Here is a 44,641-nt window from a genome sequence, read left to right on the forward strand (position 1 = left end):
TTTAGATTTTCCCACAATGCTTATCTTTTGGTCTTTGGTTCGGAATAGTGTAGTGCTGGCGGTCTATCTCTTGTTTTCGGTTGCTTGCTTCCTTACCGTACATGAGCATTCGCACCCGGATTGTCGTTACCATATCCCTCCAGAAGATTGATAACGCCCCAAATGCCTAAGCCTGCTCCAAGAGCGATAACAAGGGTCTGCAATACGTTTACTGCGCTGTTGAAAAATGCCATATAATATCCTCACTTTCTGCCGCTTTGCGGCGATAAAAATTGTTTGTTTTTGGTTTTGGGTATGAAAAAAGCCGCCTGTGTTCGGCGGCTGCGTCCTCGCGCTGCTTAAACTGCTGCGGCGCGGCGGTATTCAGTTGTCATTTTTGTAAGGGTTGATACGCTGCGGCTTCCTGCCACGCTCCAAGTAGGGGCGCGTACCATATAGCCCGTGTTTACAGTTCGGATAGATTACCACCTCCCTTTACGGTGCTGCGTCCTCCTGTACGTCGATTTCGTAGTAGTCAAATACTTCGTCCGGCTTTACGATAGCGGGGCGGCGTTTGATATGCTTTTCCATGTCAAAGGCGTTTTTCGGGTCTGCGTCGGACAGGTACTTGTATTTCGGGTGCTTCGTGATGTCGTACTTATCAGAGAAGAACGGGCGCACACCTCTATCCTCTTACAGTTTAACCGTTCGGGTCGGTAACAACATAAGAACTGTGCATTTGCATATTCCGGCAATACAGTCTGCTCCAAGCAGCTTTATCGTGAAGCTCTGGGACACGACTATGACGAGCCGAAGCAATGGGAACTGTGAGAAATCAACGATATTATGAATAATGCCGTCACAGGTTGGATGGCATTTGCTAACCCTCGTTATTTCCCAGAGCCATACCGCAGACAGCGAGGTTGGGAACGCATCCCCATTGACAACGAGCCTGACAACAACACAGGAGAATTTCACGAACTTTCAGAAGCAGAAATGCAACAGCTTGAACTTCCGAAAGAATGGTTGGAATAAAAAATGACTGTTCGTTGTCGGGCAGATTGTCAAGCCTGTTGTCGGTCTGGTTGTCGGGCAGAAATCGAAAATCCCTTGATATTAGGGCACTTTTCTTTCTCTGACAACAATGACAACAGAAATATAAAAGAAAAAGTAAATAGTAAAAAGATAGATAAGCCCGATTAAGAAAAAAGGTTTTCAGAAGTCCGTTGTCGGTACTTCGTTGTCAGACCTTTCCTTGTCGGGCTTTTCTCATTTCAAGGAGGTATTCAATGAACGCAAACACAATTCAGAACAACGCACAGCACACACAGCCTTGTTTCCGCAAGACCATCGACAAGACCACCTATGTGGTTCGTGTCCACTTCAACGAGAACGCAAAGGAGACGATGGCAGACAAAATCAAGCGTCTACTTCGTGAGGAGGTGGCGAAGATGTGACTTTTTTGTAAACATGATTAAAAAGTCCTTGACAATTTGCATCAGGCAAAACGGCAAAGTCAATCCTTATTTCTTGCGGTGCGCGGCTTGCCCCTTTTGATATAGAGGAACTCCGGGAACTCATGTCCTATGATGAATTGGAACTTGATACATTGGGCGATAGGAAAACCGCGCTTTTCCTCATAATGAGTGATACCGACGACACCTTTAATTTTGTTATCGCTATTCTGCAATCGCAGCTTTTCAATTTACTTTGTGATAAAGCGGACGACGAATACAACGGCAAATTGCCTGTTCATGTCCGCTTTTTGCTTGATGAGTTTGCGAACATCGGACAGATACCCCGATTTGATAAACTGATTGCCACAATCCGCAGCCGGGAAATGTCCGCTTCTATCATTCTGCAATCGCAGAGCCAGCTAAAAGCCATTTACAAGGACGCAGCAGAAATCATACTTGATAATGCCGACAGCACCTTGTTTTTGGGAGGACGTGGGAAAAATGCAAAAGAGATTTCGGATAACTTGGGACGGGAAACAATCGACAGTTTCAACACTTCCGAAAATCGCGGTACGCAGGTTTCTCATGGACTAAATTATCAAAAATTAGGAAAGGAGTTGATGACACAGGACGAAATAGCAGTTATGGACGGTGGGAAATGTATTTTGCAGCTACGCGGTGTGCGTCCCTTTTTAAGCGACAAATACGATATAACAAAACACCCGAACTACAAATACCTTTCCGACTTCGACAAGAAAAACGCTTTTGACGTGGAACGGTATATGTCTACCCGTCCGGCAATCGTAAAGCCCGATGAAGCCTTTGACATATACGAAATAGATTTGTCCGACGAGGACGCAGCCGCCGAGGAATAACGGCGGCATTTTCATTTTCCATAACATTTTTTGAGCCGCACAGCGGCAGAAAGCGAGGTTTATATGGATTTCTTTAACAGCGCAGTTGGTGTATTGCAGACTTTGGTTATCGCGCTTGGCGCAGGTCTTGGCATTTGGGGTGCCATTAACCTCATGGAGGGTTACGGCAACGACAATCCCGGAGCCAATGCTCATGTGCCGTAAAGTAACACACAAGAATTTAATAGGCAGTAGCCCTATTATTCCGTAAAATTAAAGCGTTAATTTGTGTAGAAATTTGTCATGGAGAGTGCTATAATAAAAAAATAAGTGAGCTAAACAAGATTTAAGGAGGCAAGTGAATTTTTGTCTGGAAAACTATTGCAGATAAAATATGTCAGGATTGGCATTTAGAAGGGAGAAACCACAATGATTTCAAGTAAAGAAAAAGACAAAAAAACTAGAAAGTTATCTACAACAGTTGTGCTGTTTTCCGTAGCGATACTGTTTGTGTTTAATGTAATCTGTGCTATTTTGATGAGTAGCCTTATTAGTTATGGAGTAAATCAAAAGCAGGCCGCATATATGAAACAAGTCACTCTAAGCGCAAAAACGCAGGTAGAGCAGTTTATTGAAAAATACATTGGCGTAACGGAAATGCTGTCAATAGATGACCGTTTGACAGGCCTAATGGCAGGAAGCGAAACAGTGCTTTCATCCAATGGGAATTTTCAAGGAACACTCAGCTTATTACAGAAAGCTATGGAAGAATATCCAGATATTCTGGGAGGAAGATTTGGCAGCCTTGCCGAGGACACCATTTATACACAGGACGGGAGACGTCTGGACGTATCTTTGACAGGACGTCCCTATTTCAGCGCAGCAAGCAAAGGTACATATGTTACACAGCCTTATATGGACGAAGCCACCGGTGAAATGTGTGTTTCGATTGCAACACCTGTGATGAATGGTTCCAATACCGCAGGTCTTTTGATTTTAGATTTAAGGGTTACTTCTATTTCAGAATTTATTAAGTCTATGACTTTTGGAAATTCCGGGCAGATGATTCTTCTTTCACAAGATAATACAATTGTAGGATTTACACGGGACGAATTGGTAGGAAAGAATTTCAGCGAATTTGGGGCTACTGGTGCGATTGAGAACGAATTGCAGGCACCGAGCGGGAATGTTTTTTCATATACCGTTGGCGGTGAAAAACGCATGAGCGTGATGGATGAGCTTTCCGGCGGCGGCTGGAAGGTTCTGTCCGGTATGTCGAGTTGGGAGTATCATTCTCTTGCAGTGAAGATGGTAGTTACCCTTTGTGTTTTGCTTTTCCTTTCCACAGTGGTTGTAGCAGTTATTCTTTATTTTGTCGTAGGGAAACGTCTGCGCCCTGTTTCTGAAATTAACCATGGACTAAGGGAAATGAGCAACGGAAATCTTCAAGCAACAGTTGAATACAAAGGGAATGACGAAATTGGTGAGATTGCCGCGTCTCTGCGTTCTTGCATGGAAACCCTTTCTCATTATGTCAGTGAAATTGATGTTATTATGAGAAAATTAGCAGACGGGGATCTGACGGTTAAGAGCAGCATTGATTTCAAAGGCGATTTTCTTCCAATCCAACATTCTATTTCCGATTTTATAAAAAATCTGGCACAGATGATGAATGGTATTTCACAGGCTTCTGAACAGGTATCTTCCGGCTCCGAACAGGTATCTTCCGGGGCGCAGTCCTTGGCGCAAGGCTCTACGGAACAGGCTTCCTCAGTAGAGGAATTGGCGGCAACGCTCACAGAACTTTCCTCTACGGTAAAAGCTAACACAGAAATGGTGCAGAACGCAGCTAAAGAAGGCGACCTAATGAGTGGTCATGTTACGGAAAGCGGCGAACGCATGGAACATTCCCTTGAATTGATGGAAAAAATCCATGCCAGTGCAGATCAAGTAAGGGGTATCATTAAAACGATAGACGATATTGCGTTCCAGACAAATATTTTAGCGCTTAACGCTGCGGTAGAAGCTGCACGAGCTGGAACAGCGGGAAAAGGCTTTGCGGTAGTGGCAGATGAAGTGCGCAGCCTTGCCGGACGTTCTTCCGAAGCGTCTAAGGCAACAACAGAACTGATTGGAGGAATGTTGGAAGCCATTGAAGAAGGCAGCGAGAGCATGGCTGAAACTAAGAAAAGCATGGATGTTGTGATAGAATCAACATTGGGAATGGATAAGGTATTTCAACAAATTGCAAAAGCATCCGAGCAACAAGCCGAAGCTATTTCTCAGGTGACGCAAGGCATTGACCAAATTTCCAGTGTGGTGCAGACCAATTCTGCGACAGCGGAACAGAGTGCGGCAGCAAGTGAAGAACTTTCTGGACAGGCACAGGAACTTAAAACTATGATTAGCAAGTTTAAGTTGCCCGCCAGTGATGGTTTTGATAATATGTATCGTGATGAAAGTAATGATACGGAACTATCCTATGACAATTTTGGGCAGGAATGTGTAAAATATTAAATAATTATATAAAAGGACGTGAATAGCAAAGCCAACCGAGACAGTCAACGATGAAATGAACGCCGCTACGCGCCGCCGTTGACAGCCTCGCTCGCCTTTGCTGATAGGCAATCAAGGGGCGACAGCAGAGAGTGCTGCCGCCCCCTCTCTATTTTCAAAACTGAATAACCGCCGCCCAACGGTGCGGCCAGTGAAAGCAGTAAGTCTTGAAAAAGATTTACTGCTTTTTTTGCGCCCATTTCCGGCAAATCGAAAAAACGGCGGTATTAAGGTGTGAACGGGGAGATATACCCTTTTTCTCTTGCCGGAACGGTAGGAAAAAGAAATTTTCCGTTTCCCCCGGACAGCGGGCAGCAATGCCCATTTTCAAAGTATCTTTAACGGAAAAGAAGTAAGCCACCTACACACTGGAGTTTGCGGCTACTCAGAGCAAGATTCTACCGCAGTACCAAAATTCGCTTATCGCTCATTTTGCCCCTGCGGGAATCTTGTTGGGGAGTGCCTTCCCCAAACCCTGCCATGCGGCTTACGCCGCTTAAAAATCCCTCAAAATATTTTTTCGGATTTTTCAAAAACAGTTCCGCTTCACACCCTGTTTTTCTCCTATTAGTGAGAGGCACCACGCACAGCCGAAAGGAGGTTTTTACCATGCGAAAACGATATAACACGCCGCACCGCAGCCGGGTAGTCAAGACCCGCATGACCGAGGAAGAATACGCCGAGTTTGCGGAAAGGCTTTCTGCCTACAACATGAGCCAAGCCGAGTTTATCCGGCAAGCCATAACCGGGGCAGCCATACGCCCCATCATAACCGTTTCTCCCGTCAACGACGAGCTGCTTGCCGCTGTCGGGAAGCTGACCGCCGAATACGGCAGGATCGGCGGCAACTTAAACCAGATAGCCCGGACGCTGAACGAGTGGCACAGCCCCTACCCGCAACTTGCTGGGGAGGTACGGGCGGCGGTTTCAGACCTTGCTGCCCTAAAGTTTGAAGTCTTGCAGAAAGTGGGTGACGCTGTTGGCAACATTCAAACATATCAGCTCTAAAAATGCCGACTATGGCGCAGCGGAAGCCTACCTCACATTTGAGCATGACGAGTTTACCATGAAGCCCACCCTTGATGAAAACGGGCGGCTGATACCGAGGGAGGATTACCGCATTTCTTCCCTTAACTGCGGGGGCGAGGATTTCGCCGTTGCCTGTATGCGAGCCAATCTCCGCTATGAGAAAAACCAAAAACGGGAAGATGTGAAAAGCCACCACTATATCATCAGCTTTGACCCACGGGACGGGACAGACAACGGCTTGACCGTAGACCGGGCACAGGAGCTGGGCGAGCAGTTCTGCAAAGAGCATTTCCCCGGACACCAAGCCCTTGTATGCACCCACCCGGACGGGCATAACCACAGCGGCAATATCCATGTGCATATCGTCATCAACTCCCTGCGGATTTATGAAGTCCCGCTTCTGCCCTACATGGACAGACCAGCCGATACACGGGAGGGCTGCAAGCACCGCTGCACCAATGCCGCTATGGAATATTTCAAGAGTGAAGTCATGGAGATGTGCCACCGGGAGGGGCTTTACCAAATCGACCTCTTGAACGGCAGCAAGGAACGGATAACCGAACGGGAATACTGGGCGGCAAAGAAAGGGCAGCTTGCCCTTGATAAAGAGAACGCTGTCAGAGAAGCCGCAGGACAGCCGACCAAGCCCACCAAGTTTGAAACGGACAAGGCGAAGCTGCGCCGGACGATACGGCAGGCATTTTCCCAAGCTGGCAGCTTTGACGAGTTTTCTTCCCTTTTGCTGCGGGAGGGCGTGACCGTCAAGGAGAGCCGGGGGCGGCTTTCCTACCTCACGCCGGACAGGACAAAGCCTATCACAGCCCGGAAGCTGGGGGACGATTTTGACAAGGCTGCTGTCCTTGCCCTGCTCACACAGAACGCCCACAGAGCTGCCGAACAGACCAAAGCCATACCCGAATACCCTGTCGCAGTTAAAAAGCCGTTACAAGGGGAAAAAGCTGCAAAAACCACCCCGGCAGACAACACCTTGCAGCGCATGGTTGACCGGGAAGCCAAGCGAGCCGAGGGCAAGGGCGTGGGCTATGACCGCTGGGCGGCAAAGCACAACCTAAAGCAAATGGCAGCTACCGTTACCGCCTACCAGCAGTACGGCTTTTCTTCCCCGGAGGAACTGGACGAAGCCTGTTCTGCCGCCTATACCGCCATGCGGGAAAGCCTTACGGAGCTGAAGCAGGTGGAAAAGACGCTGGACGGGAAAAAGGAGCTGCAACGGCAGGTACTTGCCTATTCCAAGACCCGCCCTGTCCGGGACGGACTGAAACAGCAGAAAAACGCCAAAGCAAAAGCAGCCTACCGACAGAAGCACGAAAGTGACTTTATCATAGCAGACGCAGCCGCCCGTTATTTTAGGGAGAACGGCATTTCCAAGCTGCCGAGCTATAAATCCCTGCAAGCAGAGATTGAAGTCCTTATCAAAGAGAAAAACAGCGGCTACAACGATTACCGGGCAAAACGGGAGGAATACCGCCGCTTACAGACTGTCAAGGGCAATATCGACCAGATTTTACGCCGGGAGCGCAAGCCTGTGAAAAGGCAGGAACAGGAGCGATAAAAACCGCCCCCAAATGTACCCGAACCCATACAGAACAAGGGGGCTGCCCCGTACCCTATCCGCAATACCAAAGGATTTTTTAACGGGCTTACAGGGCAGAAAAACCCCGAAAATGATACCGAGATGATACAGAATTACCGCCGATACCGTCACACCAGCGGAAACGGCAGAAAGGAGCGCACCCATGCCAAGAATGAGCAAGAAACGGCGGCTGGAATGGTCTTTTTTCCTGCGGCAAGTGAAAGTTGGGAATACCACCTGCGACCGTATCACATACAACGACCTCTGCCGGGGCTGTACCCATAGCTGCAAGCAGAGCTTCCGGGCGGTTATCATACTCTGCCCCCGCTACTACTCCAAACGCCGGAAAAAGGAGGACAGGGACAATGGCAGATAACCGCAAATATTACTACCTCAAGCTGAAAGAGAACTTTTTTGACAGCGACTCCATTGTGCTGTTGGAGGACATGAAAGACGGGATTTTGTATTCCGATATCCTCTTGAAGCTGTACTTAAAATCGCTGAAAAATGGCGGCAGATTGCAGCTTGACGAGCATATCCCCTATACCGCCCAGATGATAGCCACGCTGACCCGTCACCAAATCGGGACGGTGGAACGGGCATTAGCCATCTTCCAGCAGTTAGGGCTTGTGGAGCAGCTTGACTGCGGGCTGCTTTATATGACCGACATCGAGCTGATGATCGGTCAATCCTCTACCGAAGCGGAACGGAAACGCGCCGCAAGGCTTGAAAATAAGGCACTTTTGCCGCCGCGGACAAATGGCGGACATTTGTCCGACATTCGTCCACCAGAGATAGAGATAGAGTTAGAGAAAGAGATAAAGATAGAAAAAGAGAGAGAGGGAGAAACGGGACACCCCGCCCCCGCCGCTTATGGCAGATACAACAATGTGATACTGACCGATACAGAGCTTTCCGGGTTGAAAACAGAGCTGCCCGACAAGTGGGAGTATTATATTGACCGGCTTTCCTGCCATATCGCTTCCACCGGGAAGCAGTACCACAGCCATGCAGCCACCATTTACAAGTGGGCGCAGGAGGACGCTGCCAAAGGCAAGGCTGCCCCGAAACAGGGCATACCCGATTATTCATGCAAGGAGGGCGAGAGCTTATGAGAAACGGGATTGAAGCTATGATTACGGACATTACAGCCACTACCGCCGAAGCGGAGGACTACACAGGCGAGGACGGGCTTTTATACTGCGGCAAGTGCCATACGCCCAAAGAAGCCTATTTTTCAAAAGAAACCGCCCAATGGTTAGGGCATGACCGACACCCGACAGAGTGCGACTGCCAGCGGGCAGCCCGTGAAAAACGGGAAGCCGCCGAAAGCCGACAGAAGCACCTTGAAACAGTGGAGGACTTGAAACGCCGGGGCTTTACCGACCCTGCTATGCGGAACTGGACATTTGAGCATGACAACGGCAGAAACCCGCAGACCGCAACCGCCCGTTTTTATGTGGAGAGCTGGGAAACCATGCAGGCTGAAAATATCGGCTACCTGTTCTGGGGCGGCGTGGGGACAGGAAAAAGCTACCTTGCCGCCTGTATCGCCAACGCCCTTATGGAAAAAGAGGTTGCCGTCTGCATGACAAACTTTGCAACAATACTCAATGACCTTGCCGCCAGCTTTGAGGGCAGGAATGAGTATATTTCCCGCCTTTGCAGCTACCCCCTGCTGATACTTGATGATTTCGGTATGGAGCGAGGGACAGAATACGGGCTGGAACAGGTTTATAGCGTGATTGACAGCCGTTACCGAAGCGGCAAGCCGCTGATCGCCACGACCAACCTCACGCTGGAGGAATTGCAGCACCCGCAGGACACGCCCCACGCCCGTATCTATGACAGGCTGACTTCCATGTGCGCCCCCGTCCGCTTCACGGGTAGCAACTTCCGAAAGGAAACCGCACAGGAAAAGCTGGAACGATTAAAGCAACTGATGAAGCAGCGAAAGGAGAGCCTATGACAGAAACCAAACAGACAAGCACCACCAAAACAGACCGCCGCCCGGACTGTGTAACGGAAATCCGCATGGGCAACTCCGTCCTTACCGTTTCCGGCTTCTTCAAGCAGGGCGCAACCGACACCGCAGCCGACAAGATGATGAAAGTGCTGGAAGCGGAAGCTGCTACACAAAAAACGGCGATTTGACCGACCATAAAGAAGCAGATTTGACGCTTTTGCCGCTATACAGACAGCCGCCCCATGTGGTACAATCAAGGTACGGAATAGTGGGGCTGGCTGTCGGAAACGGAGGATTTTATGTTAAGACAGACCAACCAACAACCAATTACCGCCCTTTACCCAAGACTTTCCCATGAGGACGAGCTGCAAGGCGAGAGCAATTCCATTTCCAATCAAGAGTTAATATGTAGAGGGTGGTTTCTCCACTCTAATACATATGACTGCGGCTCATTTGTGGTGAATTGATAAGCAGTTGTAAGAAAGGAGCAGAAAAAGCCTTATAACCGCTACACATTCAATGCAGAAAGGAGCTGAAATGTTATGAGATCTCTGTTCGAGGAACTGGGCGGTACATACTGTCAAGTGGGTGATTATTTCATTCCAAACCTCGCATTGCCGGATACAGGCAGCCATCAGATAGGAAAATACGGGCGTATGCGCCGCAGCTATCTAAAGGAGCACCGGCAGATCCTCTATACCAATTATGTGGTAGAGGGAACACTGTTTGAACATCTTGCGGAGATCGACCAAGCCTGCAATGAACGCATGGGCAATATCGTTTCCGCTATGGCGAAGCAGGAGGGCGTGACCGAAGCGCTCAAAGCGGCTGACCAAATGGAATGGGTACGCCGTATGAACAATATCCGCAGCTGTGCGGAAGAAATCGTGTTGACTGAACTTGTATATGCTTGAAGAAATGCCCGTTATCGGCTGTATGGCTGATAACGGGCATTCACTCTACTGTTTTGGGATCACAAACTTATATTTGCCTTTGCCTTGACCGCGGACTGGCTCAATCAACTCTGCTTCTTTCAGCTTGTTCAGCAGATTTCCAGCGGCAGTAACAGAATCATTTGTGATAGCAGCTATATCAGAACGACCAAAGACACCATCAATACCCATATTTGCGAATACCGCTTTTGCCTTTGCAATCGTAGCTTGGCTTGCGTTCAGTTTATCAATCGCAACCTCAATCGCAAGATAAACGGGGGCAATCGCAACATTTTCGTCCTCAATCGCAACCTTAATCGCATTTACCGCTGTTCCATAATTCAAGTTAAACAGCGTAACTTGGAACGAACTGGCATCGGAATAGAATTTCGGCTCAAGTTCGTCACGGTAATTATGGGCGGCACGGTAAGATTCTGTGATTTTCTTAAATCCGCTGCCTTGACGCTCCATATAGCCTAATCTGCCGAAAATGTCAGCAAGGATGGGATTGCGGCGGGTGGAGGAAATGTCGGATATATCTCTTTCCTGTATCCGTGTGCCGTCAGCCATGCCACCGGGAGAAGTAATTGTAAGGCGGTCATCGTAAATGTCGATATGGACTTCACCACCCAAAATGAGATAATCACGGTGGATCAGCGCATTGACGAGGGCTTCAAAAACGCTTCGCTCACAGTAATCGGGCATTTCAATACGGGAGTTGGCAGTTTTCTTCCAGCGGGTTTTCATATTCCGCTTTACGAAGCCTACGCCCTCATTGAGCAGAATAATTAAACTACCGGAATACTCTGCGCTGTCGAGTGCATCAACCATGCCGCCGCTTTTATCCAGACCGTTCCAACGGGTACAGAACAGACGGGAGTGCTTGATGGGAGCATCATCTGCAAGCAAAGCCCCTGCATTAGTCAGCTTTCCGTGGTCATCCCGCATTTCAAAGGAATCGAACAGTTTTTCCTCCATACTGTTGCCCGTCCAAGCCTTGTAGCGTTCGCGCAGCTTGGAAAAGGCGTAGTCTTTGAAATCGTACTCGGAGTCCAGAGCATCATAGGTGCGATTCATGCCTTTGAGAAGAAGCTGATTCAGCACATAGGACGGAGCGATCACGCTTTCGTTACCGATGCGGATATATGCTTCCGTAATACCGTCTGCCTTGTAATAGTACGGTGTGGAGCGTCCTGCGGAAACGGACAGTACAAGAATGTCCTTGCCGTTTTCACGTTCAGGCGCAAGTATAAAGTTCGGATACGGTGCGATACGTTCCTTAATCAAGCGGCTGATCGTTTCCGCATCGTTCTGAGCGTCAGCCAAGCCGATGACATTTCTATCGTTATCAATACCGAAAAAGAGAGTGCCGCCGATACCATTGGCAAAGGCACTGACACTTTTGAGCCAGCTTTTCGGCTTCTTAACTTCCAAAGAAACCTTGAAATCACATTCCGTTGCTTCTGCAATCCATCTGTCTATCATAAACTTATTTCCTTTCCTATCATTCCTTCTTATCCTTTGCCCTGCTTTTATATACATTGTACTTATTCTTGCACTGCGGGCTGCAGAAGATCGCACTCGGTCTGCTTGCCACAAAGGTCTGTAAACAATGTTTGCAGATACGGATGGGCTTTTCTGTGTCGGTCAGCATGAAGCTGAACATCATCTGCACCCCAAGTATCAGGGAGTGGAAATCCCAGACAATCGTCGGCTTGTCAAGCAGAGCAATGCGGTAGGTCGGCGCAATGCCGCCAAAGGCTTCCATGCCCTGCTGCATCAAAAGCCGCTGTTCAGGGGTCATGGTATCATAGTCCTCATAGAACAGCACGGAGGTCAGATGGGTAAAAGCAATATCAATAAACTGCTGCTTCATCCACTCATATCGTTCGGCATATTCCCGCTGAAAGCTCATATTGACCGCCATCGGCTTATCGCTCATGGTCATGGCAAGCGCCATCATCACACGGTCATTGTGTATGTTCCACATGGATTCCACGCCACGCTTGACCACATCCGGCTTGTCAAAGGGAAAGAACAAATTCAGATAATCCTCAGTGGACATGGATTCCTCACGGATAAAGTGATTTTTCGGAAGATACACTGCCTCATAATCCATAAAGCCCGGTGTGGTAGGCAGAGCTGTCATAAAACCAAGCAGACCGTATTTTACCGCAAATTGCTGGATGGCCTTTTGTATCTCCTGCGGCGTTTTTTTCTGTGATTCCATTCGCCCGATATTGATGGCATCCAGAACGATCCGCTGGTATTCGCTCAGTGGGTCGTAAATGCTCGGCTGTGCCGTTTTGGTCGGAGTCAGATACAGCGTTCCGTCCTCCGTTTCTTTCCATTCGTATTCGCTATATCGCACCCAGTTGGAACTGGTGCGCTCAAACAGGTTTTTCATCTTCAAAACCCTCCACTATATATTGTAACCTATATTATCTATAATTATATTACGACTTGTTGCTGTTTTCAACATCCACACTATTTTCGCTCAGAAATTCTTTTTCAAGTAAGGTCAAGGGCTGCTGTGCCTGCACTTTCTCGGTAAGTGCGGCAAGCAGCTTTTTTCGTATCTTTTTGAGCATCGTGTTCCGTACTTTGCGGATGTTGCGGTCTGTCTGCCCACGGATAGCGGCGATCTTGACAGAACTGTACTGCCGCAGAGCAGACAGGAACAGCAGGAACTTGTGATCCTCGTGCAGCTCCCGCAGGATGACGGACATCTCCCCATCTGTCACAAGCTCGTGTATGTCGTAAGGGCAATAGAAAATCGTATCTATGAAATCTCCCTTGCGCTCCTGCCGTGTCAGTACATCGTTCAGCGTATCGGGGAAACACAAGGCATCCCCAGATGCACCGTAGTCAAGGGGAACATCGTCACCGCTGCGGAACAATTCATGGTAACGCTCCTTGCGCTGACGGTTGGCATCGAGCCGGTCATACCATGCAACAAGGTTTTCGTACTCTTTGAGAGTTCGGGCAGAATCCTCCAAGCGTTTGAGAGCCTGCGCCCGAAGCTCACGCTTTAAGAGCTTCCGTTCGGGCTGCTCGTCTCCGGTATTGTCCTCATCATCCTCTATGGGGTTTTCCTTAGCATCGGCTTCTAACTCGTCAATGATCCGCTGTTCCTTTGCGAGAGACCGCCGTGTCTTTTCATCTTCCTCGGCTTCCGCATCATCGGCATCGGTATCGCTGTCAGCGAAAATGTCTTTCTTTTTTCGTTTCCTTCGTTTCTTTTCGGGAGGATCGTCGGTATCGTCCTCGTCGGCGGCATCTTCTTCCGCATCGTCCCAAAGGGCGTTTTCATCTTCATCCTCGTCATCGACTATGTAATCGGAATCGTCCGCTTCATATTCATCTTCAAAATCGGTATCTTCATCAAGACCGTCATGTTCGTATCGTTTGGGATCGCTGTGCACCGCCGGAAACCTCCCTTCAAAAATATTTTGCCAATTTTCTTTGATTCTCTGAAAAAACAGTTCCGCTAAACACCCTGTATTTCTCCTATTGGTGATGGAGTAATATATTTTGCCTGCAACTATATTACTTCCGACACTAAAGAAAGGAGGAAACTGCCTATGACCAAAACCTATCGTGAGCTGACGGGAAAGGAGAAACGACACATCAAAAAGTTGGTTGTATCCAAGTGCGCCAACTACGACAAGGAATACGGCTGCCTGCCGCTGGACTGCGAATGTCCTGTGTTTGGTATCTGCTTTACCAACAGCGCCTTGTGCAAGTGGTTTCGTAAGGCGCTGTTGCCAACCGCACCGGAGCTGCAAGCCATATTCGAGCCAATGCCCCTTGCCGTCTGTAAAGAATGCGGCAAGCACTTTCAGAAGAACGGTAAACGTGTCTACTGCTCGGACAAGTGTGCTGCTGAAGCAAGGCGCAAGCAAACGGCAGCAAGAGTGCGCAAGCACCGGGAGAAGAAATACCATGAGTAACCGTTTTGCCCTCGAAAAGCCTTGTGCCGCAAGGCTTTTTGGAGGGCGTTTCTGCGTTGGCAGGGTGTTGATACCTGTTGCCCACTTTTAACCGTACAAATGGTTACGCAGCACCGGAACTGAAATGATTATACGAGAATTTTATGAATTTTTCAACAAGGAGGTAAACCGCCTATGGTAAAAAACGAAAACAGTAACTTTTCTTATATGACACGCCGCATCGGCAGCACCATCTACAAGGTCAGGGTCGTATTCAATGAAAGCGGCACGGAGACAATGGAAGATAAAATTTTACGAATTATTCGCAACGAAGTGGTTACAACTGCCGGAACTTGTGATATAATAGATGCACCACAAATGAGCCGACAGTCTGAAAGGAGCGCATCATGATGAGCGTGAAACAGACTGTGGGACAAGATCCCAATAAAATTACGGCATTGTACGAGAGACTTTCCCGTGACGATGATCAGGCTGGCGATAGCAACAGCATTGTCAATCAGAAAAAATACCTCGAAACCTATGCCGGGCAGAAAGGCTACACGAACTGTCAGCACTATACCGATGACGGCTGGAGCGGCGGCAACTTTGAACGTCCTGCGTGGAAACGGCTGATTGCTGATATTGAAGCGGGCAAGGTCGCTCATGTGATCGTAAAGGACATGAGCCGAATCGGCAGAGACTATTTGCAGACCGGCTTTTACACCGAGGTCATGTTCCGTCAGCACGGCGTTCACTTTGTTGCGATTGCCAACAGCGTGGACAGCGATGACCAGAACAGCAATGAGTTTGCGCCGTTTCTCAATATCATGAACGAGTGGTATCTTCGTGATCTGAGCCGCAAACAGCGTACCGCCATCCGTGTAAAAGGCGAATCGGGCAAGCCTACCACCAACTGCGCCATCTACGGTTACAAGAAAATGCCGGGAGATAAGTACAGTTGGTATATCGACGAGGAAGCAGCAGAGGTTGTCCGCAGGATATTCCGGCTGACCATTGAGGGCAAAGGCCCTTATGACATTGCCCGTATCCTCTATGACGATAAAGTGGAAACGCCCGCCGTTTACTTCGGCAAGCAAAACAAGGGCGTTTGGAAAAGCAAAGAGGAATTTCCCAACCCGTATAACTGGAGCGGCTATGTCGTCGGGCAGATCCTTTCCAAGCCAGAATATATGGGGCATACGGTCAACTTCCGTTCTCATAAGCAGTCCTACAAGGACAAAAACGCAGTCATGAATCCCCAAGAGGACTGGCTGATCTTTGAGAACACCCACGAAGCCATCGTGGATCAGGAAACGTGGGAGCTTGCGCAGAAGCTCCGCAAGACACCGAGACGCCATGATACGTTGGGCGAAGCCAATCCGCTGACCGGACTTCTGTTCTGTGCCGATTGCGGGGCAAAGATGTATAACCAGCGTTCCAGAGGCGGCACAAAAAACAATCCCTATCCGTCCGACGTGTTCGATTGTTCCACCTATAAGCTGGCAAATCAGAAGCGGACATCATCTTGCTGCGGTCATTATATCACGACCAAAGCCCTGCGCACGCTGATCTTGGAGACCATCCGCACGGTCAGCACCTTTGCCATCTCCAACCAGGAGGAATTTGCCGCAAAGGTACGCTCCGCTTCCCAGATCAAGCAGCAGGAAGCGGCAAAGGAAACAAAACGCAGGCTGAACAAGGACAAGAAGCGGATTGCCGAGCTTGACAATATTATCAAGAAGCTCTATGAGTCCTTTGCCATCGGGCGCATTACCGATGAACGCTTTGATACCCTGCTTGCCGAATATGAAGCCGAGCAGAAAACCTTGCAGGCATCCGCAGCAGAAACCGAACAGCGGGTGGCCTCGTTTGAGGAAGATACCGCCCGTGTGGAGCGGTTTATGGAGCTGGCGAGAAAGTACACCGACTTTTCCGAGCTGACCACGATGATGATAAACGAGTTTATCGACAAGATCATTGTCCATGCTCCTGAAAAGGTGGACGGCGACAGAGTGCAAGAGGTTGAAATTTATTTGAAATTCATCGGGCGCTTTGATTTGCCCGAACCGGAGCTGACCGAGGAAGAAATCAAGCGGCAGGCGTTTTTGAAGAAAGAACGTGCCCGCAGCCGTGAACGCTACCAAAAGCTGAAATCCGGTGAACGCACCGTAGGCGTACCCATTACGCAGACCTGTAAATGCTGCGGCAAAACCTTTGAAGCAAGGTCAACGGCAAAGCTGTTCTGCGATGTGAATTGCCGGGCAAAGTATTACCGGCAGGAAGCGGCAAAGGAACGAAGCCGTGAGATCACCTGCGAACACTGCGGCAAGACCTTTACCACTACACGAAATAGTGTCAAATACTGCTGTGATGATTGCCGGTATGAGGCGCAGATCAAGCGGCAGGGCGAACGGAAGAAAGCCCTGCGGGAAACAAAGCACGAACAAGCACCGCCGGAGAAAGAGCATAAAACAGCATAAACGTGTTTGACGTGGGGCGAATATATTTTGCCCCACGTCTTTGATAAGGAGAAGGAAATATGGTATGGAACAGCGAATGGGAATACAACAATCAGGACACGCTTAAAGACTGGTATCAGAAGAAAATTTCCGGCGAAGAACCGGATTTGGCAGTGAGGAAAATCATCTGCAAGGGCTGCGGCAGAGAGTTTTACACGCAGATCGAGACCAAGAAATACTGCCTCTATTCTCGGTGCGGTAATCGTGGGTATCAAAAGGAATTGACACAGCGGCGGCGTGAAGCTCGCCAAGGCCGCATATGCAAATGCTGCGGCAAGGCCTTTACTCCCAAGAGATCGGATGCCGTTTATTGTTCAAATGCTTGCAGACAGAAAGCATATCGGCAGAATGTTGCGGATAATGCAAGTTCCTAAATTGAGAACTTGCCGTAATCGTAACAAAACAACGAACGCGGCGTTACGGTTAGGTAAGTGTTCAAAATGCACACTTGCCTAACCGTAACGAAAACAACAGAATATCTGTAAACCGCCGTCAAAGGAGTTTCCATTGTGGAAACCTTTGGCGGCTTTTCTATTTCAAAATATTTTGTATCGCCGCAAAGCGGCAGAAAGGAAACGCTATGAATTTAATGAACAACACCAATCCCATCATCATCGGCATCGACCATGGCTACGGCAACATCAAGACCGCCCACTGCTGTTTCAAGACGGGCGTTGCCGCCTATGACAAGGAGCCGACCTTCAAAAGCAATCTGCTCGTCTATGAGGGTAGATACTATCTCATCGGAGAGGAACACAAGGAATTTATCTCCGATAAAATGACCGACAACGATTATTATATTCTCACCCTTGCCGCCGTTGCCCGTGAGCTGAATATCCGTAAGCAGACCGCAGCCTGCGTTCACCTTGCAGCGGGACTTCCTCTGACATGGGTAAGCGAACAGAAGGACAGTTTCAAGGAGTATCTTCTGCAAAACGACAGCGCCGATTTCACGTTCAAGGGCGTTGACTATCACGTTGATTTTGCCGGCGCAGATATTTTTCCGCAGGGCTTTTCCGCTGTTGCAGACAAGCTCCGTGCGTTCAAGGGTATCAATATGCTCTGTGATATTGGCAACGGAACGATGAACGTCATGTATATCAACGAGTGCCGCCCGCTTGCGAAAAAGTGCTTCACCGAGAAATACGGCACCAATCAGTGTATGCTCGCTGTGCGTGAAAATCTGATGAAGCAGTTTGGCGTGTCGGTGGATGAAACCGTCCTGGAACGTGTCATCCGCCACGGTACGGCAGACATCAGTGACCGTTATCTGACCGCCATCCGTGACACCGCAGCCGAGTACGCTGAAGGCATCTTCCGCAGACTGCGTGAGCATGAATATGATCCCGAACTGATGCGCCTGTATGTGGTGGGCGGCGGGAGCTGTATTCTCAAAAACTTCGGCAGCTATGACAAAGACCGTGTCATCATCAACGACGATATTTGCGCTACCGCAAAGGGGTATGAGCTGCTTGCCGAGCAGAAGCGCGGCAGAAAGGGCGGTATCGTATGAAACAGATCTACACAACCACGCTCCGGTTAAATCTTACGGATGAGGATGACCGCCGAGCCTATGAGCATTTACAGCGGATGGACAAGAAGCAGTATCGCCCCTACAGCAAGGCGATTGTTATCGCCATCAATGACCACTTTGAACGACAGGCACGGCTTGCAAGCGATCCCTATCTGGAAACCCGTGAAAAAGAGGATGCTTTTCTCAGACAGGTGACGGAAGCCATTGAACAGGGCTTGCGGTTTGCGCCTGTCGGTATGCTCCCGTACACGCCGCCTGCCACCGTTGAAACCCCTTCCGCCGAGGATGACGAGAATATTTCGGCGGCATTGGACTTTGCTGACAGCTTCTGATACTACGATCGCCCTCGTTTGGTATTACTGCGATACCAAACGAGGGCGTTTTTGCTACTACGAAAATTTACAGAAAAAGTGTGATACCAAACGGGCAGGAATTTAGTATCTGTCTGCTACCAAACAACCCCATTTTTACTACCACAGGAGGAATTTCTATGACCACAGATGAGAAGAAATTGCTGCAAGCCAAGCACAGATTGGAGGAAGCCCAGATGCGTGACCGCCAAAAAGAGCGAAAAGCGAGGACACGGCGGCTGATTCAGGAGGGAGCGATCCTTGAAAAGGTCTTTCCGAGCATTATTTCCTTGAGCCTTGACGAATTGGAGGACTTTCTATGCAGACTAAGACGGTAAACTTAAGACGAGGGGCGTTCGGGCAACCGAGCGTCCCGTTTCTTTTATCCCGAAGGGCGCACTTACTCACCACCCCGAAAGGGCGGTGGTATTGCCAGCGATTTTATCGCTTTGGCAACCGTGCGCTCTGCGAGGCGGATGCGGCTCCTGCGGGAGCCTTATGGACAATGCTGCAAGGCATCATTGTCCACGCAGTCGGCTCAATGTTCTGCTTCATATGCACAACAAGGGGATGGCGATTTGCCACCCCCTCAGCCGCCTGCCTGCGAAAAACTGCCACCGGCCGTTTTATCGTAGATATGGGCGCACTACGCCGCCCATTTTTTGCGAAAAAGAAACAAAAACAGGAACGAGAGGACGGTGAGAACGAATGGCGATCTACCACTTGGAAGCAAAGGTGATCAGCAGAGGTTCGGGGCGATCTGCGGTTGCCGCTTCCGCATATCTGAGCTGTACCAATATCCTCAATGACTACGACGGGGTACGGCACGATTTTACACGAAAGAAAGGGCTTGTGTGGCAGGATGTGTTTTTGCCGGAGTTCGCTCCACCCGAATGGAAAGACCGAGGTGCGCTTTGGAACGCTGTGGAGGAAAACGAAAAGACCAAGGACAGCCGCCTTGCCCGTGAGTTCGTTCCTGCGCTGCCTATCGAGTTGACACCGGCACAATGGCAGGAGTTACTAACCGATTTCATTCAGAACAGCTTTATTGCCGAGGGAATGTGCGCCGACGTTGCTATCCACGATCCGCACCCGCCCGGTCATAACCCACACGCTCATATTATGTTTTATCATTTTATGAACGCGCAAAATGCGATCCGAGGTTTTTAGAAGTGTTAGAAAATATCAAAGAAAAAGTTGTTGACGGTCAAATTGTAGTAGAGCGTGTTGTGCCTAAACTTTCCAAACTGTCTTTTTGTCGTAAAGGCCAATCAAGTTTATTAGCAACTAAGCGTTATCAAGAGATTTTGGACAACTTAAGGTTATCAACAATTAGATAGATATAGTCGCCGCATATTCAACGGAGAATAAAAAAACCGTTGTTTTAGCGGCCATATAGTCATGCAAAAGCAAAATGGAGAATGCCTTACGGCGGTTTTGAAATAACGATCAAAGCCGCCGTTTTTCTTTTTCAAAAATGGATTTACAGGGGGCATATTAAAGTCGCCATTTTTTAAGGATACGGCGGTATCAAGGAGGTATCGCCGTGTTACTTTTCTTACGACATAATTCGACTATCTTTTACATACTAAAAAAAGCCTTTATCCACTAACGGGATATTTCGGCTATGAGTATGAACTGTCAATACATCTAAATACTTCTTACAATTCCTTTGCGCTCGTCCGCGTCTTGCGGGCGGGCGCATTTTGTTTATTTCAATTTATTTTTGAAAGGAGCAACAAAGAGCCATCTCCCGAACGGGTACGGAGCGAAAGGGGCAGAGAGGACAAGCCTTTAACTCCCGTCCTCTACTCCACGCGGGAAGGAGGTGAACTCTATGGAGCTATCTTCTTCCGACAAGGAAAGAATACAACATCAGTATGACGCATTGGCAAAGAAAACGTTGGTAGGCGAAGCGAAAAGCTACCGCCGCACCCTTGCGAAACGCGCAGCCCGCGAAGTAACTTTTTCGGATTTGAGCGAAAGCGAACTCGCGCAGCTTTTCACGACGGACGAATACGAAAGCGATTATTACCGTTTTCAAGTGTCCGGCTTTGATGTACTCGTCAAAAATGAACTGCTCGCCGAAGCCCTTAACGCTTTGCCCGAAAGGAAACGCGATATTGTTCTCTTGTCCTACTTCTTGGATATGAGCGACGCGGAAATTGGCGAACTGCTGAATGTTGTACGCACGACGGTTTTCCGGCATAGGAAATCCGCGCTTGCGAAGATCAAACAGTATTTGGAGGGAAAAGCAGATGATGAACACCGTTAGGAAATCTGAAAATCTGTTGCCGTTCCCTGTCATTTCCGCAGCGGCAAACGGCGACACAAACGCCATGTGCGCGATCTTGAAGCATTACGAGGGTTACATAGCGAAACTTTGTACCCGAACGCTGAAAGACGACGCGGGCAATACTTACTCCTATGTGGACGAAGAAATGCGTAACAGGCTGCAAGTGCGCCTTATTACCCGCACTCTTGCGTTTCATGTAGGCTAACTCTTTAAGCCCATGCGGGGAGCGTGTACCCCTTTCCACGCTTCCCGTTATGGGCTGTTTGTCGTTCCGTAAAAGCATATCGAAAACGGTATGCTTTTACAGGCTGACAAAGCCTTATTGTTCCTTGATAAAGAAAGCCCGCAAGATAACGGCGGCGCAGTATAACAGGCAAACGAATACATACCGCTTATATCGAGCCGAACAGCGGGTACGCCATGACAGCTTTTCACACAGGGAAAGCCGAGCGAGAAATACCGCGCTGCAAAACAGGTTTAGCAGCTTGTGGGCGACGACATATAGGCGGGACGAAACGCCTTTATAGCCATAGTCCGAGCGTTAAGAGCGTCGCAGGCATTGGGTAAAGCTGCCTTAAATGAGCAGGGGTGAAACTCCCGCGGTGCTGCCGCTGACAGCCGTTCGTTTCTGCCTTTCATTTTTAATCTTTTTGTTATCCCACGAAAGGGGGATTTTACATTATGGAACAAACAAAGCAAACAACAAAATCCCCGGTTGTGCGCGAATACAAAATCGGGGATATTACCTATATTGTCAAAGCCGTTGTTAAAGACGGTGTAAAAGAGGACGCCACGACAAAGGTACGCCGCTTAATCCAAAATGACTTAAACCGGGGAAAAAGCCCGGTATAATGCCGAAAATGTAATCCTATTGCAGACGGACGACGGGTTTTGTGGTATAATACATATAACCTGTTTGTCCGGCTGTCGGAATAGGAGGTAACATGAAACAGTCGGATAAATTGACCGCATACTATTTTCGTGCGGCGCAACAAATAGATACTTTGTACCTTGACAATCAAATGCAAAAACTTCTTTACCATGCAAGCCAAAACGGGATTACCGCCTTTGCGCTGTATGTGGATAACGGTTATAACGGTTTGAACTTTAACCGTCCCGCATTTTCCCTCATGCAGCAGGATATGAGCGACGGGCGCATTGGTAAAATCGTTGCTACGAGCCTTGACCGTATTTCCCGTAACAGTTTAGATGTGCTTGCTTTTGCAGATTACGCCGTTTCTACGGGCATTTCTCTGGAAACAATCAACGGCGACCATGCAACGCTGGATTGGAACAGACAGCTATATGCTGCACTTGCCGCGAAAGGCGGTGAGTGCAAATGACAAAGACCTTTTCTTTTCAGCAGATTGCTGTCCCCAAAGTGTTAAGCGAAGAAGTCCGCGAAGCCATTTCAAATAATGTTTTGCAATTCTATGTGCGCGATCAGCAGCAGGAAGCGCAGGACGAGGGCATAACGGCTTTATATGAACGCCTTTCACAAGAGGACAAATTAGAGGGTGAGAGCAACAGTATCGCCAACCATGATGTAATGTATAGAGGGTGGAATACACCAAAAAACATTACATCATGACTGGCGGCTCATTTGTGGCGAATGAAAAGACAGTTATGATAAAGGAGGAATGCCCTCAAACCTACCGTAACTGTCAACCACATTCCCGCGAAAGGAGCCTTGTATGGAACTGACTTACACCAAATGCGGCGACTATCTCATTCCCGACCTTGTGTTATCGGACACCAAAGAGTACCATATCGGGAAATATGGCCGGTTGCGCCGTGCCTACTTAAAAGAACACCGGCCCATTCTGTATACCGATCTCATTGTCACTGAAAAGCTGTTTCCCCATTTGGAGGAAATCGACACCGCCTGCCGGGAGCGTCTGGAAATTATCGAAAAAGTCATGATGCAGCAAGAGCGCGTCACAGAAGCCCTGAAAGCTGCCGACCAGATGGCATGGGTGCGCTCCATGAACTCCATCCACAACAGAGCCGAGGAAATCGTCCTGGCAGAGCTGGTCTACTGTTGCGGGAGGGAACGCTATGATTTTGGAAGCCATGTATAACGGAGAGTTTTATCCCTGTGAAACGGTAGTGCCCACGTCCTCGGAATACCGCAAGGCGGTCCAAACCTGTGCGGCGTTGATGGAGCAGCTATCCCAGCGGCTCAGCAAAGAGGACTATGCGCTGGTGGAAGAACTCCGGGCGCAGAACGCTATCGCCCAGTGTGAGGAAAGTGAGAGCCATTTCAAGTATGGCTTTTCGGCTGGGCTGATCGTCCAGCAGGAAGCCCATGAACAGCTGCAAAACAAGAAATAAGCGATGAACGAAAAAGCCCACGCAGCCGGAAAGAGAACCGGTGGCGTGGGCTTTCTGCGTATATGGTTATTCTGTCAGATCATCCGAAGTTTCCGCAACCAGCCGGTCAAAGTCGCTCTGATAGGTCCGATCCTGCAATACCCGGAACTTTTCAAACTCTTTCTCAGCAAAGGCTTTGGCAATGGCGGCAGTCACCTTGCCTTTATCATGCAGAATATCTTCCTCGTTGAACTGTAAAAATGCGTCAAGCCGTTTGACCCAATCGGCCATATACATGACATTCCCCCGGCGGGCCTGCCGTTCCGCATAGTCCAGGTACATGGTGACGATCTCGTTCAGGTTTCGCATTTCCGTTTCGTTCAGATAGTTTTTGGCAACGGTGACATCCGATTTGCGGATGCGGCCTTTGGGGGCGTTTTTCCATGTGGTCAGCCCCATGTTGGGCTTGGTGCTGTCGGCACGGCCATATACAATCTCGGCGGCGGTATGATGGGTGACCGCATAGTGGAGCTTATTCTGCACCGTTGCGAAAAACTCCTTTGTGATGGGGCTTTCCACATCGTAGTCGGCGCTGCACTGGGAATATATGTCCGTGATTTTCTGGTAAAATCTTCTCTCGCTGGCCCGGATGTCCCGGATACGCTCCAGCTGTTCCTCGAAATAATCCTTGCCGAAAAAGTTCTCCGGCTCCCGCAGCCGTGCGTCATCCATCACATAACCCTTGATGATGAACTCTTTCAACACCCGGTTCGCCCAAATGCGGAACATGGTCGCCTTTTTGGAGTTCACACGATACCCCACAGCGATAATGGCATCCAGATTATAATAGTTGGTCTGATACCGTTTTCCGTCTGCCGCAGTTGTTTCCATTTTGGAAACAACTGAATCCTCGCTCAGTTCGCCGGATTCAAAAATATTTTTCAGATGCTTGGAAATGGCCGCTTTCTGTACCTCGAACAGCTCTGCCATTTTTGCCTGTGTCAGCCAGAGGTTTTCCTGAAAGAGCAGGATTTCCACCCGCACTTCTCCGTTTTCGGTTTTGTAAAAGAGGATTTCTCTGGTTTCATACGGGGTCAGTCCCTGTTCCTCACTCATTCCTCGTCACCTCCATCCGTCCGGTTCTTTCCCCGGCTCTTGTAGACATTGTACTGGTTCTTGCACCGTGGGCTGCAAAAGGCGGCGTTGGACCGGCTGCCCAGGAACACTTTCTGGCAGTGCTTGCACAGGCGCAGGGGCTGGTCACCATCCACCAGCATGAAGCTGAACATCATCTGGATACCCAGCAGCAGGGAGTGAAAATCCCAGTAAATGGTGGGCTTATCCAGCAGCTCAATGTGGTAGCTGGGGGCAATCCCGCCGAACGCAGCCATGGCCTTGCGGTACAGCCCCCGTGCATCCTCATCGATGGAATCATAGTCATTGTAGTACAAAATGGCCGTGGTCAGCGTAAAGGCCCAGTCCTTAAGCTGCTGGGCAACCCAGTCGTAGGGTTCCGCATATTCCCGCTGGAAGCTCATGTTTTTTGCCATCGGTTCATCCATGAAAGTCATGGTCAGGGCAACCATCGTCCGGTCACCGGACACATTCCATGTAGATTCAATCCCCTTCTTCGCCAAGTCCAGCTGGTCAAAGGGGTAAAACAGGGACAGGTATTCGTCCGTTTCCATGGATTCTTCCTTGATAAAGTGGTTTTTGGGCAGGTATACCGCCTCATAGTCCATAAAGGAAGGGGTGGTGGGCAGGGCGGTCATCAGCCCCAGCAGGCCGTACCGGGTGATAAACTCCATGATCGCCTTTTCCACTTCTGCTTCCGGCTTGCGCCCCATCATCAGCATCCCCACATTCAGCGCATCCAGCACAATGTTGGGGATCTCTTTCAGCGGATTGTAGACATCCGGCTTTGCATTCTTGCCGGGGGTGATGTACCGTTTGCCATCTTCCGCTGTTTTCAGCTCATAGTGATCGTACCGCACCCAATGGGAACGGGACTGTTCAAATAAATTTTTCATCATACACGCCCTTTCTCCTTAATCGTCCCAATTATCAGGGGCGGTTTTTCTTTTTTCTGCGCTTGGTCTTGTTCTCCCGCCGGATCACGGCATCCTTGCCCTGTTTTCTTGCGATTTTCGAGTATTCCTCTAAAAACTGGCGCTCCCGCAAGGTAAAGCTGCCGTCATGCTCCTGCTTGCCGCACAGATGGTCATACATCTGGCGCTGCAATTTCTTGTGGATGGTTTTCCGCAGCTTGCGGATGTTGCGGTCAGACTGCCCACGGACAGCGGCAAGCCGGGTGGTGCTGTACAGCCGCAAAGAGAGGAAATACAAAACCTCCTTGTGTTCCTCGCTCAGTTCCTCCACCATGTGAGAAATAAAGGGATCAGCGGTCAGGTTGTGCATCTCATAAGGGCAGTCAAACAGGATGTCCAGAAAGTTTCCAGCCATCAGCTGCCGGTATGCAGGGTTGTTCATCCATCGGGGAATGAGCTTCGGTTCCGGCACCGCCTGATATTCCAGCGGCACATCCCCACGGAGGTTTTCATGATCCCGTTCCCGGCGTTCCCGGTTTCGGTCCAGCTTGTTCCATTCCTCCACCACGGCCCGGAAATCTTTTTCGGTGCGTGCGGCTTCCTCCAGCCGCCGTATGGCCTCGGCCCGCATCTCCCGTTTCAGCCGCTTTTCGCTGACTGGGGCAGCTTCTTCTTCCTCGGTTTCCAGTTCGACATCATAGTCAATGGGATGCTCGTCCTGCTCCAGCTCATTTTCCAGCTCGGCCAGACGTTCTTCCGCAAGCGCCTGTTCCAGCGTTTCCTCCGCCCCAGCGCCTGTCCCATCGTCCCATCCGGTGAAGCCACCTTTGGTATCCAGAAGCTCGTCATCAGACAGATACGCCATGACTCCACCTCTTTTCAAAAAAATATTTTGCGATTTTTCAAAAATGGTTCCGTTTTGCACCCCGGATTTCTCCTATTAGTGAAAGAGTAATCTAAAAACAAGTTACTTGGGTTGCATTGGCTCGTTCACGCAGGAGAAAGGGGGCTTTCGCCATGTTCAGGCTTGACACAAAAAAGAAGTAACACAATCGCAGGTTACAAACAACGGAACTATAACAACAGTATACACCGGATGCGCTGAAAGCGCAAGAAAGAGAGGTTCTATGGCAGATAAAAACGCCGTGTTTCTGACTCGGCACATTGGCAAGACCACCTATAAAGTTCGTGTCTACCTCAGCGAAACCGCCGAGGAAACGATGGAAGATAAAATTCTGCGGCTGATCCGCAATGACGGGCTGGCAAACCAGTCGGAATGTGGTATAATGGAACTGCCACAAATGAGCCGTCCGTCTGAAAGGAGCGCCTGATATGGCAAACAGACAGACGGAAGAAAAAATCACTGCGCTCTATGAGCGCCTGTCCCGTGACGATGACCTCACGGGCGACTCGAACTCCATTCTGAATCAGAAACGTTATCTCGAAAGCTATGCAGCACAGCGGGGCTACACCAATATCGTCCACTACACAGACGATGGGTGGTCCGGCGGCAACTTTGACCGTCCCGCATGGAAGCGCCTTGTGGCGGACATTGAGGCGGGAAAGGTGGCTCATCTGCTGTGTAAGGACCTAAGTCGGATCGGCAGAAATTACCTGCAAACCGGCTTTTACACCGAGGTAATGTTCCGGCAGAATGGGGTTCATTTTGTAGCTGTCGCCAATAACATTGACAGCGAGGAACAGGACAGCGGCGAGTTTGCTCCCTTTCTCAATATCATGAACGAATGGTATCTGCGTGACCAGTCCAAAAAGGTTTCGGCAGCATACCGTGTTAAGGGGAAGGCAGGCAAGCCCACCACCAACAACGCCATCTATGGCTACAAAAAAGACCCGGAGGATAAGGACCACTGGCTGATGGACGAGGAAGCCGCCGCTGTGGTGCGGCGGATCTTCCGGCTTGCGGTGGAGGGGCACGGCCCCCATGAGATCGCCAAGATACTCACACAGGAAAAGGTGGAGTGCCCCGCCTATTATCTGGCCCGCAACGGCAGGGGCTGCCGGAAAAACACCGTGGACACCAGCCGACCCTATGACTGGTACGGTTTTACGGTCAGCTCCATGCTGGCCAAGCCGGAGTATATGGGGCACACCGTCAATTTCCGTTCCTCCAAAAAGTCCTACCGGGATAAGCGGGTAAAAAATGACCCGTCCGACTGGCTGATTTTTGAGAACACCCACGAGGCCATTGTTGACCCGGAAACCTGGCAGCTGGCCCAGCAGGTGAAGCAAACCGTGCGCCGGACGGATACTACCGGCATCGCCAATCCCCTGACCGGCCTTGTGTTCTGTGCCGACTGCGGAGCCAAGATGTATAACCACCGGGGCAAACGCAAAAAGGATGGGCGGGAGTATGGAACAGACTTTTACAACTGCTCCACTTACACCCTGACCTTTGAGCGTGAAACCCAGATGTGCTTTTCCCACACCGTCAGCACCAAAGCCCTGAACGTACTGATTCTGGAAACCATCCGTACCACCGCCAGCTATGCCATCCAGAACAAGGAGGAATTTATTCAGAAAGTTCGCAGTATTTCACAGGTTCGCCAGCAGGAAGCGGCAAAGGAGCTGAGACGCAAGGTCGCCAAGGAGCGCAGGCGCAGCGCCGAGCTGGACGTGCTGATTAAAAAGCTGTATGAAACCTATGCCATGGGCAAACTGGAGGAAAAGCGGTTCGAGCTGCTGTGTGCCGAATATGAAAAGGAACAGGCAGATCTGGAACAGCTGCTTGCCTCTGAGCAGGCGCAACTGGACCAGTTCCATGAGGACACCGACCGTGCCAGCCACTTTCTGGCGCTGGCACAGAAATATACGGATTTCACCGAGTTGACCGCCCCCATGATCCATGAATTTGTGGAGAAAATTCTGATCCATGCCCCGGACAGAAGCACCGGAGAACGGGTGCAGGAAATTGAGATTTACCTGAACTTTATCGGGAAGTTTGAAGTGCCCATGCCCGAACCCACCGAGGAAGAACTGGCTGCGGAGGAAAAGCGCCGCCAGAAGCGTATCCGTGACCATGAAAAATATCTGCGCCAGAAGGAGCGCAAACAGAAGATTGCCGAGGGGCTGATCGTTCCGGGTGAACCGTACCAGCTGGTGTGCCAGTGCTGCGGAGAGCCGTTCCAGTCTGTCCGCCCCAACGCTAAATTCTGCAAACCCGCCTGCCGGGAGAAGTTCTACCGGCAGGAAAAGCGGAAAGCCAAAGAAACGGAAACATCACAAACTGCATAAGGACTGCGGCCTGCCCAAACAAACCGGGCAGGCCGCTTTTTTTATGCCCTGAAACGGAGGGATTTTTGATGACACTGTTTGAACTGGTAAAACAGAATATTTGTGTGCCGGATGCGGCGGAACACTATGGGCTGCAAGTCAACCGAAACGGGATGTGCAGCTGTCCGTTCCATGAGGACCGGCACCCCAGCATGAAGCTGAACGAACGGTATTTTTACTGCTTCGGCTGCGGGGCCACCGGCGATGTGATTGACCTTGTGGCGAGGCTGTTTGCCCTGAGCAGTTACGAGGCAGCGCAGAAGCTGGCACAGGATTTTGGGATTGGCCCGGACAAGCCGCCTGTGGCAGCTGCCCTGCCCAAACCGGAGCGTCCCCTGCTGAAAGCATACCGGCAGGAGGAAGTACGCTGCCTGCGAGTGCTGTGTGATTATCTGCATCTGCTGGAAAGCTGGAAGGTGCAGTACGCACCCAAGACAGCGGAAGATACTTTGGATGATCGGTTTGTGGAAGCCTGTCAGATGCTGGACTATGTGGAGTATCTGGCGGATTTGCTCATTGCCGCTGAGCTGGAACAGCGGGTGAAAATTGTTGAAATGCTGAACAAGGATGGCCTGATTGCCGGTTTGGAGGAACGGCTGGACAGGCTGAAAAAGGAGGACGATGCCCATGAAAAACAAAACGCAGCTTGACGGGATGCCCGTCTGGTTTGATGGAAAAAGCATCAACGAAGCCCTGTTTTGTGAGGAGTTCTTGCAGACGCACAAGATCATCTTCACAAACGGGGCTTTTTTCACGCCCGAAGGCCGTGTGACTGATGAGTTGCCCCTGCGGGGAGAGATTTTTGAAGAGCTGAAATACTGTGCGGTCAGCAACATTCCCCGCAAAATCAGCAACATTGTGGAGCTGATGAAGCTGGCGGCACTGGCAGAGGATTTTCCCCCGGAGCCGGACCGGATTCACCTTTCCAATGGGACGCTTTTTCTGGATGGGACCTTTGCGGAGGGAAAGTCGAAAATCGTCCGTAACCGTTTCCCCGTGGCCTACAACTCCAACGCCCCAAAGCCTGCCCTCTGGCTGCAATTTCTGGATGGCCTTCTCTACCCGGAGGACATTCCAACCTTGCAGGAATATATCGGCTACTGCCTGATTCCCAGCAACAAGGGACAACGGATGATGGTCATTAAGGGCAGCGGCGGCGAGGGCAAGTCGCAGATCGGCGCTGTTCTGGGAACTTTGTTCGGCTCCAACATGAAGGATGGCAGCATCGGGAAAATATCCGAGAACCGTTTTGCCCGTGCTGACCTGGAACATATCCTCCTGTGCGTGGACGACGATATGCGGATGGAGGCCCTGCGCCAGACCAACTATGTGAAATCCATTGTCACCGCCCAGGGCAAGATGGATTTGGAGCGCAAGGGCAAACAGAGCTATCAGGGATGGATGTGCGCCCGGCTGTTAGCATTCTCCAACGGAGATTTGCAGGCGCTGTTTGACCGCAGCGACGGATTTTACCGCCGCCAGCTGGTGCTGACCACGAAAGAAAAACCAGCTGGCCGTGTGGATGATCCCGACCTTGCGGAGAAGATGAAAGCCGAGGTGGAGGGCATTCTGCTGTGGGCTTTTGAGGGATTGCAGCGGCTGGCCGCTAATAACTTCAAGTTCACCGAAAGTGACCGCACCAGAGGGAACCGGGAGGCAGTCAAACGGGACAACAACAATGTCTATGATTTTCTGGATTCAGACGGGTATGTTCGCCTGAAGGCCGATTTATCTGCCAGCTCCAAAGAGCTGTATGAGGCATACCAGATTTACTGCACCGAGAACAACCTGCCTGCCCTGAAGCCCCGCAGCTTCAGCGAAGCCCTGATCGCTTGCCAGAGCCGCTACAATCTGGAATACTGCAATAATGTGACCAACACAGCCGGACGGCGGGTGCGTGGCTTTCTGGGGATTGAGGTATTGGTGAGAAATCATATATCAGTGTTTTCCGGTGATTCGATGCGTACGTACGTACCGGAAGATGTGCCGGAGGAATGGCGGCGCTGAACCGTGTACGTACGTACGCTTTGATTAACCCTTGTTCTCCCTTTTATAGCAATTCGGCGGCTATGGTAGTCAGAATCACCGGTCAAATCTCCATGCTAAATCAAGGCGAGTGGGAATCGAAAAATATTTGACGGTTGGAAGAAATCATTTTACGAAACCGTGCTTCTCGTCCCGGTGAACCGGGTACATGGAATCATGGGAAAATGCACGGTTTCAAGCCAAGTCACACGGAACGGAAAAGTCGGAAGGTGCGACCTATGGGCAGGACATCACACCGGCAATTCTGAACGGATTTGGTGACAAGGGAATTTTTCACGACACAGCGAAGCGGTTATGCCAGAGGGCGTGCCAGCTTCGCTTTTTTATCAAGTAAATTTAGGAGGATTTTTGATGATGACGGTACGCAACGAAATCAAGGCACAAATCATCCGGGCGGGATATACCATGCAGGAGCTGGTTGACCGGCTCCATGAGGAATACGGCTGGTCGGACAGTTTTTCCAACCTGTCGGCCAAGCTCCAGCGGAAATCCATCCGCTATAAGGAGGTCATGCAGCTGGCCGATGTGCTGGGCTACGACCTGATCTGGCAAAAACGGAGGTAAATCTATGACAAGTGAAGAAAAGAAACTGTTGCAGGCAAAGCACCGCTTGGAGGAAGCCCAGGCACGGGACCGGGTGGAGGAGCGAAAAGCCCGGACAAGGCGGCTCATTCAGGAGGGCGCTGTGCTGGAAAAAGTGCTGCCGGAAGTACAGGCGGTAGGGCTTGATAATCTGGAAGAATACCTGCGGCGAAAGCTGGCAGCACACGATTGAAAACGGCTGGGAGGTCTCCGGGAAACCGGGGGCCTTCCTCTTTTTTATCCCGAAGGGCGCACTTACTCACCACCCGCCGTTGGCGGGCGGTGGTATCCCTCCCATCGGTCGGGATCGTGCGCTCTCCGAGGGGGCTGCGGCTGTTGCGACAGCCGTATGGACAATGCCACAGCACGGGTGAGCTGCTGTCATTGTCCACGCAGTTATCGCCATCACAACCGCTTTGCGTTTGTGAACAGAGGTACAACCTGTACCCTGTTTGCGACAACTGCCTGCAAAAACCTGCCGCCGGCAGCTTTCCCGCAGAGATGGACGGCACAGCGCTGCCGTCCATTTTCTCTTTTGCGAAAGAGAAACAGAAAAATGAAAAAACGGGGGTGAATGAGATATGGCGATTTACCATCTGGAGGCGAAGGTGGTAAGCCGGGGCGCAGGCCGCTCCGCCGTGGCCGCTTCCGCTTATCTGAGCTGCTCCCGCCTGTATAACGATTACGACGGGATTCAGCATGACTACACAAGAAAGCAGGGACTTGTCTGGCAGAAAGTGTTTCTGCCAGAATACGCCCCGCAGGAATGGCAGGACAGGGAAAAGCTCTGGAACGCTGTGGAGGAAACCGAAAAGACGAAGGATAGCCGCCTTGCCCGTGAGTTTGTCGTCGCCCTGCCCATAGAGCTGAACCGGGAGCAGCAGATCGAGCTGCTGCAAGTGTTTGTTCGGGAGCAGTTTGTGGCCGATGGAATGTGCGCCGATGCTGCAATTCACGACACCGACGGTCATAATCCCCATGCCCACATTCTTCTGACCGTGCGACCGCTGGATGAGCAAGGCAAGTGGCAGTACAAGACCGAGAAAGAGTATCTGTGCATCAGAGACGGCGAGGAACGAGGGTTCACCGCCGCAGAGTTTAAGACAGCGCAGAACGAGGGCTGGGAAAAGCAGTATCCCTACAAGGTCGGCAAAAGGAAGGTGTATATGACGCCATCTGCTGCCCAGACGCAGGGGCTGGTTCGTGCGGACAAGCACCCGAAAAGTACGAAGTACGGCAGACAGAATCCCATCTCCGAGCGCTGGAACAGCGAGGAACAGCTTGTGGCATGGCGGGCAGCGTGGGCGGATGTGTCCAACCGCTATCTGGAGCGTACAGGACGGGAAGAACGCATTGACCACCGAAGCAATACAGACAGGGGCTTGACCGAGCAGCCCACCATTCACGAGGGTGTGGTTGCCCGTGCGTTGGAGAAAAAAGGCATTATCTCTGACCGCTGTGAAATCAACCGACAGATCAAGGCGGACAATGCCCTGCTGCGGGAACTGAAAGCAACGGTTAAGAAGCTGATGCAGGCGGTAAAGAATACCGTTCCTGCCATAGCGGAAGCAATGGAGAAGATACGCAGCAGTATGCTGATTTTCAGTTATCAACTTCGCCACATCGGTGTTGGCAAGTACAATATGGTCAAGCGCGTCAAGGCAGTCAAGCCAGAGCTTGAACGCTATGGGGGATTGGTACAGCAGATCAAGGACAAATCCAAGGAACGGAAAGCTCTGCTTGCGGAGAAAAAGGAAACGCCTTTCTATCAGATACCCAAACTACACGACCTTACCCGACGCATTACCGAGTTGACCGAGGAGTTGGAGGAGCTGAAAACCGACAAGGAAATGCTGCTTTACTCTTTGGACTGCACCGATGATGCGGGTATTTCTGCCATGAAGAAAGAAATCGCCGTATTGGAGGGTGCGTTGCAGAAGCTGTCCGAGCAGGAAGCAAAGTATTCTGCCGAGCTTGATGAAACCTTGAAGCACTATGCCGAACTAAAAGAGAAAGCTGCCGGTATGGATGCCGCCGAGCTGATGGATGCCCGGCTTGATATTCGCAAGGAACAGGAACGCTCTGCCATTGACCGTGTGAAAGCCGCCTATGGCGAAAAATATGATTTTGCGACGATGGCTGGCTGCAAGCAGGATGTGGCGAGCCTGCTCCGTGAGGAAACGGAAATTCGCTCCGTGCGTGAGCAATTGTTGCAAAGACGGTATCAGCAGGCGCAACAGAAACAGCGCAAAAAGAAGATCAAGGAATTGGAAAGATAACTACTTTTTTGCTCATCTTACACAGAACATTGTATCAACCCGCAGCCTATTGAATAGTTTTTGATTCAACAGGCCGCTTTTTACGGAGGATTTATCATGTCAAAAAGAACGTACGGATATATCCGTGTTTCGTCTAAGGATCAGAACGAAGCAAGGCAAGTCATCGCACTTAATGAGGCCGGAGTAACTTCTGAGAATATTTTTCTTGCATTGATTGAATCAATGCGATAGTCGAAGCGGACTATAAGTATAAAAAATAGCATTCTATTAGGCTGTGGAGGTAGAAAAAATCTTCCATTCTTTATTCTGATGAAGTATAATATTAAAAACAAACCGAAGTTGTAATCACAATGTTGGGAGGAATCTTACTGTGAAAGAAAGTAGAGGACAGCCAATAAATGGCATACTTTAACAAGCTGTCTTATGCTGTAGTCCTGTATAGTACCCCAACGCAGTCAGCAGCGGTGTTTCCGAATTCTTTTCGGAAAAACTGCTGCTGAGGCCATAGAATATGTACAAATTTGACGCCAGATTAAAATTCTGCGTGAAATGCTAGATCTTCAGGAGAGAGAAATGGGTTACTTCATAGTCGGCTTTCTTTTGGTCGATAACAGCAAAGCAAAGGCGGCGGCAAGGAATCGGTCTATTCCTTGCCGCCACCTTCATCTGTTTAATTTTTAGCCTTACTGTTGCTCAAGCCCTTTTTACTTGACCATGAAGCGGTACAGGAAGGTCACGATCTGAGCCCGAGAGCACTCATTGGCAGGTCCAAAGAGTCCGCTGCCAATGCCGCTGGTGATGCCGTTCTGCGCGGCCCAAGCCACGGCATCGGCATAGTAGCTCTCAGCGGCAACATCGCCGAACGCGATGTCATCGGAAGCCGTGGGAGACCCGGCCGCGCGATAAAGGAAGGTCACGCTCTGACTGCGGGTGCAGGTGGCATCGGGGCTGAACATACCATTGCCGGTTCCGCCCGTGATGCCGTTCTCCAACGCCCAAGCCACTGCCTTGGCGTAGTAGGCGTCCGCAGAAACATCGGAGAAGTTGCTCCGGCTTTCCGGTTCGGGGCTGCCAGCCGCCCGCCACAGGAAGGTGACGATCTGGGCGCGAGTGCAGGAAGCGTTGGGGGAGAAGGTGGTGGCGGAAGTGCCGCCGGTGATGCCCCGGGCAGAGGCGAAGTCCACGGCGTCCTTTGCCCAGTGGTTGACGGGATGAATGTCCACGAACACCTTGGCGTTGTCCACGATTTTCACGGTGGCGGAGCCAGCCAGTGTCAGCGCCACGCCATTTTCAGTGGGAATGGATGTCTTGACGATCTCCTCGGTGCCGTCGGCATTGACGATGACGGCCACAGTGCCGGGAGTAACGGTCTCGACGGGGATCTCGACCTTGACGGAGCCGGCGCTCTTGGGCACAGTGACATCCACAGCGGGGGCGTCCCCGGTGTTCTTGGCAGTGGGGACTTCCACAGGCAGAGTCACGGCATCGCCGCTCTTGGCGGCTTCCGTGGCGGCCTTGTCGGACACGCTGGACTTGACCTCGGTAACGTCGCCGTTCTTATCCGTAACGACGGTTCCGGTGGTGCCGTCGGCAGCCTTATTTGTCTCGGTGACGGTGCCGTCCTTCTTGGTTTCCACAACAGTGGTGCTGCCGTCGGTGTTCTTGGTGGTCTCAGTCACGGTGCCGGTGGTCTTGTCGGTCACGGTCGTGGTGGTGGAGCCGTCTTCATTCTTCTCCGTTTTGGTGGTGGTGTTGGAGGAAGAACCGCCGCCGGAGTAGGACACCACATAGGGCGTAATGCTTCCGGTCAGATTGTTGTAGTTGTCCCCGTCAGTGGGGGTATAAGTCCAGTTGTAGGCGGTGTTGGCTGTCACAGCGGTGTCGGCGGCAACGTCCCACGCGATGGAGCCGCCGGTCGGCGTGATGGTGCCGATAGCCAGCGCCGCGTCCGCCAGGGTCTTGCCGTCGGAGGTGATGGCGGTGTAGGCGGGCGTACCGGTGGGGGTGGCCTTGTTGATGGTCACCTTGATGATATCCTCAACCGTTTCATAGGTGTTCGTGTCCGCGGGGGTGAACACCACGGTCACGCTGTCGCTGCTGTCCGCAACATTCACGGGAACCGCGTTCTTGAAGCTCCAACTGCCTTCCACGCTGGCGGTGCCGGTAATGGCGCTGTCCGGAACAGCGGAGCCGGTATAGGTCACGGTGATGTCATTGGCAGTTGCTGTGGGAGTTTCCTTATCCGTCAGGGTGATCACCACATTGACGGTGGAATCCGCGTAGTTGGTGGAGGTGATCTTGATGGGCAGGGTCACAGTGTCGTTAACGGTGCCGCCGGACAGCGTGTAGGTCACCTTGCCGGTGGAGTCCACATCCCAACTGGTTACAGTAACGGTGCCGGTTGTGGTCTCGGTGCCCTTGGCATAGGTCAGGACTCCGGCTTTATCAGGCATACCCGCAGCTCCGATGTCTTTCTCACCGCTGGTCGTGGTGTACTTCTGCCGGACAGAAATATCAGCCAGCGTCGGTGCGGCGGCCTTGTCAACGGTGAGACCGCTGATGGTGCAGGTCTTGCCCTGATAGGCCAGCTCGATGGAGGTATCACCCACGGCCAGAGCGCCGAAAGTCACCTCAGCGGTGACATCTCTGGTGGTGCCGCTGACATAGGTGGCGGTGACGGTCAGGCCGTCGGTCTCGAAAGACTCGCCGTACTGGTAGCTGGTTTTGGCAGGTGTGCCAGAAGCGGAGATGCTGCTCAGCGTATCGCCCTCCACGGTCAGGCTGATGGTGCCGATAACGGTTTTGTAGTTGGTGCTGTCGGTGGGGGTAAAGGTCCAGCCGTAGTCAGCCGTACCAGCCGTCAGGGTCTGGTTATCCGTCAGCTTCAGCGTACCGTCAGTGGCACCGGTCTTGCTCAGAGTGATGCTGTTCAGCGGGGTACTGGTGTAGATGGTGTCGCCCGAATAGCTGACCTCACCCACGTTGGGATCAGCCTTGGAGATGTTCACGGTGACCACGGCCCGGTGCAGGGCATAGTTTTTCGACTTGTCACCGGTCAGGTAAATAGTGGCATAGGTAACGAGCTTGCCATTGCCTGCATCGGCGTTCGCGATGGTGCCGGTGGTGGGCATGGCGGCCGTGACCCGTCCTTCGTCACCGGCCACAATGCCGGACAGTTCACCGCCGGTCAGGGTAACATTCGTCGTGCCGTCATAGACCCGATCGGTGGCCGTCAGGCCGGTGACGGTCAGAACCTTGGGTACAATGGTAAAATCGTCGTAAACCACATCTTGCTGATAGTTGGCGGTGGCGGCGATGGTGGCCTCCACGGTGTAGCTGCCCGCGTCGGTGGGCTTCTCGGTTCCATAGGTGCTGTCATCAGCGTCCTGAACCTTGTAGCGGTAGGTGGCGGTGCCGTTCTCCTGAACGCCGCTTATCTGGGGCTCGTTGGGTGTATCGCCGTAGGTCCAGCCGTCCAGGGTGACGGAGACGGACTGGGACGCTGCGGTGATGGTGTAAGCACCGTCGCTGCCGGTAAAGGTGAGGCCATAGTTCGTGGAATTAGATGTGCCGGTGATGTCATAGGTGCCCACAGGGCTGGCAGAAGTGGCGGTGGTGGACAGGGTGTAAACGCCGGTGTCGCCGGGTACGATGCCGTCATCCGTGGCGGTCAGCTCCGCGATAGCCGCGCCGTAGGCGCTGCTCTTGGGCTGGATGGTCACAGTGACTTGCTTGGGGCTGATGCTGGCAGTGGTTGTGGACTGCTGCCCTTCCGCCGCCAGAATGTAGTTGCCCACGCTGCTGCCGCCAAGGGTCAGGTCGGTGATGGTGACGGTCTTGTTCTCATCCACATTCTTATCCGTAAAGGTACCGGTGGCGGCGACGGTCAGGGTATCGCCGTCCAGCTTGCCGGCCAGCGTCACGCCCGAATAGATCAAGGTAGCCTCAGTGTTGCCGTCATAGGTCTTGCCGTTGGCGGTAATACCGGATACGGTGACCGGTCTGGGGCTGATGGTGAAGTCCTTCGTGGAGGAGGCTTCGGCATAGTTGGTGCCGACCGCCTGGGTGACCTTGACGGTGTAGTCGCCCGCGTTTGTGGGGGCGGCGGTGGAGTAACTGTTTTCGCCCTGCTTCGTATACTCCACGGTGACGGCTCCGTCGCCGGTAACTGTATAGCCGCTCTCTGTCAGGACAGCGGGCTGTCCGTCATAGGTCTTGCCGGGGTTACCGGTGATAGTCACGCTGCCGGCAGCCTTATTCACCGTGACGGTGGCCGAATCACTATTGATAGTGATTCCATCATAGGTGACCGCGCAATGGTATTGGTATGTACCCGCGTTGGGCTTGTTCAGGGTCAGCGTGTTCGAGGTTTCTCCCGGCAGTGCGAAGCTATCCTTGTACCACTGGTAGGTAATTCCTGTCGCATTGCCGCTGGGATTCTGCGCGGCAATGCTGAGGGTGACGTCTGCGCCATAGGTGACGGTCTGAGCAGTGGGCTGGGTCGTAATCTGCACCGCCTGGATGTACGCCGCAGAGATATCCACCGCCTTACTGGGCATGGTGAATTTGTTGTCCGCGTTGATGGTCAGACCGGCGGGCGCGTTCCAATGGTCGAAGCGCTGACCGTCGGGCGGGGTGTTGGGGGTCAGGGTGACAGCCGTCCCCTGTTTTGCGTAGGAATTGCTTTTATATTCGGTCGTACCCGCCGCCGTGCAGTTTGTGAGGAACAGGCGGTAATACACATTGCCGCCCACCGCGCCGGTCAGGGTGCCGTCCACATAGACATTGCCGTTGTTGGTGAGGTTGCTGCCAGCATTCAAGGTGGCGTTCTTGTCGATCAGCAGGTTTTCCCCGCTTTTCACTTCAAAGGCACTGTTCAGGGTCTGGGCACCGTAAACGCCGCCGTCGCTGCCCTCAAAGATGATGCCGCTCCAGCTTGCCTTGCCGCTCTGGTCGCTGATGCTGTTGGCATAAATGACGGCTTTTCCGCTGCCGTCGGTTGCAAAGCTGCCGCCACTGCCGCCGATGCCCGCGCCGGTCCGGTGGCTGGAAGTGCCGCCATTGGCGGTGACGGTGCCGCCGGTGATGGTGATTTCGCCGCCGGAGGCGTTGCTGCCGCCGCCGATACCCGCGCTGTTTTCGCCGCCGTTGGCGGTGACGGTGCCGCCGGTGATGGTGATTTCGCCGCCGGAGGCGTTGCTGCCGCCGCCAATGCCTGCGCCGCCGTTGGCGGTGCCGCTGCCGTTGGCAGTGACTTTGCCGCCGTTGATGGTGATGGTGCCGCCGTCGCCGCCCCAGCCGCCGCCGATACCGGCGGCGCTGTCGCCGCCGGTGGCGGTGACAGCGCCGCTGCCGGAGATGGTAATGCTTTCGCCGGAGCCTTGCTGGCCGCCGCCGATGCCTGCGCCGAATCGGTCGCCGCCGGTGGCTGTGACTTTGCCGCCGCTGATGTCGATGGTGCCGCTGCTGCCGCTCTTGCCGCCGCCGATGCCCGCGGCATATATGCCGCCCGTGGCAGTAACGGTGCCGCCGCTGATGGTGATCTTGCCGCCGGAGCCGACATTGCCGCCGCCGATGCCCGCGCCTCTGCCTCCACCGGTGGCTTCGACGGTGCCGCCGCTGATGGTGATCTCGCCGCCGGAGCCTTCCTGGCCGCCGCCGATGCCCGCGCCGTTTTCGCCGCCGGTGGCTTCGACCTCGGTGCTGCCGCTGATGCTGATTTCACCGCCGCTGATGCCTGCGCCGCCGCTGGCTCCGGCTTTGGCAGTGACCTTGGCGCTGCCTTCTATGTTGACGCTGCCTTTGGAATTGCTGGCGGAGATGGCATCGATGCCCGCGCCGCTGCCGGCGCCGTTGGCGGTGACCTCGGTGCTGCCGCTGATCGTGATGGTGCCGCCGCTGATGCCCGCGCCGCTGGCGGCGGTGGCGGTAACATTGCCGCCGGTGATGGTGATGCTGCTGGCCGCGGAGCCTTTGATGCCCACGCCGCTGCCAGTGCCGGTGGCGGTGACGGTGCCGCCGTTGATGTTGAGGGTCTTGACGTAAATGCCCGCGCCGTCGTTCGCGCTGCCGGCGGTGACGGAGCCGCCGTTGATGGTGACGGTGCCGTAGGTAGCCTTGATGCCTGCTGCGTCTTTGGAGTTGGCGGCGCTGGCCTCGATCACGCCACCGTTGATGGTAAGGGAGCCGCCATTGTCGATGCGTATTCCATAAGGGTAGTTTACCTCGCCGCCGCCCGTGGCGATCAGCTTGCCGGTACCAGCATTCTGCCCGTAGATGGTCAGGTTGCAATTATTTTGGCCGAATAAAAAAAATTTGACAGCAAGTGTACATCCGTCGGTCAGGATCAGGTGCACATTGCCCTTGAGATTGAGGACGCCGTATATGGTGACCGCTCCATTCACCACATACCATGTATCGGCGCCCTCTGTGCCCCAAGTGGCGTCTTTGGAGTTGGGTCTGTCCTCGCTGCTCGTTGCCTCGGTGTAGCTGTCGCAGGTCTGCGTATTGCCGTTTGCGTCCAGATATGAGACGCTTCCCGCCGCCAGCGCTGTGGCGGGCAGCAAGCTCAGGCACAGGGCCAGCGTCAGCAGAATACTGATTGCTTTTTTCTTCATTTCTGTTTCCTCCTTCATAATTGGCGTGTGGTCAAAAGTTTTGATGGGATGGAACATCCTATCATGAAGGGGTACCCCTTCATGATTCCTTTTCACTTCGATGGGCCCCTGGCCCATGCCAGCAGCATGTCCTTCACGTGTGACAGCTCCTTCCAATAGTCGCCGGTACGGTTGTTTGCCCATACGAGCCCCTGCACGTACCGTTCCGCCATGCCCAGCATGGTCAGGGTGATGGTGGTGAACAATTCCTCTTCCGGGAGATCGGTGCGGATGCTGCCGTCCGCCTTGGCCGCTTCATATTTCCGGTGAAAAAGCATGCCTATGGGCTTTAGTACATCAAGCTGCACCGCAAGCTGCTCCTCCGACGCCCCTTCCCGGCAGATGTAGCTTTTGTAATTCGCGCTAAAGCGCAGAACCTCCGGCCGCTCTTCGTAGAGGCGGATAATGGAATCACAATAGAGCTCGACCAGCTGATAAGCATTCCGGCTTTCCAGGTCTTCCGGGTCGACGGCCTGTAAGACCTCCTTCCACACCGTTTCCCACATGTCGGCGCTGATGGCGATCACCAAATTCAGCTTGTTCTGATAATACTTGTACAGGGTGGCGATGCCCACATCCGCTGTCTCGGCCACCATCTGCAAACTGACCGCTTCAATTCCATGCCTGGAGAATAAATCAAGCCCTGCTTCCAGCAGTTGCTTTTTCCTGCGTTCTGCCTCTCTCTCGTCCCGGGCGATATTTCTTGCCATAACCTGCCCCCTTTTGGAGTGATAAGATATAAATATAGTAACACTATTATAATAGAAATACTTATAATATGCAAGAGAAATTTTTCTTTGCGCAAAAGCGAAGATAAAAATCGTAAACCTTGCAGGGCATCTGGACAAGGTGTCTGGAAAGGCCGTAGCAGATGGCGTAGCGGAGGAAGCCGGTTTGAAAGTGTACTACCGCCGGCGCTCGGGGTATACGCTTTAATCAGAAACACTACATTTATATTCTCTCAGGGAAATGTTCGCGCCGAACAGAATTAGCCGCAGACAGAAGTATGCTATGATATAGATATTACAAAGGCCGAAGAGTATCACTATTCCTTCGATATCCAATATTTACTTCGTGCTGTATTCAACATTGCTTGAAAATAAAAGCAAGATGAATGAAATCTTGCAGATTCAGGGTATCTCTGCTGTAAAGCGAGTTTCTGAAAAAGCTATATCCGCCGGAATAATTTCTTCTGTGCTGTGTGCAACAAGCATTTTGTCAGGCATTTCGCTCTATATGTGCCATCTTGCGATTCTTCTACCAACGATTATGAATTGCTTTATTTCGGCAATCCTGTCTGGATTTTATTCTTGTAAAGTAAATTCGCTCAAAGCGGAAAACATCCATAAGGCGGTTATCTCGATGCTCTCTATTGTGATGCAAAGTATCCTTCTACTATTTGTGTAAACCGGCAGGTGTCTCCCATGAGACACCTGCCGGTTAATAGGTATATTCTCTTGGTTGTGTACTTCTGTGGCAAAGATGCCGGATCAAATAAATTGCAGAAAACCACCTTGATAAATCTCATCTCAAAAGAAGATATTGGAACGGTACTGCCGGGAGCATGGAATTACCGCTTATCGACATTATGACGAGGACGACGGGTATTCCGGTACAAACTTCAACCGTCCCGGATTTCAACGTATGCTTGCCGATATAAAAGCTGGAAAAATCAAGCGCGTTATCGTCAAAGATATGTCCCGTTTCGGGCGTGATTATCTGCAAGTCGGTTTCTACACCGAAACATTATGGACAAGGACACAAAGGGCAGACCGTGAAACGGGCTGCTGACAACAAATAAAGGTTGAGTATCAAGCACCGGGAAAGTGCGAGATATTCAGCCTGTTTTGTTGTCCGGGGTTTCCAAAGGGGCTTGCCCCTTGGCACACGACTTTGCTTGCAAAGTGTAGTGTGTTATACCTGCTGGTGCGGCTGACGGGGGAAACGGGGTGCGGTGCATTTTGCGCCCCGTTTGCTCCGGCAGGAAAACAGGCTGAATTTTGCGAATGGCGATAAGCAAAAATCGGGCTGCTTTCGGAAAGCGGCGGCAGGTATATGAAAGCCCCCGTCCCTCGTCCTACGCTTCGACTTGTGGACAAAGTGTCCCGAAGTGTGGCCACATTCCCGGAAAAATAGCAGGACAGCGGGCAACCGTCAAGGCTGAAATGAACGGGTTTACACCCGGCCTTGACTGCCACCCGCCGTTCCGCTGAATGGGTGGACAAGGCGGCCAATCCCTCAAAGTGCTTGGCCGCTCTCTTTCTGATTTTGGAGCGTTTCTTTCCTCAAAATTGAAATGGGCGGGAAGCCATTTTAGGGCTTTTCCGCCTTGATTACCCTTTAGCAAAGACGGGCGGGACTGTCAACGGCGGCGCATGAAATGCGCCGTTCATCTTGACCATTGACTGGCTCGACTGGCTTTGCTATGTCATAGTTTCAAAGCATTTTTTGGACATTCTTCCACACATTTCATGCACAAAATACATTCTGTTAAGTTTTTCTTCTTTCGTGAATTGTTCGGAACTTCTACATTCATCGGACACATCTTTTCACACTTCCCACAAGAGATACATTTTGTTTTATCTACTTTAATGTGAAAAAGTGAAAAGTAACTCATGGGCTTCAAAAAAACTGTAATCGGGCAGATGTATTTACAAAATGCCCTGTTATCTTTGCATACATAGGCTATGACAATTCCAACGGCGTAGTAGAGGACATTTCCAATGATAAAACTCCACCACATAATTTTCTCTTTATTTGGTACATGAAGAATAAAGAGCAGGCCGACAAATAAGAGGGAAGCCCCAAAAATAAAATAGCGGATAATTCCCCAATGCTTGCGTGGGGTGGTAGGTGCCTTGAACGGGAGCAAATCTAAAATCATTGCTGTCCAACAAGCATAACCACACCACCCACGCCCAAACAGTAAAGGGCCAAAAATTTTTGCAACAACATAATGAATTGTGGCGGCTTCAAATACACCGAGGAAAAGATAATACCAAAATCCCTCTATCTGCATATTTTCATGGCAGAGAAACCCCAGATATACAAGCATATATAGGCCAACTGCAAACTGCACTACATTTCGGGCATATCGTTTCTTCTGCCCATATAAAACTAATCCAACGGCAATCGCAGTGCCAATATAAGAGAAATTGAAAAAATAAAAAATGTTATCCAGTGCAAGCCATAATGTTAGTGCAATCGTTTCAAAAACAAGCCACATAACAAGCGGTGGTACATATTTCTTAAACTTCATGGTTTTTTCCTACATTCTCAATCATCTTTTTTGCCAACTGCTGGAACAGGTCGACAGTTTCTTCGTCCATCGGCGCAAGTTGTCCGATCTGTCCGGCAATCATTGCTGTTACATCATCAACGGAAATCGTGTTTTGTTTCTGTTTCGCCAATGCGTCCCGCATGGTCTGGAACATAGCGGCGGTCACAGCTTCCCCCGGCTGTTCCCCGTTGTCAATATCTTTCTTAATATCCCGCAGAATAGCCAGGAACACATTTTTGATTTTTTCAATCTCCGCTTCATGTTCCCCCATCTTCTGGGCGTTCAAAAGCTGTAAATCCTGCTTCGCTTCCGCCCGGTGTTCCGGGCGTTCTTTCATCAGGTCGGACAGGGAAGCCGTCGCTATCTCGATAAGCTGGTTTCTTGCGGTTATTCCCTTTGCCGCCGTATCTTGAAAATAAATCCGTATCAAATCTATCAGTTTCGGAAAGTTCCTGTGTTCCAAAAGGCGGTTAAGGATTTGCACATCGACTGCGCCCGTCACAATCCCCCTCACAGCTCCCTCGGATAAGCCCAGTTCAGAAATATCGTAGCTTTTACGGACGCTTACGGTGGACAAGCCCAGTATGTAGTCCGTTGATACCTTAAATTCCTTTGCCACACCTATGAGAATATCACTGCTGACCGTTCTCGTTTCGCCGCTGACAATCCGGCTCAACTGGGAAGCGGAAACGCCTATCTTCTCCGCAAGTTCCTTTTGTGTGATGTGGTTTCCGTTACATAAATCGGAAATCCTCTGTCCGGGTGTTCCGGGTAAAGCCATAGACACGCACCTCCTCCGCATATCTCCATTATACAGCAAAATTGCAAAAATACAATTTTCAAAGTGTAAACTTCATCAAAATGCAATTCTCGCAAAATTCCGGGGATTGCATTTTTTTCGTGTAGACTTAGGGTAGTTCATCGATGGACAGCACCTTGAAAACAGAATGACCGTCCGAAAAGGAATACCCCGGCTGGGGAAGCACCGCAAGGAGCCAACCTCTGGACACTTTGTCCAGAGGTCGCTTCGGGACAAGTTGGCGCTGTTGACAAATCCCAGTTTATCCTCGTTTGGGTAAATAAAAAAGACGCCCACTGGCGTCATCCGGCGTATTTTATCATCCGTTTCAGGTTCAATGCGGTCGCAG

Annotated in this window: 42 protein-coding genes and 7 pseudogenes; 37 read left to right on the forward strand and 12 right to left on the reverse strand. The window is 51.3% G+C overall.

Going from position 1 to position 44,641, the window contains the following annotated elements; translation table 11 throughout:
- Positions 1-104: 104 nt before the first annotated feature.
- Positions 105-233, reverse strand: a pseudogene (locus ACTQ3V_RS08600) (Maff2 family mobile element protein); the annotation flags it as partial.
- Positions 234-474: 241 nt separating this feature from the next.
- Positions 475-666, reverse strand: a pseudogene (locus ACTQ3V_RS08605) (type IV secretion system protein VirD4); the annotation flags it as partial.
- Between the two features lie 57 nt (positions 667-723).
- Between ACTQ3V_RS08605 and ACTQ3V_RS08610 the strand changes: the two are divergent.
- The 13 genes and pseudogenes from ACTQ3V_RS08610 to ACTQ3V_RS08670 all read left to right on the forward strand — a co-directional run.
- Positions 724-1,014, forward strand: a pseudogene (locus tag ACTQ3V_RS08610) (virulence-associated E family protein); the annotation flags it as partial.
- A gap of 254 nt (positions 1,015-1,268) precedes the next feature.
- Positions 1,269-1,436 (forward strand): transposon-encoded TnpW family protein, encoded by a 168-nt coding sequence (locus ACTQ3V_RS08615; protein ID WP_441467155.1) that lies wholly within the window; start codon positions 1,269-1,271, stop codon positions 1,434-1,436.
- Between the two features lie 32 nt (positions 1,437-1,468).
- A pseudogene (locus ACTQ3V_RS08620) lies at positions 1,469-2,311 on the forward strand (VirD4-like conjugal transfer protein, CD1115 family); the annotation flags it as partial.
- 63 nt (positions 2,312-2,374) lie between these two features.
- A pseudogene (locus ACTQ3V_RS08625) lies at positions 2,375-2,503 on the forward strand (Maff2 family mobile element protein); the annotation flags it as partial.
- Between the two features lie 216 nt (positions 2,504-2,719).
- Positions 2,720-4,807 carry a methyl-accepting chemotaxis protein gene (locus ACTQ3V_RS08630; RefSeq protein WP_441467156.1) on the forward strand — a complete coding sequence of 696 codons (2,088 nt, stop codon included), beginning with the start codon at positions 2,720-2,722 and terminating at the stop codon, positions 4,805-4,807.
- 648 nt (positions 4,808-5,455) lie between these two features.
- Entirely contained in the window at positions 5,456-5,854 is a 399-nt protein-coding gene (locus tag ACTQ3V_RS08635) for a plasmid mobilization protein (protein ID WP_002569238.1), read from the forward strand.
- Positions 5,826-7,448, forward strand: coding sequence for a relaxase/mobilization nuclease domain-containing protein (locus ACTQ3V_RS08640; RefSeq protein WP_441467157.1), 1,623 nt, complete (start codon positions 5,826-5,828; stop codon positions 7,446-7,448). Before ACTQ3V_RS08635 ends, ACTQ3V_RS08640 begins: the two co-directional genes overlap by 29 nt.
- Before the next feature lie 184 nt (positions 7,449-7,632).
- On the forward strand, positions 7,633-7,845 hold the full coding sequence (locus ACTQ3V_RS08645; RefSeq protein WP_005927784.1) for a hypothetical protein: 213 nt from the start codon (positions 7,633-7,635) through the stop codon (positions 7,843-7,845).
- The gene (locus tag ACTQ3V_RS08650; protein WP_441467158.1) at positions 7,835-8,584 is read left to right on the forward strand and encodes a phage replisome organizer N-terminal domain-containing protein; all 750 of its coding nucleotides are present in this window, start codon (positions 7,835-7,837) and stop codon (positions 8,582-8,584) included. Before ACTQ3V_RS08645 ends, ACTQ3V_RS08650 begins: the two co-directional genes overlap by 11 nt.
- A complete protein-coding gene (locus ACTQ3V_RS08655; RefSeq protein WP_015513106.1) occupies positions 8,581-9,438 on the forward strand; it encodes an ATP-binding protein in 858 nt (285 codons plus the stop codon). The genes ACTQ3V_RS08650 and ACTQ3V_RS08655 overlap by 4 nt, the downstream gene beginning before the upstream one ends.
- Positions 9,435-9,623 carry a transposon-encoded TnpW family protein gene (locus tag ACTQ3V_RS08660; protein ID WP_002569233.1) on the forward strand — a complete coding sequence of 63 codons (189 nt, stop codon included), beginning with the start codon at positions 9,435-9,437 and terminating at the stop codon, positions 9,621-9,623. Before ACTQ3V_RS08655 ends, ACTQ3V_RS08660 begins: the two co-directional genes overlap by 4 nt.
- 111 nt (positions 9,624-9,734) lie before the next feature.
- Positions 9,735-9,842: pseudogene (locus ACTQ3V_RS08665) on the forward strand (recombinase family protein); the annotation flags it as partial.
- A 135-nt stretch (positions 9,843-9,977) separates the two neighbouring features.
- The gene (locus ACTQ3V_RS08670; protein ID WP_441467159.1) at positions 9,978-10,349 is read left to right on the forward strand and encodes a TnpV protein; all 372 of its coding nucleotides are present in this window, start codon (positions 9,978-9,980) and stop codon (positions 10,347-10,349) included.
- A 45-nt stretch (positions 10,350-10,394) separates the two neighbouring features.
- On the opposite strand, the gene ACTQ3V_RS08675 is transcribed toward ACTQ3V_RS08670, so the two are convergent.
- The 3 genes from ACTQ3V_RS08675 to ACTQ3V_RS08685 are packed head-to-tail and all read right to left on the reverse strand — an operon-like array spanning position 10,395 to position 13,792.
- Positions 10,395-11,852, reverse strand: a complete 1,458-nt coding sequence (locus tag ACTQ3V_RS08675; protein ID WP_441467160.1) for an ATP-binding protein — start codon at positions 11,850-11,852, stop codon at positions 10,395-10,397.
- 19 nt (positions 11,853-11,871) lie between these two features.
- Entirely contained in the window at positions 11,872-12,774 is a 903-nt protein-coding gene (locus tag ACTQ3V_RS08680) for a recombination protein NinG (protein WP_441467161.1), read from the reverse strand.
- Positions 12,775-12,823: 49 nt separating this feature from the next.
- The gene (locus tag ACTQ3V_RS08685; protein WP_441467162.1) at positions 12,824-13,792 is read right to left on the reverse strand and encodes a hypothetical protein; all 969 of its coding nucleotides are present in this window, start codon (positions 13,790-13,792) and stop codon (positions 12,824-12,826) included.
- A 159-nt stretch (positions 13,793-13,951) separates the two neighbouring features.
- Between ACTQ3V_RS08685 and ACTQ3V_RS08690 the strand changes: the two genes are divergently transcribed.
- The 15 genes from ACTQ3V_RS08690 (at position 13,952) to ACTQ3V_RS08760 (ending at position 23,332) form a co-directional block, all read left to right on the forward strand.
- Positions 13,952-14,320, forward strand: a complete 369-nt coding sequence (locus ACTQ3V_RS08690; RefSeq protein ID WP_441467163.1) for a cysteine-rich VLP protein — start codon at positions 13,952-13,954, stop codon at positions 14,318-14,320.
- A gap of 174 nt (positions 14,321-14,494) precedes the next feature.
- The gene (locus tag ACTQ3V_RS08695; RefSeq protein ID WP_441467164.1) at positions 14,495-14,710 is read left to right on the forward strand and encodes a transposon-encoded TnpW family protein; all 216 of its coding nucleotides are present in this window, start codon (positions 14,495-14,497) and stop codon (positions 14,708-14,710) included.
- Complete coding sequence (locus tag ACTQ3V_RS08700; protein ID WP_441467165.1) at positions 14,707-16,779, forward strand: DUF4368 domain-containing protein; 2,073 nt, start codon at positions 14,707-14,709, stop codon at positions 16,777-16,779. Before ACTQ3V_RS08695 ends, ACTQ3V_RS08700 begins: the two co-directional genes overlap by 4 nt.
- 59 nt (positions 16,780-16,838) lie before the next feature.
- Positions 16,839-17,192, forward strand: coding sequence for a hypothetical protein (locus tag ACTQ3V_RS08705; RefSeq protein ID WP_441467166.1), 354 nt, complete (start codon positions 16,839-16,841; stop codon positions 17,190-17,192).
- Positions 17,193-17,398: 206 nt separating this feature from the next.
- Entirely contained in the window at positions 17,399-18,331 is a 933-nt protein-coding gene (locus ACTQ3V_RS08710; RefSeq protein ID WP_441467167.1) for a ParM/StbA family protein, read from the forward strand.
- Entirely contained in the window at positions 18,328-18,684 is a 357-nt protein-coding gene (locus ACTQ3V_RS08715) for a hypothetical protein (RefSeq protein WP_441467168.1), read from the forward strand. Before ACTQ3V_RS08710 ends, ACTQ3V_RS08715 begins: the two co-directional genes overlap by 4 nt.
- A 158-nt stretch (positions 18,685-18,842) precedes the next feature.
- Positions 18,843-19,040 (forward strand): DUF3847 domain-containing protein, encoded by a 198-nt coding sequence (locus ACTQ3V_RS08720; RefSeq protein ID WP_441467169.1) that lies wholly within the window; start codon positions 18,843-18,845, stop codon positions 19,038-19,040.
- Between the two features lie 370 nt (positions 19,041-19,410).
- Complete coding sequence (locus ACTQ3V_RS08725; RefSeq protein WP_441467170.1) at positions 19,411-19,872, forward strand: MobA/MobL family protein; 462 nt, start codon at positions 19,411-19,413, stop codon at positions 19,870-19,872.
- A 667-nt stretch (positions 19,873-20,539) separates the two neighbouring features.
- Positions 20,540-20,977: a sigma-70 family RNA polymerase sigma factor gene (locus tag ACTQ3V_RS08730; protein ID WP_055219620.1), complete on the forward strand. Its 438-nt coding sequence runs from the start codon at positions 20,540-20,542 to the stop codon at positions 20,975-20,977.
- Entirely contained in the window at positions 20,961-21,203 is a 243-nt protein-coding gene (locus ACTQ3V_RS08735; RefSeq protein WP_003431293.1) for a helix-turn-helix domain-containing protein, read from the forward strand. The genes ACTQ3V_RS08730 and ACTQ3V_RS08735 overlap by 17 nt, the downstream gene beginning before the upstream one ends.
- 476 nt (positions 21,204-21,679) lie before the next feature.
- Complete coding sequence (locus tag ACTQ3V_RS08740; protein WP_441467171.1) at positions 21,680-21,850, forward strand: transposon-encoded TnpW family protein; 171 nt, start codon at positions 21,680-21,682, stop codon at positions 21,848-21,850.
- A gap of 92 nt (positions 21,851-21,942) precedes the next feature.
- Positions 21,943-22,341, forward strand: coding sequence for a recombinase family protein (locus ACTQ3V_RS08745; protein ID WP_441467172.1), 399 nt, complete (start codon positions 21,943-21,945; stop codon positions 22,339-22,341).
- A complete protein-coding gene (locus ACTQ3V_RS08750) occupies positions 22,338-22,589 on the forward strand; it encodes a hypothetical protein (RefSeq protein WP_441467173.1) in 252 nt (83 codons plus the stop codon). The genes ACTQ3V_RS08745 and ACTQ3V_RS08750 overlap by 4 nt, the downstream gene beginning before the upstream one ends.
- Positions 22,590-22,692: 103 nt before the next feature.
- Positions 22,693-23,079: a TnpV protein gene (locus ACTQ3V_RS08755; RefSeq protein WP_441467174.1), complete on the forward strand. Its 387-nt coding sequence runs from the start codon at positions 22,693-22,695 to the stop codon at positions 23,077-23,079.
- Complete coding sequence (locus ACTQ3V_RS08760) at positions 23,057-23,332, forward strand: DUF6809 family protein (RefSeq protein WP_176928136.1); 276 nt, start codon at positions 23,057-23,059, stop codon at positions 23,330-23,332. Before ACTQ3V_RS08755 ends, ACTQ3V_RS08760 begins: the two co-directional genes overlap by 23 nt.
- Positions 23,333-23,398: 66 nt before the next feature.
- Here the strand turns inward: ACTQ3V_RS08760 and ACTQ3V_RS08765 are convergent, their stop codons facing one another.
- The 3 genes from ACTQ3V_RS08765 to ACTQ3V_RS08775 are packed head-to-tail and all read right to left on the reverse strand — an operon-like array spanning position 23,399 to position 26,224.
- The gene (locus ACTQ3V_RS08765; protein ID WP_071432522.1) at positions 23,399-24,427 is read right to left on the reverse strand and encodes a virulence RhuM family protein; all 1,029 of its coding nucleotides are present in this window, start codon (positions 24,425-24,427) and stop codon (positions 23,399-23,401) included.
- Positions 24,424-25,344, reverse strand: coding sequence for a DNA gyrase inhibitor YacG (locus ACTQ3V_RS08770; protein ID WP_441467175.1), 921 nt, complete (start codon positions 25,342-25,344; stop codon positions 24,424-24,426). The genes ACTQ3V_RS08765 and ACTQ3V_RS08770 overlap by 4 nt, the downstream gene beginning before the upstream one ends.
- Before the next feature lie 31 nt (positions 25,345-25,375).
- Positions 25,376-26,224: a sigma-70 family RNA polymerase sigma factor gene (locus tag ACTQ3V_RS08775; protein WP_441467176.1), complete on the reverse strand. Its 849-nt coding sequence runs from the start codon at positions 26,222-26,224 to the stop codon at positions 25,376-25,378.
- Between the two features lie 262 nt (positions 26,225-26,486).
- Between ACTQ3V_RS08775 and ACTQ3V_RS08780 the strand changes: the two genes are divergently transcribed.
- From ACTQ3V_RS08780 to mobQ, 8 genes are all read left to right on the forward strand, one after another.
- On the forward strand, positions 26,487-26,690 hold the full coding sequence (locus ACTQ3V_RS08780; protein ID WP_441467177.1) for a transposon-encoded TnpW family protein: 204 nt from the start codon (positions 26,487-26,489) through the stop codon (positions 26,688-26,690).
- 1 nt (position 26,691) lies between these two features.
- Positions 26,692-28,611 (forward strand): DUF4368 domain-containing protein, encoded by a 1,920-nt coding sequence (locus ACTQ3V_RS08785; protein ID WP_441467178.1) that lies wholly within the window; start codon positions 26,692-26,694, stop codon positions 28,609-28,611.
- A gap of 68 nt (positions 28,612-28,679) precedes the next feature.
- Positions 28,680-29,300: a CHC2 zinc finger domain-containing protein gene (locus tag ACTQ3V_RS08790; protein WP_176928140.1), complete on the forward strand. Its 621-nt coding sequence runs from the start codon at positions 28,680-28,682 to the stop codon at positions 29,298-29,300.
- Positions 29,278-30,657: a DNA primase family protein gene (locus ACTQ3V_RS08795; RefSeq protein ID WP_441467179.1), complete on the forward strand. Its 1,380-nt coding sequence runs from the start codon at positions 29,278-29,280 to the stop codon at positions 30,655-30,657. The genes ACTQ3V_RS08790 and ACTQ3V_RS08795 overlap by 23 nt, the downstream gene beginning before the upstream one ends.
- A 187-nt stretch (positions 30,658-30,844) precedes the next feature.
- Positions 30,845-31,030: a hypothetical protein gene (locus tag ACTQ3V_RS08800; RefSeq protein ID WP_441467180.1), complete on the forward strand. Its 186-nt coding sequence runs from the start codon at positions 30,845-30,847 to the stop codon at positions 31,028-31,030.
- A 20-nt stretch (positions 31,031-31,050) separates the two neighbouring features.
- Complete coding sequence (locus ACTQ3V_RS08805; RefSeq protein ID WP_441467187.1) at positions 31,051-31,260, forward strand: DUF6471 domain-containing protein; 210 nt, start codon at positions 31,051-31,053, stop codon at positions 31,258-31,260.
- A gap of 4 nt (positions 31,261-31,264) precedes the next feature.
- Entirely contained in the window at positions 31,265-31,471 is a 207-nt protein-coding gene (locus ACTQ3V_RS08810) for a DUF3847 domain-containing protein (protein ID WP_441467181.1), read from the forward strand.
- A 388-nt stretch (positions 31,472-31,859) separates the two neighbouring features.
- On the forward strand, positions 31,860-33,557 hold the full coding sequence (gene mobQ / locus ACTQ3V_RS08815) for a MobQ family relaxase (protein ID WP_441467182.1): 1,698 nt from the start codon (positions 31,860-31,862) through the stop codon (positions 33,555-33,557).
- Positions 33,558-34,261: 704 nt separating this feature from the next.
- Here the strand turns inward: mobQ and ACTQ3V_RS08820 are convergent.
- Entirely contained in the window at positions 34,262-40,174 is a 5,913-nt protein-coding gene (locus ACTQ3V_RS08820; RefSeq protein WP_441467183.1) for an S-layer homology domain-containing protein, read from the reverse strand.
- Between the two features lie 92 nt (positions 40,175-40,266).
- Positions 40,267-40,923 (reverse strand): TetR/AcrR family transcriptional regulator, encoded by a 657-nt coding sequence (locus tag ACTQ3V_RS08825; protein ID WP_441467184.1) that lies wholly within the window; start codon positions 40,921-40,923, stop codon positions 40,267-40,269.
- A gap of 811 nt (positions 40,924-41,734) precedes the next feature.
- Here ACTQ3V_RS08825 and ACTQ3V_RS08830 point away from each other — a divergent pair.
- Positions 41,735-41,965: pseudogene (locus tag ACTQ3V_RS08830) on the forward strand (recombinase family protein); the annotation flags it as partial.
- Between the two features lie 676 nt (positions 41,966-42,641).
- Here ACTQ3V_RS08830 and ACTQ3V_RS08835 read toward each other — a convergent pair.
- Positions 42,642-43,472 carry a 4Fe-4S binding protein gene (locus tag ACTQ3V_RS08835; RefSeq protein WP_441467185.1) on the reverse strand — a complete coding sequence of 277 codons (831 nt, stop codon included), beginning with the start codon at positions 43,470-43,472 and terminating at the stop codon, positions 42,642-42,644.
- Complete coding sequence (locus ACTQ3V_RS08840; RefSeq protein ID WP_441467186.1) at positions 43,462-44,274, reverse strand: helix-turn-helix domain-containing protein; 813 nt, start codon at positions 44,272-44,274, stop codon at positions 43,462-43,464. Before ACTQ3V_RS08840 ends, ACTQ3V_RS08835 begins: the two co-directional genes overlap by 11 nt.
- Positions 44,275-44,641 lie beyond the last annotated feature (367 nt).

It is taken from the genome of Candidatus Agathobaculum pullicola, assembly GCF_052117205.1.
Classification (GTDB): Bacteria; Bacillota; Clostridia; order Oscillospirales; family Butyricicoccaceae; genus Agathobaculum; species Agathobaculum pullicola.

Bases quoted from the DNA above. Each gene is read 5' to 3' on its own strand.
- ACTQ3V_RS08615 (WP_441467155.1), top strand. From the start codon at position 1,269: ATGAACGCAAACACAATTCAGAACAACGCACAGCACACACAGCCTTGT.
- ACTQ3V_RS08630 (WP_441467156.1), top strand. From the start codon at position 2,720: ATGATTTCAAGTAAAGAAAAAGACAAAAAAACTAGAAAGTTATCTACA.
- ACTQ3V_RS08635 (WP_002569238.1), top strand. From the start codon at position 5,456: ATGCGAAAACGATATAACACGCCGCACCGCAGCCGGGTAGTCAAGACC.
- ACTQ3V_RS08645 (WP_005927784.1), top strand. From the start codon at position 7,633: ATGCCAAGAATGAGCAAGAAACGGCGGCTGGAATGGTCTTTTTTCCTG.
- ACTQ3V_RS08650 (WP_441467158.1), top strand. From the start codon at position 7,835: ATGGCAGATAACCGCAAATATTACTACCTCAAGCTGAAAGAGAACTTT.
- ACTQ3V_RS08655 (WP_015513106.1), top strand. From the start codon at position 8,581: ATGAGAAACGGGATTGAAGCTATGATTACGGACATTACAGCCACTACC.
- ACTQ3V_RS08660 (WP_002569233.1), top strand. From the start codon at position 9,435: ATGACAGAAACCAAACAGACAAGCACCACCAAAACAGACCGCCGCCCG.
- ACTQ3V_RS08670 (WP_441467159.1), top strand. From the start codon at position 9,978: ATGAGATCTCTGTTCGAGGAACTGGGCGGTACATACTGTCAAGTGGGT.
- ACTQ3V_RS08675 (WP_441467160.1), bottom strand. From the start codon at position 11,852: ATGATAGACAGATGGATTGCAGAAGCAACGGAATGTGATTTCAAGGTT.
- ACTQ3V_RS08680 (WP_441467161.1), bottom strand. From the start codon at position 12,774: ATGAAAAACCTGTTTGAGCGCACCAGTTCCAACTGGGTGCGATATAGC.
- ACTQ3V_RS08690 (WP_441467163.1), top strand. From the start codon at position 13,952: ATGACCAAAACCTATCGTGAGCTGACGGGAAAGGAGAAACGACACATC.
- ACTQ3V_RS08695 (WP_441467164.1), top strand. From the start codon at position 14,495: ATGGTAAAAAACGAAAACAGTAACTTTTCTTATATGACACGCCGCATC.
- ACTQ3V_RS08700 (WP_441467165.1), top strand. From the start codon at position 14,707: ATGATGAGCGTGAAACAGACTGTGGGACAAGATCCCAATAAAATTACG.
- ACTQ3V_RS08705 (WP_441467166.1), top strand. From the start codon at position 16,839: ATGGTATGGAACAGCGAATGGGAATACAACAATCAGGACACGCTTAAA.
- ACTQ3V_RS08710 (WP_441467167.1), top strand. From the start codon at position 17,399: ATGAATTTAATGAACAACACCAATCCCATCATCATCGGCATCGACCAT.
- ACTQ3V_RS08715 (WP_441467168.1), top strand. From the start codon at position 18,328: ATGAAACAGATCTACACAACCACGCTCCGGTTAAATCTTACGGATGAG.
- ACTQ3V_RS08720 (WP_441467169.1), top strand. From the start codon at position 18,843: ATGACCACAGATGAGAAGAAATTGCTGCAAGCCAAGCACAGATTGGAG.
- ACTQ3V_RS08725 (WP_441467170.1), top strand. From the start codon at position 19,411: ATGGCGATCTACCACTTGGAAGCAAAGGTGATCAGCAGAGGTTCGGGG.
- ACTQ3V_RS08730 (WP_055219620.1), top strand. From the start codon at position 20,540: ATGGAGCTATCTTCTTCCGACAAGGAAAGAATACAACATCAGTATGAC.
- ACTQ3V_RS08735 (WP_003431293.1), top strand. From the start codon at position 20,961: ATGATGAACACCGTTAGGAAATCTGAAAATCTGTTGCCGTTCCCTGTC.
- ACTQ3V_RS08740 (WP_441467171.1), top strand. From the start codon at position 21,680: ATGGAACAAACAAAGCAAACAACAAAATCCCCGGTTGTGCGCGAATAC.
- ACTQ3V_RS08745 (WP_441467172.1), top strand. From the start codon at position 21,943: ATGAAACAGTCGGATAAATTGACCGCATACTATTTTCGTGCGGCGCAA.
- ACTQ3V_RS08750 (WP_441467173.1), top strand. From the start codon at position 22,338: ATGACAAAGACCTTTTCTTTTCAGCAGATTGCTGTCCCCAAAGTGTTA.
- ACTQ3V_RS08755 (WP_441467174.1), top strand. From the start codon at position 22,693: ATGGAACTGACTTACACCAAATGCGGCGACTATCTCATTCCCGACCTT.
- ACTQ3V_RS08760 (WP_176928136.1), top strand. From the start codon at position 23,057: ATGATTTTGGAAGCCATGTATAACGGAGAGTTTTATCCCTGTGAAACG.
- ACTQ3V_RS08765 (WP_071432522.1), bottom strand. From the start codon at position 24,427: ATGAGTGAGGAACAGGGACTGACCCCGTATGAAACCAGAGAAATCCTC.
- ACTQ3V_RS08770 (WP_441467175.1), bottom strand. From the start codon at position 25,344: ATGATGAAAAATTTATTTGAACAGTCCCGTTCCCATTGGGTGCGGTAC.
- ACTQ3V_RS08775 (WP_441467176.1), bottom strand. From the start codon at position 26,224: ATGGCGTATCTGTCTGATGACGAGCTTCTGGATACCAAAGGTGGCTTC.
- ACTQ3V_RS08780 (WP_441467177.1), top strand. From the start codon at position 26,487: ATGGCAGATAAAAACGCCGTGTTTCTGACTCGGCACATTGGCAAGACC.
- ACTQ3V_RS08785 (WP_441467178.1), top strand. From the start codon at position 26,692: ATGGCAAACAGACAGACGGAAGAAAAAATCACTGCGCTCTATGAGCGC.
- ACTQ3V_RS08790 (WP_176928140.1), top strand. From the start codon at position 28,680: ATGACACTGTTTGAACTGGTAAAACAGAATATTTGTGTGCCGGATGCG.
- ACTQ3V_RS08795 (WP_441467179.1), top strand. From the start codon at position 29,278: ATGAAAAACAAAACGCAGCTTGACGGGATGCCCGTCTGGTTTGATGGA.
- ACTQ3V_RS08800 (WP_441467180.1), top strand. From the start codon at position 30,845: ATGGAATCATGGGAAAATGCACGGTTTCAAGCCAAGTCACACGGAACG.
- ACTQ3V_RS08805 (WP_441467187.1), top strand. From the start codon at position 31,051: ATGACGGTACGCAACGAAATCAAGGCACAAATCATCCGGGCGGGATAT.
- ACTQ3V_RS08810 (WP_441467181.1), top strand. From the start codon at position 31,265: ATGACAAGTGAAGAAAAGAAACTGTTGCAGGCAAAGCACCGCTTGGAG.
- mobQ (WP_441467182.1), top strand. From the start codon at position 31,860: ATGGCGATTTACCATCTGGAGGCGAAGGTGGTAAGCCGGGGCGCAGGC.
- ACTQ3V_RS08820 (WP_441467183.1), bottom strand. From the start codon at position 40,174: ATGAAGAAAAAAGCAATCAGTATTCTGCTGACGCTGGCCCTGTGCCTG.
- ACTQ3V_RS08825 (WP_441467184.1), bottom strand. From the start codon at position 40,923: ATGGCAAGAAATATCGCCCGGGACGAGAGAGAGGCAGAACGCAGGAAA.
- ACTQ3V_RS08835 (WP_441467185.1), bottom strand. From the start codon at position 43,472: ATGAAGTTTAAGAAATATGTACCACCGCTTGTTATGTGGCTTGTTTTT.
- ACTQ3V_RS08840 (WP_441467186.1), bottom strand. From the start codon at position 44,274: ATGGCTTTACCCGGAACACCCGGACAGAGGATTTCCGATTTATGTAAC.